Raw genomic sequence first — 57671 nt, 5'->3', positions numbered from 1 at the left:
CAACCTGGCCACCCGCTACAGCGACAACCTCGTGGTGATGCGGGCCGGTTCGGTCCTGGCCCAGGGACACCCGCGGGAGGTGATCACCGCCGAGCTGCTGGACGAGGCGTTCGGGCTGCGCGCCAAGGTGATCGACGATCCGGTGGGCGACCGGCCGCTCATCGTGCCGATCGGTCGCACGCACGTCCAACTGGATTGATTCCCGAGGAAGTTGTTGAAGTTAGGCTAGGCTCACCTTACTCAGGTGCGGTACGGTGTGCCTGCCCTGCGCACGGGGCGTAGCGACAGCGCGAAAAGCAAGGGGATTGCGGATGCTCCTCCACAGAACGACGCGTAGGAAGCCGTGGCGGCGGCCGGCGGCGATACTGTTCGCCGCGACGCTCGGCGCGGGCCTCCTCGCGGGCTGCGGTTCCGACTCGGACCCGGCGGACCGGGCGAGCGACGACAAGTCCACCACTCAGGCCGGCGCCTTCCCGGTCACCGTGGAGCACGCATTCGGATCCACGACGGTCGACGAGGCCCCCGAGCGGGTCGTCACCGTCGGCTACACCGACGACCAGTCCGTGCTGGCCTTCGGCATCAAGCCGGTCGGCATGACCGACCAGTACCCGAACCCGGCGGGCCAGAGCCCCGACATCAACACCCAGTGGCCGTGGGTGAAGGACAAGTGGGGCGACACCAAGCCCGAAGTCATCATGAAGAACGGCGACTCCGGCCCCAACTACGAGAAGATCGCCGCCCTCCGCCCGGACCTGATCATCGCGGTCTACTCCGAGGTCGACCAGGCCGCCTACGACAAGCTCTCCAGGATCGCTCCGACGGTGGGCCGCACCAAGACCGAGAAGGAGCCGTTCAGCGCCCCCTGGCAGGACAACGCCCTCCAGATCGCCAAGGCCCTCGGCAAGTCCGACGAGGGCGAGAAGATGGTGCGGGACATCGAGGGCAAGCTCGACGCCGCCAAGAAGGCACACCCCGAGTTCGCCGGCCAGAGGGCCGTCGTGCTGTCCTGGTACGAGAACTCCGTGGCGCCGTTCACCTCCACCGACGTCCGCGGACGGCTGACGTCGGGCATCGGCTTCACGTACCAGACCGAGATCGACAAGATCGCGGGCGGCAGCTTCTACACCAAGCTCTCGCCCGAGCGGGTCGACCTCGTCGACGTCGACCGGATCTTCGTCATCAACGACAAGGCGGACACGGAAGCCCTCAAGAAGTTCAAGCTGTTCGCCAACCTGGACGCCGTGAAGCAGGGCAACGTGTCCTACCTGCTGGACAGCGAGGGCCCGGCGGTCGGCGCGGCCATCTCCCAGGGCACCCTGCTGTCCATGCCGTACGCCGTCGACGAGCTCGTCGAGTCGGCGGCCGGCTGAGGATGACGGCCGACACGTCCCGCCCCCGGCCCGCCCGGGGCGCGGTGTGAGGACGACCGACACGCGCGTCGCCCCGGCGACCCTGCGCACGGCGACCGGGCGCGAGGCCGCCCGGTGGATCGCGGCGCACTGCCGGCAGATGCCCGGTCTGGCCACGGCCACCGTGCTCACCACGGTGGCCGGGGCGGCCCTCCAGGTGCTCCCGGTGCTGCTGCTCGGCCGGGTCGTCGACGGGGTGGCCGAGGGGGCGTCACGCTCGATCCTCGTCACGATCGGCGCCCTGATGGCGGCCGCCGCCCTGCTCGGCGCGGCGGCCACCGCGGTGTCGACCTATCTGATCGGCAGGCTGGGCGCGGACCTGCTCGCACAGCTGCGGGAGAGGGCCGTCCGGGCGGTCCTCGGCATGCCGAGCGCGCGGATCGAGCAGGTCGGCCGGGGAGACGTGCTCTCCCGGGTCGGTGACGACGTGGCCGTCGTCTCCAAGGGCATCCGCACGGCCGTGCCCACCGTGTTCTCGGCGGGCGTGCTGGTCGCCATCGCCACGTTCGGCATGTTCGGACTGGACTGGCGGCTCGGCCTGGCGGGCGCCGGCGCGCTGCCCGCGTACGCACTGGCGCTGCGCTGGTACCTCCCGCGCTCCGCCCCGCTGTACCGGAGGCAGCGGGCCGCCCAGGCCGACCGGGCGCAGGCGCTGATCAGCGGTCTGGACGGGATCGACACGGTTCGGGCCTACCGGCTGGAGGGCGCCTTCCGCGAGAAGGTCGCCGAGGAGTCGTGGCGGGTCCGCAACCTCGGGATCGACGTGTTCCGGTTCTTCGGCCGGTTCGTCGGCCGGGAGAACCGCGCCGAGTTCATCGGGCTGGTGCTGATCCTCCTGGTGGGGTACGCCCTGCTGGAGGCCGACGCCGCCAGCCTGGGCGAGGTGGCGGCGGCCCCGCTGCTGTTCCACCGGCTGTTCGGCCCGCTGGGCCTCATCATGTTCACCTTCGACGAGGCGCAGAAGTCGGGCGCCGGCCTGACCCGGCTGGTCGGGGTGCTGGGGGAGGCCGCCGAGGGCAGGCTGGTGGGCGACCCGGCGGTCGCGCCGGCGGACCCCGCGCCGCTGCCGGTGACGGTGGAGGGGCTGACGTTCCGTTACCCCGGCACCGACGAACCGGTCCTGAAGGACGTCGACCTGAGCATTCCGGCCGGCGGTTCACTCGCGCTGGTGGGCGCGACGGGCGCCGGGAAGACGACCCTGGCCGCGCTGATCGCGGGCATCGGGACCCCGCAGGCGGGGTCGGTGCGCATCGGGCCGACCGACCTCGCCGGACTGGACGAGGCCGGGGCGCGGGCCCTGGTGAGCATCCTGACCCAGGAGACGCACGTGTTCTCCGGCCCGCTCGCCGACGACCTGCGGCTGTCCGCGCCGGCGGCGACCGACGCCGAGCTGATGGACGCGCTGCGCACGGTCGGCGCGGGCGAGTGGGCCGAGGCGCTGCCCGACGGTCTGGCCACCCCGGTCGGCGAGGGCGGTGAACGCCTGGACGTCACCAAGGTCGCCCAGCTCGCCCTGGCCCGGCTGGTACTGGCCCGGTCGCCGGTGGTGGTGCTCGACGAGTCGACCGCCGAGGCGGGCAGCGAGGGCGCCGCCGAGCTGGAGCGGGCCGTACTGGCCGCGTGCGCCGGCCGGACCACCCTGTTCGTGGCGCACCGGCTGACCCAGGCGATGGCGGCGGACCGGATCGCCGTCCTGGACGCGGGACGCGTGGTCGAACTGGGCACGCACGAGGAACTGGTGGAGCTGGGCGGCCGGTACGCGCGGTTGTGGCGGGCCTGGCGAGAAGGTGGTTAGGTAAGCCTAAGTTGGGTGGGGCTGACTTTCATGCCGAGAAAGGGCGTTGAGTCGTCGATGGAACCGAACGCTCGTGTCGTACTGCTTTCCCCCGCACGCCTGGCCGGCGTACGTCGGCGCACCGGCGACCACTCCGACCGGACCATCGCCGAAGCGAGTGCCATCGGGCTGTCGTACTGGGCGACCGGCCTGAGCCCCGACGGCATCGACCTGACACCCGGCACCCTGTTCGCCGACGTCCTCGGCTGGGTCGACAACGGCGGGACGGCGCCCGCCGGCTGGCGGGTCGGCGCGGTCGGCGCGGACGGCCTGAGCATCACCGCCCCGGAAGGCGTCCTGCCGGCCGGCGCCCAGCTCGCCCTGGACGACCTCGCCGACTTCCCGGACCGGCCGCTCGGCACCATCGGCCCGTCCAGCGTGGCGGCGCGGCTCGCGAAGCTGGCCGAGTGGAACGACACCGGCGCCGACCGGGTCCGGCCGACCGTCGTGGAGATGTTCCTCGAGCAGGCGCGCGCCAGGCCGGACGCCGTCGCCGTCGTCGACGAGCACCGCTCGCTGACCTACCGTCAGACCGCCGAGCTGTCCGGCCAGCTGGCCCACCACCTCGTCGCACGCGGACTCACCGCCGAACAGGTCGTCGGCATCTCACTGAGCCGCTCCGCCGACATGGTGATCGGCCTGCTCGCCGTGCTCCAGGCCGGATGCGCGTTCGTCCCCCTCGACCCGCAGTGGCCCGCCGCCCGCCGGGCCGTCGTCATCGAGGACGCCCGGGTCGTCCTCCAGCTCAACGACTCGGGCGGGCACGACCCGGCCGAACCGGAGGCCGTCGCCGTCGACCTCGCCGACTGGCGGTACGGTTCCCACCCCACCGGGGAGACCGGCGTCCCCCTCCCCGGTGACGCCCTCGCCTACGTGATCTTCACATCCGGCTCGACCGGGCGGCCCAAGGGCGCGATGATCCGGCACGAGGCGATCAGCGAGCGCCTGCTGTGGCAGGTCGACGAGATCCTGCGCTTCGGCCACGACGACGCGTCCCTGTTCAAGGCCCCGCTGTCCTTCGACATCTCCATCAACGAGATATTCCTGCCGCTGGTCTCCGGCGGCCGGCTGGTCGTCCTGCGGCCCGGCGGCGAACGCGACCCGCACCACCTGCTGAGCGTGATCGAGGAGCAGCGCGTCACCTTCACCTACCTGGTGTCGTCCATGCTGGACGTGCTGCTGGAGATCGCCGGAGACTCCGGCCGGCTGGACAGCCTGCGGCACGTGTGGTGCGGCGGCGAGGTGCTGACCCCGGAGCTGTACGAGCGGTTCCGCGCCAGGCTCGACATCCCCATGTACCACGGCTACGGCCCCGCCGAGACGACCATCGGCGTCTCGCACGTCATCTACCGGGGCGCGGCGGAACGCCTGTCCACGTCGATCGGCAGGGCCAACCCCAACACCCGGCTGTACGTCCTGGACGACGAACTGCGCCCGGTCCCGTTCGGCGCCGGCGGCGAACTGTACGTGGGCGGCTTCCTCCTGGGGCGCGGCTACGTCAACGCGCCCGGCCTGACCGCCTCCCGGTTCGTGGCGAACCCCTTCGCCGACGACGGGTCCCGGCTGTACCGCACCGGTGACCTCGCACGGTACAACCCGGACGGATCACTGGACTTCCTCGGCCGCGCCGACAACCAGGTCAAGATCCGCGGCATGCGGCTGGAGATCGAGGACGTCGAGGCCGGACTCGCCGAGCACCCCGGGGTACGGCACACCTGCGTCGTCCCGAAGAAGAACACGGCGGGCGGCACCTACCTGGTCGGGTACGTCATCTCGGCCGCCGGAAGCGAGGACCTGCGGGCCGACGAGGTCAAGGCGTGGGCCCGCGAGCACATGGTCGAGTACATGGTGCCCGCCTACATCGTTGTTATGACGGAGTTCCCGCTCACCGCGAACGGCAAGCTCGACCGGAACGCCCTGCCGGAACCCGCGGCCCCGACGGGCACGCTCGTCCCGCCCGCCACCGAGAACGAGCGCACGGTGTGCGCGGCGGTCGCGGCGGTGCTGCGCCTCGAGGAGGTCGGTACCGACCAGGACTTCTTCCAGCTCGGCGGGGACAGCATCCTGGCGATCTCGCTGCTGAGCGCGCTGCGCGCCGCCGGTCTCCACGTCACGGCGCGGCAGGTCTTCACCCACACCACCGTGGGGGCGCTGGCGGCGGTGGCGAGCCGCGAGGACGTCTCCGCCGTGGACCACCGCGACGTCCCGACCGGCACCGTCGTCGGATCACCCGTGGTGCAGTGGCTCGGCGAGACCACCGACGCGATCGACGGCTTCGTGCAGTCGGTGGTGCTGAACACCCCGGCGGACCTGACCGCCGGCGCCCTCGACGAGATCCTCACCGCCGTGGTCCGCCGGCACGACATGCTGCGCGCCAGGCTGGTGCGCGGCGAACCCTGGAGCTTCGACATCCCGGAGGCCGACCGGGCCGCGGCCGGATGGCAGGAGAGCGACCGCCCGCTCGACGAGTGCGTCGCCCTCGCCGCCGACGGGCTGGACCCCGCGGCCGGCGTGATGCTGCGGGCCGTCTGGCGCCGTGCGGCACGCCAACTCGTCCTCGTGGCCCACCACGTGGTGATCGACGGGGTGTCCTGGCGCGTCCTGATGGACGACCTGGCCACCGCCTGGCGGCAGCTCGCCTCCGGCGCACCCGTCGAACTGCCCCCGGTGGGCACGTCGTTCCGGCGCTGGACGCAGCTGCTGGAACGCGCCGCCTTCGACGCGGACAGCTCCTCCTACCGGCGTCCCCTGCCGGGCCGGGACCTGCCGCTGGGCCGGCGCGCCCTGTCCAAGGACGACACCGTCGCGGACGAGCGCCTGCGGACCGTCACGGTCGGCCCCGAGGTCACCGCCGCGCTGCTGGGCGAGATCCCCGCGAAGTTCCACGCCGGCGTCAACGACGTCCTGCTCACCGCGCTCGCCGTCGCCCTCGCCCGCCGGCGCCGCGACCTCGGCCAGGAGCAGACCTTCGCGCACATCGAGCTCGAGGGCCACGGCCGCGAGCCGGGGTTCGTGGCGGACTCCGCCGGCTTCGAGCCGGAACTCTCCCGGACCGTGGGCTGGTTCACCACCCTCTTCCCGGTGACGGTGGACCCGGGAACAGCACCCGACCTCACCGCGCCCGAGTACCTGACCGCCGCCCTCAAAGCCGTCAAGGAGGACCTCGCCCGGGTACCGGACAACGGCGTCTCCTACGGCGCCCTGCGGTACCTGGCCGGCACGGAGTTCGACGCCCCCGCACCCCAGGTGCTCTTCAACTACCTCGGCCGCTTCGCCGCCGGCGCCCCCGGCGACTGGCAACTGGCGGGCACCACCGGACAGTTGGGAGAGAAGCGCGACCCCCGGATGCGCCTGCCGCGCGCCCTGGAGTTCAACGCGATCGCCGAACCCGCCGCCGACGGCGCGTACGAACTGGTCACCACGATCTCCTGGCCCGACGGGATGTTCACCGACGAGGACATCACCACCCTCGGCGCGTACTTCCGCACCGCCCTCGCCGGACTCGCCGCACTCGACCGGGGCGGCCACTCGCCCAGCGACTTCCCCCTGGTGCCGCTCACCCAGGGCGACGTCGACGCCCTGGACGGTCCGGCGCTGCGCGACATCCTCCCCCTGACCCCGCTGCAGGAGGGCCTGTACTTCCACTCCGTCTTCGACGACGACTCGGCGGGCGCCTACGTCGAGCAGCAACTCCTCACCCTGGACGGCGAGGTGGACGCCGGCCGGCTCGCGGCGGCGGCCACCCGGCTGCTCACGCTCTTCCCCAACCTGGCCGCCCGCTTCACGGCCCTCGCCGACGGCCGCGTGGTCTCCGTGCTGGAGAACGGCGCCGAAGTCCCCTTCACCGTGACCGACCGCCCCGGCATCACCGACGAGGAGCTGCGCGACCTCGCCGAACGCGACCGCCGCGCCGGCTTCGACCTGGCCACCGGCCCGCTGATGCGCTGCACCCTCGTCCGCGGCGGCCCCGGCCGCGACGTCCTGGTGCAGACCGTGCACCACATCATCGCCGACGGCTGGTCCGTCCCGCCGATGCTCCGCGCGCTGCTGGCCGAGTACCACGCGCCGGGAACCGTGCACCCGGTGGGCGGCTTCGCCGACTACGTGCACTGGCTCGCCGGACGCGACACCGACGAGAGCGACCGGGTGTGGCGCGAGCAACTCGCCGGCCTGCCCGGCCCGTCGCTGGTCGCCGGGGACCACACCCCGTCCGGCCGGTTCGCCGACACCGTCGTGGAGCCCGAGGACGACATCGACGCGGCCGCCCGCGAGGCGGGCGTGCCGCTGAGCGTGGCCGTGCACAGCGCCTGGGCCCTGACCCTCGGCGGCATCCTACGGAGCGACGACGTGGTGTTCGGCTCCACGGTGTCCGGCCGCGACGCCGAGGTGCCCGGCATCGGGGACATGGTGGGCCTGTTCATCAACACCGTCCCCGTACGCGCCCGCTGGTCCTCCCGCACCACGGCGGGCGACCTGCTGTCCTCGGTGCGCGACCACCAGAGCGCGGTCCTGCCGCACCAGCACGTGTCACTGGCGAGGATCGGCCGGCAGGCCGGCTCCGGGCCCCTCTTCGACACCCTCGTGGTGTTCGACGTGGCCACCGACGCGGCCTCCCTGCGGCGGCCCGGCGACACCCTGGCCGTCACCGGCATCGTCAACGAGGGGGCCCCGCACTACCCGTTGACCCTCGTCGTCGAGCGCGCACCCGACGGCCGCCCGCGCTTCAACCTCATCCACGACGGTGAACTGCTGCGGGAGACGACCGCCCGGGCGATCCTGCGCACGTTCGCCGGCACGCTGACCCGCCTGCTCACCCGCCCGGACACCCCGGTCGCGGACCTGGAGCCGGAGAGCGGGCGACGCCCCGCACCCGTCACCCCGACGACCCTGGGCGGACTCTTCGACGCCGCCGCGCGCCGGAACCCCGCCGCCACCGCCGTCACCCAGTGCGGCCTCGACGGCACCACCCGGTCCCTGACCTACGGTGAACTGACTCAGCAAAAAGACGAGTTGGCCGCAGTCCTGCGTGCGGCCGGGGTCGGTCCGGGCAAGCTGGTCGCCGTCGCCGTCCCGCGCTCCGTCGAGCAGGTCGTCGCGCTGGTCGCGATCGCCGGCGCGGGCGGCGCGTACGTACCGCTCGACCCGGCGTACCCGGACGAACGGCTGGAGTACGTCCTCGCCGACGCGGCCCCGCAGGTGGTCCTCGTGGACCGCGGGCAGCGCGACCGCTTCACAGAGCTCCTCAGCCGGGCCGGCGTCGCGGCCCGCGTGCTCGTCCGGGGAGAGGAACCACCACCGGCGGATGCCGCCCGGCCCGCGCCCGGGGCCGACTGGCACAGCCCCGCGTACGTCATCTACACGTCCGGATCGACCGGCCGGCCCAAGGGCGTCGTCGTCCCGCACTCCAGCGTGGTGACCCTGCTCGCCCGCACCCAGCCGGACATGGGCTTCGGCCCGGACGACGTGTGGGTCCAGTTCCACTCCTTCTCCTTCGACTTCGCGGTCTGGGAGCTGTGGGGCGCGCTGGCGCACGGCGGTGAGCTGCTGGTGCCCGAGTACGGGCTGACCCGCTCCCCGGTCGACTTCCACCGCCTGGTCCGCGAGCGCGGAGTGACCGTGCTCAACCAGACCCCGTCGGCGTTCCACCAGTTCGCCGAGGCCGACCGGCTGGCCGGCGAGCCGCTGCCCGCGCTGCGCCGGATCGTCTTCGGCGGGGAGGCGCTGGACCTCGGCCGGCTGCGCGGCTGGGTCGAGCGGCACGGCACCGCGTCTCCCGAACTGGTCAACATGTACGGCATCACCGAGACCACCGTCCACGTCACCCACCGGGTGCTGACCGACGAGGACTTCGGCCCCGGCGGCGACGTCAGCCCGATCGGCGGCCCGATCCCCGGCCTGGTCACCCACCTCCTCGACGACCGGCTCCGGCCGGTGCCGCCCGGCCGGGTGGGCGCCATCTACGTCGCCGGCGACCAGGTGTCGCTCGGCTACCTGGGCAGGCCCGGCCTCACCGCGGGCCGGTTCGTGGCGGACCCGTTCGCGGGCGACGGCTCCCGCATGTACCACACGGGCGACCTGGCCCGCCGCACCCTCGACGGCGAGCTGGAGTTCCTCGGGCGTGCCGACGACCAGGTACAGCTCAAGGGCTTCCGCATCGAGCTGGGCGAGGTGGAGTCCGCGATCCGGGAGCTCGACGGCGTGGTCGACGCCGCCGTCACGGTGGCGGACACCGGCGACCACCTGGTCGCCCATGTGGTGGGCCGCACCCCCGGCGACCTCACCGCCCCGCTGGCCGGGAAACTGCCCGCGCACATGGTTCCGGGCCGGGTCCTCACGATCGACGCCCTGCCGCTGACGGTCAACGGCAAGCTCGACCGCGCGGCCCTGACCGAACACGCCCGCGGGAACGCGGGGAACGGCACGACCGGCCACGAGGCACCCGCGGACGGGAACGCGGCCACCGCCGCACTCGTGGACGGCCACGCGGCCACCGCCGCACTCGTGGACGTCTTCACCCGGGCGCTGCCCGGCGCGGCCGTGGACGCCGACACCGACTTCTTCCGCGCCGGGGGCGACAGCATCGTCGCCATCACCGTGGTCAACCGGGCCAGGGCACTCGGCCTGCCGATCGCACCCCGGGACGTCTTCCTGCTCAGGACACCGCGGGCGCTCGCGGAGCACCTGGGGAAGCGGACCCCCCGAGCCGATGCCGCGCCGGCTCCCGCCCGCCGCGAGGACGGGCCCCTGACACCGACCCCGATCATCCTCCGCCAGCGCGAACTGGGCGGCCCCCTCACCCGGTTCGCCCAGGCCAGGACCCTCGACGTCCCCGAAGGCGCCGACTTCACGGACGTCCGGCGGGCCGCGAACGCCGTGGTCGCCGCGCACCCGGTCCTCCGGCTGTGGCTGCGCACCGAACACGGCGTGTGGACCCTGCGCACCGAGCCCGCCCGCGACGTCACCGTCGCACGGCCGGACACCACCGACGCGACGGCCGTCGCGAACGAGGCGGCCGGGCGGCTGGACCCCGAGTCCGGGGACGTCGTCGCGTTCGCGTGGCTGGAGGCGACCCGGACCCTCGTGGTCACCGTGCACCACCTCGCCGTCGACTCGGTGTCCTGGCTGATCCTCCTCGACGACCTGGCCACCGCCCTGCGCGGGGAAACCCCGGCCCCGGCGACGACGTCGTACGCCGAGTACGCCGAAGCCCTGGCGCTCCGGTCGGGACAGGCCGTCGACGACCTCGGCCACTGGGTCACCACGCTCCGGGCACCCGCACTGCTGCCGGCGCCCGGGGAGCCGCGCGAGACCACCGTCGTGCTCGCCCCCGAGGTGAGCGACCGCCTCACGCGCACGGCACCCGCCGCGCTCGGCGTCGGCCTCACCGAACTGCTGTGCGGCGCCCTGCGCACCGCGCTGACACGGATCCAGCCGGCACCCACCGACCTCGCGGTCGAACTGGAGCGGCACGGCCGGGTCCCGGCCCTCGAGCACCACGACTACACCCGCACGGTCGGCTGGTTCACCTCCATCGCGCCCGTACGCCTCACGGCGCACACCGACCCCGTGGCGGCGGCGCGCGAGGTGGCCGAGCGCCAGCCGGACGAGCACGCACACGTCGCCTACGGCCGGCTCAGGTACCTCAACCCGCAGACGGCACCGCTGCTCACGGCCCGCCCGCAGGTGCTGTTCAACTACCTCGGCCGGGGCAGCGAGTCCCGGGCGCTGCGCCTCACCGGCGGCGGACCGGGCAGCCCCTACGCCGTCGAGGTCAACGCGTGGCTCGACGAGACCACCGGATCCCTGCGCGCGGCCTTCACCCTCGCCGAGGGCGTCCCCGACGAGATCACCGGGCACTGGCTGAGCGCGCTGGAGCACCTCGCGGACGCCTCCGTCACGGCCGAGCGCACCGCGCCGGTCACCCCGCTCCAGCGGGGCCTGTTCTTCCAGGCCCAGCTGGCGGGCCCGGCCGGGCACTACGTGGCGCAGAACTGGTTCACCTTCGACCGGCGCCTGGACACCGGCGCGCTGGCCGAGGCGATGGCCCACGTCATCGGGCGGCACCCGGTCGTGGGCGCCGGCTTCACCACCGACGACGACGGCAGCCCGGTCCAGGTGCTCAAGGCGGGCCGGCGGGTCGGCGTCCGCACGGTCACCCTGTCGACGGACGCGGAGGTCGAGGAGCTGCGTGCCCGGGACCGCGACACGGGGTTCGACCCGGGGGAGCCGCCGCTGATCCGGCTGACCGTGGTGCGCCTGCCCGACGACCGCGACGGCCTGCTGCTCAGCTACCACCTGCTGCTGTGGGACGGCTGGTCCCGCGAGATCGTGCTGCGGGACCTCTTCGACGCCTACCGTGCCGCCGTCGAGGGCCGGTTGACCGACCCGGTCCCGGCGACGCCGGGCTTCGAGGAGCACGCCCGGGCGCTCGCCGCCCGGGACACCGCCGCCTCGGAACGCTTCTGGGCGGAGCACCTGGCGGGGCTCCCCGGCCCGACCCTGCTCGCCGGACCGGCGCCGGCCCTCCCGGACGACCTCCCGCAGGCCCTCGTGCACACCCTGTCCGCCGAACGGTCCGACCGGGTACGGGAAGCGGCCAGGGCACACGGCGTCACGCTGAACTCGATCCTCACCGGCGCGTTCGGCCTGCTGCTGGGCGCGCGCACCGGCCGCGGCGACGCGGTGTTCGGCGTGACCGTCTCCGGCCGCGAGGGCGAGGGGCTGTCCGGCATCGTCGGCGTGCTGCTCAACACCGTGCCGATGTGGACCCGGGCACGGCCCGGCCACACCGTCCGGGAGTACCTGTCGGCCGTACAGGCGGCCAGGGTCGAGGCGATGGAGCACGAGCACCTGGGGCTGGGCGAGATCCAGCGGGCCAGTGGCCACGACACCCTGTTCGACAACCTGTTCGTGCTGCAGAACTTCCTGGACATGGACGCGTTCGCCGAGATGAACGCCGCGCACGGCATCACCTCGGTGCGGGCCGACGACTCCACGCACTACCCGTACACCTGGGTGGTCACCCCCGGCGACCGGCTCACGGTCAAGCTGGAGCACCGCGTCGGTGACGCCGGGAGCGCCCGCCGTCTCCTCGACGACTACCTGCGCGTGCTCGACGACCTGGCCCGGGCCACCGGACCGGTGGGCGCACTGCCGGGCCTCGGCGCGCGGCCCTCGCCGGGGGAGCGCACGGACGTCGGCACGGACACCGTCGTCGACCGGTTCGACCGGGCGGCGGACCGCGCCCCGGAGCGGACCGCACTCGTTGCCCACGGCTCGTCCATGACCTTCGCCGAACTCCGGGACCGCAGCCGCGCGGTGGCGGGCGTGCTCGCCGGGCGCGGCCTCGGCCCCGAGACGACCGTGGGACTCGCGGTCCCCCGCTCCCTCGACTCGATCGTCGCCCTGTTCGCCGTACTGCGCACCGGCGCCGCGTACGTGCCGCTGGAGCTGGACCACCCGGACGAGCGGATCGCGGCGATCGTCGCGGACGCCCGCCCGGACGTGATCCTCACCGTCGGCTCCGTCTCGCCCCGGCTGACCGGGCTCACCGGTGACCTGATCGAGCTGGACCGTCCCCTGCCCGGGGCCGAGCCGTTCGTGTCGTTCGCGCCGGACGACCCGGACCGTCTGCGGCATCCCGCGTACACGATCTACACCTCCGGGTCGACCGGGAAGCCGAAGGGCGTGGTGACCGAGTACGCCGGGCTCACCAACATGCTGGTCAACCACCAGCGCCGCATCTTCGAGCCGGTGTTGGCGGAGCACGGCCACCGGGTCTTCCGGATCGCGCACACCGTGTCGTTCGCCTTCGACATGTCGTGGGAGGAGCTGCTGTGGCTCGCCGACGGACACGAGGTCCACATCTGCGACGAGGAGCTGCGCCGTGACGCGCCCCGCCTGGTCGCGTACTGCCTGGAGCACGGGATCGACGTCGTCAACGTGACCCCCACCTACGCGCAGCAGCTCGTGGCGGAGGGCCTGCTCGACGACCCGCAGCGGCGCCCGGCGCTGGTGCTGCTGGGCGGCGAGGCCGTCACCCCGACGCTGTGGCGGCGGCTCGCCGAGACCGAGGGAACGGTCGGCTACAACCTGTACGGACCCACCGAGTACACCATCAACACCCTCGGCGTCGGCACCTTCGAGTGCCAGGACCCGGTGGTGGGCGTGCCGATCGACAACACGGACGTGTACGTGCTGGACCCGTGGCTGCGGCCGCTGCCGGACGGGGTGCCCGGTGAGCTGTACGTGTCGGGCATCGGCATCGCACGCGGCTACCTCGGCCGGCCCGCCCAGACCGCGCACCGGTTCGTCGCCTGCCCGTTCGGCGCGCCGGGTGAGCGCATGTACCGCACCGGGGACCTCGTGGTCCGCCGGCCGGACGGCAACCTGATGTACCTGGGCCGCACCGACCAGCAGGTCAAGATACGCGGCCACCGGGTCGAACCCGGCGAGGTGGAGGCCGCGTTCGCGGCCCATCCGGCGGTGCGGTTCGCCGCCGCGGTCGCCCAGCCGGACCCGGGGGTCGACGGCGCGTACCGGCTGGCCGCCTATCTGGTGCTGGAAGGCGCCGAGTTGGCGGACGTGGCCGCCGAAGTGGGCGCCGGGCTGCCGGACTTCCTGCGCCCGACGCACTACGCGCGGGTCGACGCCATCCCGCTGACGGTGAACGGGAAGGCCGACACCAAGGCGCTCCCGGAGGCCAGGCCGCTGGGCGCGCTGACCACGGCGGGGGAGCGGGGCCCGCGGACCGGGACCGAGACCGCGGTGTGCGAGTTCTTCGCCGAGGCACTGGACCTGGACGACGACGAGGTGAGCGCGGTGAGCGACTTCGTGTCCCTCGGCGGGCACTCCATGCTGGCGGTGCGGCTGATCGGGCTGCTCCGCCGGGAGTACGGTCCTGTCGTCACGATCCGCGACCTGTTCACCCTGCGCACCCCGGAAGCGATTGCCCGCCACATCGATGACCACTCCTGACGCACAGAGGCCCCGCCCGGGGTCCGACATCCTGCGGACCGCCCTGCGCCGCAACATCGGCGCGATGGCCGGTGGCACCGTCCTCATGGGCCTGTACCAGGCCGGTGAGACCGCCTTCCCCATCGCGCTCGGCCTGATCGTCGAGCACACGATGCGGGACCGGAGCCCCGGCCTGCTCGCCCTGTCGATCGCCGCGCTCGCCGTGATCATCACGACGGTGTCGCTGTCGTGGCGGTTCGGGATGCGCATCCTGCAGAAGGCCAACACCACGGAGGCGCACCGCTGGCGGGTGAAGGTCGCGGCCTGCGGACTCCAGCCGGTGGCCAGGGACGTCGACCTCAAGTCCGGCGAGGTGCTGACCATCGCCACCGAGGACGCCGACCAGACCGCCGACATCATCGAGGTGGTGCCGCTGCTGATCAGCTCGCTGGTGGCCGTGCTCGTCGCGGCGGTCGCGCTGGGCCTCGCCGACATCCGGCTCGGCCTGCTGGTGATCGCGGGCACCGCCGCGATCCTGACGGTCCTGAGCGTGATGTCCCGGCGGATCGGCAGCAGCACCCGGGAGCAGCAGGCCCGGGTGGCGCGGGCGGGGGCGAAGGTCGCCGACCTGATCACCGGCCTGCGCCCGCTGCACGGCTTCGGCGGCAACCACGCGGCCTTCCGGTCCTACCGGAAGGTCAGCACGGAGGCGAGGCTCCAGGCGATCACCGTCGCCAAGGTGAACGGCGTGTACGCGGGCACCGCGCTGGCCCTCAACGCGGTCCTCGCCGCCGCCGTGACCCTGACGGCGGGATGGCTGGCGTTCGACGGCCGGATCAGTGTCGGGGAGCTCGTCATGGCCGTGGGGCTGGCGCAGTTCATCATCGAACCGCTGAAGCTGTTCTCGGAGATGCCGAAGTACGTGATGGTGGCGCGCGCGTCGGCCGAGCGGATGGCACTGGTGCTGACCGCGCCGCCGGTGACCGAACCGGGACCGGAGCGGCCGGCCGCGGGCGGCGGCCTCGAGGTCGACTGCGTACGGTACGGGTCCCTGAACAAGCTGAAGTTCCAGGTGGCCGCGGGCGAGTTCGTGGCGATCGCCGCCTACCGGCCGCGCGCGGCGGCCGACCTCGCGTCGGTCCTGGCCCTCAACGTGCCGCCCCACGCCTACGAGGGAGTGGTGCGGCTCGGCGGGCGGGAACTCGCGGAGCTGTCGGTCGAGGCGGTCCGCGAGCACATGCTGGTGAACCCGTACGACGGGGAGATCTTCGCCGGCACCCTCCGCACGAACATCGACCCGTCGGGGACCAGCCGGCTGATCCCCGAGGCCGTCGAGGCGTCCATGCTGACCGACGTCGTGGCCCTGCACCGCGAAGGACTCGACCACCCCGTCCGCGACCGCGGCGCGAACCTGTCCGGGGGACAGCGCCAACGCCTGTCCCTGGCCCGCGCCCTGGCCGCGGACACCGACGTCCTCGTCCTGCACGACCCGACGACGGCCGTCGACGCCGTCACCGAGCAACTCGTCGCGCGGGGCATCGCCGAGCTGCGCCGGGGCCGTACCACCGTCGTGATCACCAGCAGCCCGGCCCTGCTGGACGCCGCCGACCGGGTGCTCGTCCTGGACGACGGGGTCGTCACCGCCGAGGACACCCACCGGAACCTGCTGGCCACCGACGAGGACTACTGCGCGGCGGTGGCACGCTGACGTTCCCCGGAGGGCCGGCGGGACCGCGCCGCCCGTGCGGCTCCGCCGCGGGACGCGGTCGGCCCCTACCGGCCCCCGGGTGGTTCACCCCTCTTCCGGCGGTGCCCCGAGCGCCCAGGCGACGTCGCGCAGCAGGGCGTGGCGCCAGCCCGCCCGGTCGTGGTGCGACGCCGAGCGGGAGACCCGTACGGTCGCACCGGCCCGTTCGGCCAGCTCCTCCACCCGGGCGCAGTGGGGGAGCATCCGCGTCTCGTGTTCCCCCACGTCGAACGCGACCCGCAGACCGGACAGGCCGGACCGCTCCCGCAGACGGGCGGCCATGGCGCCGCCGACCGGGCCGCCCAGCGGGTCCGCCAGGCCGGCGGCGCCGGGCGTCCACCAGAACGCCCCCGACTGGCAGGCCACGCGGGAGACCAGGTCCGGGAACTCCAGGGCCGCGTACAGCGCGCTCAGTCCGCCCAGGCTCTGCCCCGCGACCACCAGCCGGTCCCGGTCGGCGGGCACCCCGGTCTCCGCCACCAGCGGCAGCAGTTCGTCCCGGACCGCCTCCCACAGCTCGGGCCGGCACCCGAACTCGGCCGTGCGGTCCCCGGCCGGCAGGAAGACGAGCGTGACCGGAGGCATCGCGCCGGCGGCCACGGCCGACTCGAACGCGGTCGTCGCCGGGTGCAGGTACAGCCAGTCGTCCCCGTCGAGCAGCAGGACCACCGGCCCGCCGCCGCCCACCGGACGGACCCGCACGGTGCGCCGCCCGCCGAGCCGCCCGCTGTTCCAGCGGATCCGGGTGCGCGGCACGGGGAGGACGTCCTCGGGGCCGAGGTCGGGCCAGTGCGGCTGGGCCGGGGCGTCCGGCGTCGCCGCGACGGACCGGTCGCCGCCCGCACCGGCCGGGTTGAACGGGTCGGCGAAGGCCGCGCCGTCCACGAGGAACCGGTAGGTCACCCGGAGCCGCGCGGGCATGCGCACCTCGGCGTACCAGCAGTCCGTGTCGCCCCACCGGTCCAGGCGCACCGGCTCCGACCAGCTCTCGAAGTCGATGCCGGCCGCCTGGGGGCCGCGCCACAGGAACAAGGTCACCCAGCCGCCGTCGCCGGCGGGCACCGACACGGGTGTCCGCACCGCGGCCCAGAACGCGTCGGTGCCGGGTGTGCCGGGCAGTCCGAACTCGTCGAAGCCGCCCTTCGTACCGGCCGCGAGGCCCCGCATGAACGTCTCCTTGTGAGGGGGGAGGGGAAAAGCTAGTCTCATGCCAATTAGGCGAGGCTAACCTAATCTTGGCTCGACCGGGAGGCACTCAGCATGAGCACCAACCCCTTCGACGACACCGAAGGCCGGTTCCTGGTCCTGGTGAACGACGAGGGCCAGCACTCCCTCTGGCCGTCCTTCGCGGCGGTGCCCGGCGGGTGGACGGTCGCCCTGGAGGAGAACTCCCGGGAGGCGTGCCTGGAGTTCGTCGAGGCCCACTGGACCGACCTGCGCCCCCGCTCCCTCTCGGCGTCCGCCGACGGCTGACCCGTCACCGGCCGGTCCGTCACCGGCCGGTCCGTCACCGGCCGGTCCGTCACCGGTTCGATCCGGGACCGGACCGGCCGGTGACGGCGGGCGGTCACCCGGACGTCGCGCCGGGCGCGGACCGGGCGCGCGTCACCAGCTGCTCTTGGTGACCCCCGGCAGTTCGCCCGCGTGGGCCATCTCGCGCAGACGGATGCGGGACAGGCCGAAGGCGCGCAGGTGACCGCGGGGGCGGCCGTCCACGGAGTCGCGGTTGCGCACGCGGGTGGCGCTGGCGTCGCGGGGCTGCCGGCGCAACTCCCGCTGGGCGGCGGCGCGTTCCTCGTCGGACGTCCGGACGGACGCGATGATCGCCTTCAGTTCGGCGCGGCGCTCGGCGTGGCGGGCCACGACGAGTCGTCGCCGTTCATTCTTCGCGATCTTGCTCTTCTTCGCCATCAGACCTTCCCTCCCCGGGCGCGGATGCGCGCGACCGCGGCCTCGACGCCGATCGCGTCGACCGTCTTGATGCCCTTGGCGGACAGGGTGAGCCGGACGTGGCGGCCTTCGCTCGGCAGCCAGTAGCGCTTGCGCTGGACGTTCGGGTCGAAGCGGCGCTTGCTCCGCCGGTGGGAGTGCGAGATCTGGTGCCCGAATCCGGGCTTCCGGCCGGTGAGTTGGCAGTGGGCGGACAAAGTTCCTCCTCGAGGTCGGTCAGTGGCAGCACACTAGCAGCTAGATGAAAATGAAATTCAATACCGTGTACAGTGCGGCCCATGGCCCGTAACGAACTGCGTCCGATCATCAAACTGAGGTCAACCGCCGGCACCGGCTACACCTACGTGACCCGCAAGAACCGCCGTAACGACCCCGACCGCCTGACGCTGCGCAAGTACGACCCGATCGCCGGGCGCCACGTCGACTTCCGTGAGGAGCGCTGAGCACCGTGAAGCCCGGAATCCACCCCCAGTACGGCCCCGTCGTCTTCCGCGACCGGGCCGCCGACTTCGCCTTCCTCACCCGGTCGACGGCCACCAGTGACCGGACCGTCGTATGGGAGGACGGCAACACCTACCCCGTCATCGACGTCGAGATCTCCTCGGCCAGTCACCCCTTCTACACCGGAACCCAGCGCGTCCTGGACACCGCGGGACGGGTCGAGCGCTTCGAGCGGCGCTACGGACGCGACCGGAGCGGGCGGTGAGCGGGGGCCTGCCCCGGCTGCCGGTCGCGATCGTCGCCGGACTGCACGCCGACGCCCGCCGGGCCGCCGTCGACGAGATCCTGCGCACGGTCCCCGGCTCGGTCGCCCTGCACCACGACCTGACGTCCGCCGTCGACGGTTCGGTGCACCGGACCGTGCGCGACGCCGACGGCCTGCTCGGCAGCGGCGACGCGCCCCTGGTGAACGACTGCGCCTGCTGCGCGCTGCGTGAGGACCTCGTCCCGGAACTGACGCGGCTCGCGGAGGCGGGCGGCCACCGGCTGGCCGTCGTGGAGCTGTGGGACTCCGTCGAGCCCCACGGCATGGCCCCGGTCATCGCGTCCGAGGGCGCGCCGCTCGCGCTGACCGGGGTGGCCACCGTGGTCGACCCGGCCCTGGTCCTGCCGTACCTGTCCAACGGCGACGACCTCGCCGAGGCGGGCCTCGCCGCAGCCCCGGCCGACCGGCGCACGATCGCCGACACCTTCGCCCGGCAACTGGAGTACCCCACGGTGATCGCCGTCGCCGAGGACGGCCCCCACGGGGAGGACCGCGAGGCCGCCGACGCCGGCGACCACGCGCTGCTCGCCCAGCTCACGCCCGGCGCGCGCAAGGTGCCGGTGGGGAGCGGGGCCCTGGGCACCGCCCTGCTGGCGGGCTTCGACCCCGAAGCGGCCGGCGCCCGCGTGCATCCCGCGTGCGCGCTGCTGCCGCAGGAATGCGACGAGCACGGTGTGAGCACCTTCGTCTGGCGGCGCGAGCGGCCCTTCCACCCGCAGCGCCTCTACGCGGCGCTGGAGGACCTGACCTGCGCCGCCGCGCGCAGCCGTGGGCGGTTCTGGCTGGCGGACCGCCCCGACACCCTGCTGTCCTGGGACGCCGCGGGCGGCGCGCTGTGCGTGGAGTCGGCCGGGCCCTGGCTGGCGGCCCTGCCCGACGCCGCCTGGGAGATGGTGCCCGCGGAGCGCCGCGTCGCCGCCTCGGTGGACTGGCACCCGGAGCACGGTGACCGCCGCCAGTACCTCACCTTCACCGCACCCGGACTGGACCGCGACGGCCTGCTCACCCTCCTCGACTCGTGCCTGCTCACCGATGACGAGTACGCGGCGGGCAGGAGCCGCTGGGAACAACTCCCGCACGCGTTCGACGACTTGCTCGACCCGGTGACCTGAAGCCCCCTCCCGCCCCCGGCGGCCCGCCCTCCGAAGAAAGGAACGACCCCACCATGCCCCGACGCGCAGGCGCCGACCGGCGCACCGCGAAACGCGCCAACCCGCTGGATGCCGCCGGCATCACCTACGTCGACTACAAGGACACCGATCTGCTGCGCAAGTTCATCTCCGACCGGGGGAAGATCCGCAGCCGCCGGGTGACCCATGTGACGCGTCGGCAGCAGCGGCAGATAGCGAGGGCCGTCAAGAACGCGCGCGAGATGGCCTTGCTCCCCTACGGCTCCCGGCAGAGCTGACGCCTGCCGCTGAAACGGTGTCCGCCCCGTCCGTGAGACGGGGCGGACACCGTTTCGCGTTCTCGACCCTCCTTCTAGTAATGAAATTCATTTCCGATTACCGTACGGGGTGAACCGTGAGGCATTGAGCGTCTGGAGCAGTGATGAGTGACCCCTACGAGCGGTCCGCCGAGTACCTCGACATCCTGATCGCCGAGTCGTGGGAGCCGCTGGCTCCGGCGCTGGCGGACGTCCTGTCGCGCGTCCGCGCCACAGCCGGGGCCGTGGTGGACCTCGGGGCCGGGTCCGGCCGGGGCGTGCGCGTCATCTGCGACGCGCTGCCGCGGGTGCCGGTGCTCGCCGTCGAACCGTCCGCCGCGATGCGCGCCGTCCTGCTCGCCCGGGTCCACGAGGACGGCGAACTGCGCGAGCGCGTCACGGTGGTTCCCGGCGACTGCGCGAGCGCCGACTGGCCCGACGATGTGCGGGCGGTGGTGGCCCTGAACATGATCGGTCACCTGCCGCCCGGGCAGCGGCGCGCGCTGTGGAGCCGCGCCGCCCGGCAACTCGCCCCGGGCGGCGCGCTGGTGTTCAACCTCACTCCGCCGTTCGCCCCGGTGGAGGTGGAGCGGGTGCGGATGGCCCGGGTCGCCATCGGTGAGCTGGAGTACGAGGGCTGGGCGAGCGCGCGCCCCACGGGGGCGGACGAGATCACCTGGCGCATGGACTACGGCGTCCTGCGTCAGGGCCGGCCGCTGGCCGGAACGACGGTCGAGTACCGCTGGTGGGTCGCGACGGAGGACGCGCTGACGGCCGAAGTCGCCGAGGCGGGTCTGGTGTTGCGCCGGGCGGGTGATCCGGCGCTGGGGTTGTGCGTTCTGGAGCGCGCGGACGATCCGTCGTCGCAAGTTGGTTGATCTGATAATCATTTTCAATTAGGTTCATCGGTGTTCCGCTTCCCCCGGACCTCTCTGCGGGGGGGAGCGCTCTCTTGCCTGCCTGTGCGCCTACCTGCCTATGCGACGGAGACCGGATGAACCAGCCTGTGCCGAGCGACGACCTCCTTGCCCACGTCGTCGACTGCGTCGCCGAAGTCCTCGGCACACCACCGCACGAGGTCGCGCCGGCGATTCCGTTCGCGGCTCTGGGGCTCGAATCGTTCACCGCGGTGCGGCTGAGGCGGAGGATCCGCGAACGCACCGGCCAGGACCTGCCGTTGACCGCTTTCCTGGGGGAGGGCGCGACGGTCCGTGCGGTGGCGGACCGCCTGCTCACCGGCCGCGCGCCGGAGAAGGCCCCCGACGGGGAGAAGGCCCCCGACGGGGAAGAGGCGGACGGCTTCCCCCTGACGCCCATCCAGGCCTCGTACCTGGCCGGACGGGCCGAGGGCATGCCGCTGGGCGGGGTGGCCACCTTCTACTACCACGAGTACGACCGCACCCCCGGCGACACGGACCCGCTCGTGGACGTGGCCCGGCTGGAGGCCGCCTGGAACCGGCTGGTCGAGCACCACCCGATGCTGCGCATGGCGGTGGACGACCGGGGGGACCAGCGCATCGCCGCGTCCCCCGGCCCCTACCGCATCGGCGTCACCGACCTGCGCCGCGAGCCCGCCGAGCGGGTGCGGGAAACGTTGTCGGCCCGGCGCCGGGAACGCTCCCACCAGAACCGCCCCACCGGCTCCTGGCCGCTGTTCGACATCCACGCCACGCTCCTCCCCGACGGACGGACCCGACTGCACGTCGGCGTCGACGTCCTCCTGACCGACATGGCCGGCTGGATGCTGCTGATGCGCCAGTGGGGCAGCCTGGTCGCGGACCCGGACCACCGCCTCCCCGAGCCGGCGGCCCGCTTCGCCGACCTCCAGCGCGCCCGCGCCGCCGACCCCGAGTGGGCGGCCCGGCGCGCACGCGACCGCGCCTACTGGGCCGACCGCGCCCCTGGACTGCCGCCGGCGCCGCGGCTGCCCCTGCTGCGCGACCCCGCCGACACCACCCCGCCCCGCTTCGTCCGCTCCGCCGCCGCACTCGACGCCGGTGCCTGGGCGGAACTGCGCGCCCGGTGCGCCGAGCACGCGGTCACGCCGACCGCCGCCCTGCTCGCGGCCTTCGCCGTCGTGCTCGGCCGGTGGGGCGCCGGGGAGCGGGTGTGCCTGAACACCACCCTGTTCGACCGCCCGGAGGACGAGGGCGGGGCCGAGGGCGTGGTCGGCGACTTCACCACCACCGCCCTGGTCGGCACGCCCCGCTTCGACCCCGCCGACTGGAAGGGCTTCGCCGAGTACGCCACCGCCGTCAACCACCGGTTCTGGGAGGACCTGGACCACCGGTCCGTCTCCGGCGTCGAGGTGCTCCGGGAGCTGCGGGCGCAGGACGCACCGGCGGTGGGAGCCCCCAGCCACCCGGTGGTCTTCACCAGCGGGGTGGGCCTCGCGGGCGACGGGGAGCCCCCGGCCGCCTGGATCGGCCGGGAGGTGTACGGCATCTCCCAGACCCCGCAGGTCCTGTTCGACCACATCGTGTGGGACGAGGGCGGACGGCTCCGCCTGGCCTGGGACACCGTCGAGGGCGCCTTCCCCGAGGGCTGGATCCAGGCCCTCCTGGACGCCCACGTACGCCTGTTGCACACCCTCACGGACGCCGACGCCTGGCGCGACACCGCGCTGGGCTGGGACCCCTCCTTCCGGCCCGAGGAACCCCTGGACGCCGTACCCTTCCCGGACGCCGGCCCCCTGCTGCACGACCCGGCCGTCGACGCGGCACGGCGGCACCCGCGGCGCCCCGCGCTGCGCACCTCCGCCGCCACCGTCACCCACGCCCGCCTCGCGGACAACGCAGCCGCCACCGCGGCCCTGCTGACCGCGCGGGGGGTGGGCCCCGGCGACATGGTCGCCGTCGCCTGCGAGAAGGGCACCGCGCAGATCACCGCCGTACTCGGCGTCAGCCTGAGCGGAGCGGGCTACCTGCCGGTCGAGCCCTCCTGGCCCGCCGCCCGCATCGCCGCCGTCTGCGAACGCGCCGGGGTCCGGCACGCGCTGACCGGTCGCGGCGTGAGGACCGACTGGCCCGCCGGAGTCACCGCGCACCGCCTGACCGCGGCGGGGCGTCCCGCCCGCGGCGCCGCCGCCGAACCCGCGGTTCCCGCCGCCGTTCCGAGCCCCGACGACCTCGCCTACACCATCTTCACCTCCGGCTCCACCGGCAGCCCCAAGGGCGTGGAGATCCAGCACCGGGCCGCCCGCACCACCGTCGACGACATCGTCGACCGGTTCGGCATCGGCCCCGAGGACCGCGTACTGGCGCTGTCCGCGCTCAGCTTCGACCTGTCCGTGTTCGACGTCTACGGCGTCCTCGGTGCCGGCGGCTGCCTCGTCCTGCCCGAGCCCGCCCGGCAACGCGACCCGCAGCACTGGCTGGAACTGGCCGGCCGGCACGGCGTCACCGTCTGGAACACCGCCCCCGCCCTGCTCGAGATGCTCGTCGAGTACGCGGAGACGGAGCCCGACGAGGCCGTCACCGCGCTGCGCTCCCTGCGCCTGGTGATGCTCTCCGGCGACTGGATCCCCCTGACCCTGCCCGACCGGCTGCGCCGGCTCGCCCCGCAGGCGAAGGTGATGAGCCTGGGCGGGGCCACCGAGGCGTCCATCTGGTCCATCACCCACCCGGTGGAGCGCACCGACCCGGCCTGGGTCAGCATCCCCTACGGCCGGGCCCTGCGCGGCCAGAGCTTCCTCGTCCTCGACGAGGACGGCGGCCCCTGCCCGGTCGGCGAGGCGGGGGAGCTGTTCATCGGCGGCGACGGACTGGCCCGCGGCTACACCGCCGACCCGGTGCAGACGGCCGAGCGGTTCGCCGTCCACCCCGTGCTGGGCCGCAGGCTGTACCGGACCGGCGACCTCGGCCGGTGGACCGCCGACGGCACCATCGAGTTCCTCGGCCGCGTCGACCGGCAGGTGAAGATACGCGGGCACCGCATCGAACTCGGCGAGGTGGAGGCCGTGCTCGCCCGGCACCCCGCGGTCCGGCAGTGCGTGGTGTCGTCGGTGCGCGGGCCCGACGGGCGGCCCCGGCTGGTCGCGCACCTCTCGCCCCGGGGCGCGAGCGAGCCGCCCACGGCCGAGGAACTGGCGGACGGCCTGCGCGAACGGCTGCCCGACTACATGGTGCCCAGCAGGTTCGTCATCCTGGACCAGCTCCCGGTCACGGCCAACGGCAAGATCGACCACGCGGCGCTGACCGCGACGGGACCGGGCGCAGCACCGGGCGCCGTACCGGAGGCCGCACCGGCCGCCGTACCGCCCGTGGACGCCGAAGTGCGCCCTCCGGACGCCGACTCCGGCGCCCTCACCACCGGACGGAGCGGGCCCGTCGCGGTCCCGCAGGCGGGACCGGCCACCGCACCGGCCGAGGGCCTGGCGTGGATCGCCGCCGCGGCCGCCGAGGCGGCGGCACAGGGTCTCGAGGCCGTCCTCGTGGTCCGGCCCGGCGGGCTCCGGCCGGACGAAGCGCTGGCGGCGTCCGCCCGCTGGCTGCGCCACGTCGCCCACCTCACCGGCTCCGCCGACGGGACGCGCCTGCCCGCCGACGGGCTCGCCGAGGTGCTCTGCTCCCCGCCCGGCGACGGGGCCACGGCGCCCTCCCCGGCCGCAGACGCGGCACCGGCACCGGTCCCGGCGCCCGGCGCGCCCGGCCCGGACCGGAGCGCCGGGGACCACGGAGCGCAGGCGCCCACGGGGAACCGGCCGCCGTCCCCGGGCCGCCGGCCCGGCGCGGACACGCCCGTGGACCCGGAGGTCCTGGACGCGCTCACCGCCGTCCTGGCCTACTTCACCGACGTCCCCGTGACGCCCGACAGCACCTTCGGCGCCCTCGGCGCGACCTCGCTCACCCTCGTCCTCACCCACCGCAGGCTTCGCGAGGGCATCGCGCCCCGGCTCGCGCTGGCCGACATGTTCGAGCACCCCACCGTCGCCGCCCTGGCCGCCCGCATCACCGCGCAACGCGCCCGGGACGCCTCCGCACCCGGCGCCACCGGGCCCGCGCCCACCGGCGCCCCCGCCACGGGCCCCGCCCCCACCACGGGCCCCGCGCCCACCGTCCCGCAGCCCGAACGACCCGCGCGCAGAAGCTCCCGCCTCGCCGCCCGCGCCCTCGCCGAGGAGACCGCACGATGACCGGACCGACCTCCTCCCTGGGCCCCGTGCCGGGCGCCGAACCCGGCCCCCCGGCCGTGGACGACGACCTGATCGCGGTCACCGCCCTGGACTGCCGGTTCCCCGGCGCACCCGACACGGCGGCCTTCTGGGACCTGCTGGTGGGCGGCCGCAGCGGACTGACCCGGCACGACGAGCGGGACCTCGCCGCACGCGGCGTCCCCGCGAGGCTGTCGGCCAACCCCGCCCACGTACCCGTCAGCGGGATCATCGAGGAGCAGGACCACTTCGACCCCGAGCCGTTCGGCCTGACCGACGCCGAGGCGGCCCTGATGGACCCCCAGCAGCGGCTCTTCCTCGAGGCCTGCCTGCGCGCCCTGGAGAGCGCCGGGCACGGCGGCGGCGCCGGCGCGGGCGCCGTGGGCGTCTTCGCCGGCGCCGCCCACAGCGACTACCTCGCCCGCAACCTCGCCGACCGCTACGCCGCCTCCGCCACCGACCCCGTCGGCAGCCTCCAGGCCGCCCTCGCCGGGGTGGCCGACTACCTCCCCCTGCACGTCGCGCACCGCCTCGCGCTCACCGGGCCGGCCGTCGCGGTCGGCACCGCGTGCTCGACCTCGCTGGTGGCGGTGCACCTGGCGGCCCAGTCCCTGCTGGCGGGGGAGTGCGACACCGCGCTCGCCGGCGGCGCCTCCCTGATCGTGCCGCAGGGCCGGGGCTACCTCCACGTCCCCGACGGGATCTTCTCCGCCGACGGGCGCGTCCGTACCTTCTCCGCCGAGGGCACCGGCATCGTGCACACCCAGGGCGTCGGCGTGGCCGTCCTGCGGCGGCTGCGCGACGCCCTCGCCGACGGCGACCCGGTGCTGGCCGTCCTGCACGGCTCCGCCGTGAACAACGACGGCGGCGACCGCACCGGCTTCACCGCCCCCTCGCCGCGCGGACAGGCCCGCGCGGTCTCCGAGGCGCTCGCCGTGGCCGGACTCACGCCCGGGGACATCACCTACGTCGAGGCCCACGGCACCGCCACCCGCCTCGGCGACGTCGTCGAGGTCGCCGCGCTGCGCCGCGTCTTCGGCGACACCGGCCCGGCCTGGTGCGCCCTGGGCTCGGTCAAGAGCAACATCGGACACGCCAACTCGGCCGCCGGCATCGCCGGTTTCGCCAAGACCGTCCTCGCCCTGCACCACGGCGTACTGCCGCCCACCCTGGACGCCCTGCCCCTCAACCCCGACCTCCGGCTGGACGACTCGCCCTTCACCGTCGTCCACGAGCCCACCGGCTGGACCGGGCGACGGTACGCGGGCGTCAGCTCCTTCGGCATCGGCGGCACCAACTGCCACGTGGTCCTGGGCAGCGCCCCCGTCCGGCCCGAACCCCCCGCCGATCCGCGGCCCCAGCTCGTCCTGCTCAGCGCGCACCGCGACGACGCCCTCGCCCGCCTCGCCGAGGACACCGCGACCACCCTGCGCACCGGGGCGGTCGCGCCCGCCGACGCGGCCCACACCCTGCACACCGGCCGCGGCACGCTGCCGTACCGCGCCGCCGCCGTGATCACCGGCGCGGCGGAGGCCGACGGCCGCGCCCTGCGCACCGCGCCGCGGCGCCGTCCCGGCCCCACCCCGCCCCGGATCGTGCTGGCCTTCCCCGGCGGCGGAGCGCAGTACGCGGGCATGGGCCGCCGACTGTGCGCCGAGGAGGAGGAGTTCGACCGCACCGTGCGCGAGTGCGCCGGCCTCTTCGACGACGGGACCGGTGCCGGCCTCACCGGGCTGATCACCGCCGACCCGTCCGACGAGCACGCGCGACGGCTGCTGCGCGACCCCGCCCACGGACTGCCCGCCCTGTTCACCGTCTCCCTGGCCGCCGCGCGCACGCTGCGCTCCTGGGGCGTGGAACCGGACGCGGTGGTCGGTCACAGCCTCGGCGAGTACGTGGCCGCCGTGCTGTCCGGAGCCCTGTCCCTACCCGACGCCGCGACACTGGTGGCGGTCCGCTCGCGCGGCATGTCCCGGGCGGCGGGCGGCGGAGTGATGCTGACGGTCCCGCTGACCGAGCGGCGGACCCTGGCCCTGCTCGCCGGCCACCCGGAACTGGACCTGGCCGCCGTCAACGGCCCGCGGTCCTGTGTGGTGTCCGGACCCGCGCCGGCCGTGGCCGCGGTGGAACGGGCCCTGACCGCACGCGGTGAGCGCACCGTACGGCTCTCCCTCGACGCGGCCGCCCACTCGCGCCTGGTCGACCCCGTCCTGCCCGAACTGCGCGCGGCCGCCGAGACCGTTCAGCCCCGTGTTCCCGGCATACCGCTCGCCACGACCCTCACCGGGAAGCTGCTGGACACCGCTCCCGGCGCCGACCACTGGGTGGCGCACCTGCGGTCCACGGTGCGCTTCTCCGACGCCCTGGCCACCGCCCTGGGCGACGGGCCGGCCGTCCTCGTCCAGGCGGGGCCCGGCGGCGCACTGCTCCAGCTGGCCCGTCAGCAGGGGGACCGGCAACCCCTGGCCACGCTGGCGGCCTTCCCCGACCGCGACGAACCCCGCGCGGGACGTGCCGCGCTGCTCGCGGCCGCCGGGGAACTGTGGACGTACGGAGTCCCCCTGGACGCCGCGGCCCTGCACCGCCCGGGACGACGCCGTGCCGTGCTGCCCGGGCTGCCCATGCGGCGCCGCAGACTGTGGATCGACCCGCCCGCGGCCGCCCCGTCGGCCACCCCGGAGGCGCAGGACGCCCCGGACGAGTCCGAACCCCTCCAGCTGCCCGTCTGGCGGCGCACCCCGCCCGTCGAGGCGGACCGGTCGGCGCTGCGGGGCCGCTGGCTCGTGGCCGGTCCGCCCGGGTCACCGCGGACCGAGCGGGTACGTGCCGCGCTGGCCGCCGCCGGGGCCCGCACCGTCACCCTCGACGAGGTGGTCCGCGACCCCGGCACCCCGTGCGACGGCGTCGTCGTGGTCGGCCCGCACGAGGACACCGGCGACGACCCGGCGGACACCGTCAGCGCGTCGGTGCTGCGGTACGCGGAGGTGGCGCGAGCCGCCGCGGCCTGGGCACACCGCACCTGCCTGCTGCACCTCAGCCACAACGCCCAGCAGGTGGAGAGCGCCGACCGGCCCGCTCCCCGGGCCGCCGCCGCCCTCGCAGTTCCCCGCGTCCTCGCCCAGGAGTTCCCGGGCCTGCGCTGGCGCTCGGTGGACCTGCCGGCCGGACCGCCGGACGCCGACGACCTCCGGGCCGTGCCGGCGGAGGCCGCCGACCTGGCGTCGGGCGGCCCGAGCGGCATCGAGTGCGCCCTGCGCGGAGGACACCGCTGGACGCGCGACATCACCCCCTGGCGGCCGTCCGCACCCGCGGCGGACGCGGACGGACCGGCCGGCGCCGACGGCGGGACGGGCACGGCGGTGGTCCTGGGCGGACTCGGCGACGTGGGCCTGGCCCTGGCCGGGCACCTGGCCCGCACCGGACGGCGGGTCGTGGTGACCGGCCGCACCGGGCTCCCCCCGGCCCCCGCCCCCGGCAGCACCGAAGCCGAACGGGCGGAGACGATCCGCGTCCTGCGGGCGGCCGGCGCCGACATCGAGGTCCGTGCCGCGGACGCCGCGGACACCGCCGCCACCACGGCCCTGCTGCGGGAACTGACCGACCGCGACGGCCCGCTGGACCTGGTCGTGCACGCCGCCGGCGTGGTCGCCTCCGCCGCCGTCGCACCCCTGCGGGCCACCGGGGAGCAGGCCGTGCGCGCACACGCGCACGCCAAGGTCACCGCGGCGCTCGCGCTGCGCGCCGCCGTGCACGCCCTGCCCTCCGGACGCCGCCCGGCGACCGTGCTGCTGATGTCCTCCGCCACGGCGTTCGTCGGCGGCCTCGGCCTCGCCCCGTACGCCGCGGTCAACCGCTACCTGGACGCCCTCGCCGAACACGAGCACACCACGGGCACGGGGGCACCCCGCTGGGTCAGCGTGGCCTGGGACGGCTGGCGCGTCGGGCCCGGCCGGAGCGAACGCACCGTGGCCTCCCGCCACTCGATCGGCCTGGCCGACGGCATGCGCACCGTCGACCGGCTGCTGGCACTCGCCGCCGAGGGCCGTGCCCCGGCCTCCCTCGCCGTCTCTCCGGCCGACCTCGCGCCCCGCACCGCGGGCACGCCCACCGCCGCACCGGCTCCCGGCACGCCCGTGCCGGAGCCACGGACCGGTGCGGAATTCACCACCGAGGCCCAGGCGCGACTGGCCGAGGTCTGGTCGGACCTGCTGGGCTTCCCCGTCACCGACCGTGACGCCGACTTCTTCGCGCTCGGCGGGCACTCCCTGCTGGCCACCCGGATGCTGGCCCGGCTGCGCGACGACCACGGCGCCGACCTGCGGCTGCAGGACCTGCTCGCCCGGCCGACCATCGCGGCCCTGGCCCCGCTGCTGCCCGGCGGGGAACCGCGGCGCGCCGCCGCCACGCCGACGGACACGGGCCGCCCGTCCCCGCAACCCGCCGACAGCCAGCGGGAGTTCCCCCTCACCCGGGTGCAGCACGCCTACTGGGTCGGCGGATCGGGCGGCTACCGCCTCGGCGACGTCCCCTGCTCCTTCCACCTGGAGTACGACTGCCCCGGCCTGGACACCGACCGCTACGAGGAGGCGTGGAACACGGTCGTCGCCCGCCATCCGATGCTGCGCGCGGTCGTCTCCCCGGAGGGCCGCAACCGGGTGCTCGACAAGGTGCCCCGCTACCGGATCCGCGTCCAGGACCTGACGGAGGACGACGACACCGAGCGCGCCCGGAAGCTGGAACGCGTCCGCGAGCGCATGGTGCGCCGCGAACCCCGGCCGGGCCGCTGGCCCCTGGTCGACATCCGGGCCGCCCGCCTGCCCGGCGACGTGGTCCGCCTGTTCGTCAACGTGGACGTACTGGTGTGCGACACCGCCAGCTACCTGATCTGGGACCGCGAACTGCGCACCCTCTACCAGGACCCCGACGCTCAACTGCCCCCGCTGGAGACCACCTTCGCGGACTGCGTGGCCGCGCTCGAACGCCGCGCCGAGGGCCCCGGACACGCGCGGGCCGCCGCCTACTGGCGGGCCCGGCTGGACGACCTGCCCGGCGCCCCCGCCCTGCCCGTACGGACCGGGAGCCCCGGCGACCGGCCCCGCTTCGCACGGCGCACCGCCCGCCTCGAACCGGACCGCTGGGACGCCCTCAAGGCCGAGGCCGCCCGGCGCGGGCTGACCCCCACGGCCGTCCTGCTGGCGGCCTACGGAGAGGCACTCGCCGAGTGGTCCGGGCAGGACCGGTTCGCCGTCACCCTCACCCTCTTCGACCGGCCCGCGCACCTGCCCGGGGCGGACGCCGTGGTCGGCGACTTCACCTCGCTGATGCTGCACGAGGTCGACCGCTCGGACACCCGCTGCTTCGCCGACGCCGCCGCACGGGCCCAGCGCACCCTCTTCGAGGACCTGGACCACCGGGAGTTCTCCGCGCTCGACCTGCTGGCCGAGAAGTCCTCGCGCACCGGCCGCACCGCGTCCGTCCCCGTGGTCTTCACCAGCGCCCTCGGCCTGTCCGGACCGCTCGGCGGCGGACACGACCTGGACTGGGCGGGCACACCGGTGTACGGCGTGAGCAGCACCCCGCAGACCTGGCTGGACCACCAGGTGATCGAGCAGCACGGCGCGCTCCTGCTCCAGTGGGACGTCCTGGAGAACGTCCTGCCCGCCGACGAGGCGGACGCGGCGTTCGCCGCCTACACCGAGCGGGTCCGCCGGCTGGCCGGCGCACCGCGGGCATGGGACCTCCACGAGCCCCGCACCGTGCCCGCCGCCCCGGCCCGCGCACCGGAACGGGCGGCACCCGCCGGCCACGGCCCGAGCCCCGACACCGACGCGGCCCTGCTGCTGCACGACGGCGACGGCGGCCGCCCCCTGTTCCTGATGCACCCCTCCGGCGGGGACGTGCTGTGCTACGGCGAACTCGTCCGTCACCTCACCGACGGCCGGCCCGTCGTGGCCCTCACCGACCCCGCCCTGACCGGCGGCACCGGGCCGCGGACCATCGCCGAGATGACCGACCGCTACCTCGCCGCGCTCCGCGCCCACCAGCCGCGGGGCCCCTACCTGCTGGGCGGCTGGTCGATGGGCGGCACGGTCGCCCACCAGATGGCCGTGGAGCTCGAACGACGCGGTGAGCGGACCGGCCTGCTGGTCCTGATCGACTCCAACACCCCCGACCGCATCCGGGAGTTGGGCGGCACCGACCGCGCCCAGGACACCGCCTTCGCGGCCGTCCGCTACCTGCGCTCACTGGAGGCGTTCCTCGACCTCGACCTGGACCTCGGCACGGACGCGGAGCCCATCCGCACCGCCCCGGACCCGGCGGCGGTCCGCCGGACCGTCACCGAACGGCTGCGGCGGGCCGGCCTGCTCGGCCCGCGGGACACCGCCGACACCCGCCTCGAGGTCTTCGAACGCCACCTGCGGGCGCTGGCCGGCCACCGGGCCGGACACCTCACCGATCCCGCCACCCGGCTGCTGCTGATCGCCGCGTCCCGTCCCTCACCGCACAACGCCGGTGTCGGCATGGGCGTGGACGACGCGGGAGACCTGCCCGCCCTGGGCTGGCTGCCGCACGTCAGCGGCCCCGTGGACGCCCACACGGTCGACGGCCACCACTACTCCCTGCTGCACGACCCCGCGGTCCGGCGGACCGCCGCCCTGATCGACCGGGCCCTGGCCGCCGCAGACCCCGGCCGGTGAACCCGGCCGCCCGCCCCGACACCCGAACCCCTCGCGGAAAGCACCCATGCACCAGCACCCGTCACCCCGTCCCCTCTCCCGCAGATCCGCCCTCACCGCCCTCGCGGCGGCCGGCGCCCTGCTGCTGAGCGCCTGCTCCGGCACACCCGCCGCCGACACCCCGCCCGCCCGCACCGGCACGCCCGTCGACGGCGGCACCCTGCGGTACGCCGTCGCGGGGTCGCCCGCCACCGCCAGTGACGACCCGCACGGCGGCCTCGGCAACGAGTCCGACGTCCTGCGCTTCGCCCTCACCTACGACGTCCTGACCGTCCCCGGCGAGGACGGCAGGACCCGGCCGCGACTGGCCACGGCGTGGAAACCCAACGACGCCATGGACCGCTGGACCCTCACCCTGCGCGAGGACGCCCGCTTCACCGACGGCACACCGGTGCGCGCCGCCGACGTGCTGTACTCCCTGCGCCGCATCGGCGAAAAGGCCGCCGAGAACTACGGCCGGCTCGCCGACTTCGACACGGCGAAGTCCACCGCCCCCGACGCGCACACCGTCGTCCTGGCCACCCGCGCCCCGATGGCCGACGCGCCCCGGGCCCTGGAATCCGTCACCTTCGTCGTGCCCGAGGGCACCGAGGACTTCTCCCGCCCCGTCACCGGCTCGGGCCCCTACCGGGTGGAGCGGACCGGCGCCCAGACCACCGTCCTGACCCGCAACGACACCTGGTGGGGCGAGCGCCCGCACCTGGACCGGATCGAGATCCAGGCCGTCGCCGACCCGCAGGCACGGGCCGACGCCGTCGCCTCCGGGCAGGCCGACGTCGCCGGCAGCGTCAGCCCCGCCGCCGTCAAGAGCGCCGGCTCCACGGCGAGGACCCGGGTCGTCCGGCGCGACGGAGTCACCGAGTACCCGTTCGTCATGCGCCTGGACACCGCGCCGTTCGACGACCCCCGGGTCCGCGAGGCGTTCCGCCTCGCCGCCGACCGCAAGGCCCTGGTCGACACCGTGTTCCTCGGCTACGGCGAGGTCGCCAACGACCTCCCCACCCCCTACGACCCCTCGACCCCGAAGGACCTGCCGCAGCGCACCCGCGACGTGACCAAGGCCAGGAAGCTGCTGGCCGAGGCCGGCCACGCCGACGGACTGACCGTCACCCTGCACACCACCACCTCCTACCCCGGCATGGACACCGCCGCCACCCTCTACGCCCAGCAGCTCGCCGACATCGGCGTCGACGCGGAGGTGAAGGTCGAGCCCGCGGACACCTACTGGACCGCCGTCTACGCCAAGAAGGCGTTCTACACCGGCTACTACGGCGGCATCTCCTTCCCCGACCTCGTCCGGGTCGGGCTGCTGTCCGACTCCCCGACCAACGAGACCGCCTGGCGCAGCGAGACCTTCGACGACGGCTTCGCCCGCGCCATGTCGACCGCCGACGCGGCACGCCGCGAGGAACTGCTCTCCGGCATCCAGCGCGAACTGTGGGAGGACGGCGGCTACGTCGTCTGGGGCACCGGGGACGGCCTGGACCTCGCCGCCCCCGGGGTGCGCGGACTGCCCGACGGACCCGGGTTCCAGCGCATGTTCATCGACCAGGTGTGGATGGCCAAGTGATCCTGCGCGCTGCCGGCCGCGCCCTGCGCCCGGCCGGCCGGGCCGCCGCCCTGGCCGTCGCCGCCACGGCCGTGGTCTTCACGGCCACCGAACTGCTCCCCGGGGACGCCGGGGAGCTGAGGACGGCGGGCAGGGCCTCCGCGGCGGACGTCGCGGCGGAGCGGGAGCGCCTCGGGCTGGACCGGCCGGCCGCGCTCCGCTACCTGGACTGGCTGTACGGCCTGGCCCGGGGGGACCTGGGACGCTCGCTGGCGGGCGGCAGACCGGTGGCGACGCTGTTCGCCGAACGGCTGCCCGCCACCGCCGTCCTGGTCGCGGTGGCGCTCGCGGTCACCGTGCTGCTCACCGCGACGGCCCTGACCGTGACGTACTTGCGCGGCGGCCGGGGCGGTTCGGCCGCCACCGGACTGGCCGCCGTGCCGCAGCCGGTGTACGCGGCGGTGCTCGGCGCGGTCCTGGCGGGGCTGCTGGGCTGGCTGCCCCCCGTGTCCCTGCTGCCGCCCGGCGGCTCCCCCCTGGCGGACCCCCGGCTCCTGGTGCTGCCGGCCCTCACCCTGGCGGTGCCCTCGGCCGCGTTCGCCACCGCCCTGCTGCGCGGGGCGCTGGCCGACACCCTGCGCCGCCCGCACGTGGCCGACGCACGGCTGCGCGGCCTGCCCGCCCCGCTCGTGCTGCACCGGCACGTCCTGCCCTTCCTGTCCGCGCCGGCGCTCCAGGTGACGGCCCTGCTGGCCGGCGGTCTCGTGGCGGGTACCGCCCTGGTGGAGACGCTGTTCGGCTATCCGGGCACCGGGCAGCTGCTGGTGTCCGCCGTCGCGGTGCGGGACGTTCCCGTGATCCAGGCCGCCGCCCTCCTCCCGGCCGCCGTCCTGCTGCTGGGCATGCTCCTGGCCGACCTGGCCGCCCGCCGCACCACGGTGCCCGGCCACGGGGGAGACACCGGTCCGTCGGGGCCGGGAGCGGGGAGGGCCGTATGACCGGCCGGTCCCTGCCGCTCCCGCCCGGAGCCGTCCGCCCTCCGGTGTCCGTGACCGCGGCCCTCGTCCTGCTGGTGTGCGTGCCGCTCGGCCGGTACGCCGCTCCGCACCCACCGGAGCGCACGGTCGCCGCCCCCTGGGCGCCGCCGGGCGGACGGCACCCGCTGGGCACCGACGCCCTGGGGCGTGACGTGCTGTCCCGGGTCCTGGCCGGGGGCACCCAGCTCCTGGCGGTGTCCCTGACCGCCGCGGTCGCCGCGGTCGCCTGCGGCACGGCCCTCGGACTGGCCGCGGGCTGGTCGCGAGGCCGTGTCTCCCGCACCGTACGGGCCCTGTGCGACCTGCTGCTGGCCGTCCCCGCCCTGGTCCTGGCCCTGGTGCTGGCCACCGCCCTGCCCGGGGCCACGGCGGTCGTCGTGGCGGCCGTGCTCGCGGGGGCCCCGCTCACCGCACGGGTCGTCGGCACGCAGTGCGCGCAGCTGCGCGGCAGCGGGCACGTGCACGCCGCCGTCGAGCGCGGCGAGCGCACACCCGCCGTCCTGCTCCACGAGGTGCTGCCCGCCCTGCGCCGTCTGGTGGCCGCCGACGCCGGACTCCGGCTCGTCACGGCGCTGCAGATCGCCGCGGCCCTCGCCGTACTCGGCCTGGGACCCCAGCCCCCGGACCCCGACTGGGCCCTGATGCTGAGCGAGAACCTGCCCGGCGCCGCGCTCAACCCCTGGGCGCTGCTGGCTCCCGCGGTCCCCCTGGCGGGCTGCGCCTGGGTGTTCGCCGCGGCCGCCCGGACGGCCGCCCGGACTTCGGGGGAGATGACATGACGATCCACACCCACGGTGAGCCGCTCCCCGCCGACGCCCCGCTGCTGGCCGCCGAGGGCCTGACCGTCCGCCGTGCCCTCGACGGGACCGTCGTCCTGCCGCCGGTCGACCTCCGCGTCGGCCCGGGGCAGGTACTGGCCGTCACCGGGGCGTCCGGCGCCGGCAAGTCCACGCTGCTGCGCGCCCTGCTCGACGCCCTCCCGGACGGACTGCACCGCGCGGCGGGCACCGTGCGCTGGCGCGGTACGACGGTGCCGCCGGGACGGGCGGCCAGGCGGTGGCGGCGTGCCCGGTGCGGCTGGCTGGCACAGGACCCGGGCGCGGCCCTCCACCCGCTGTGGCGCGTGGACCGGCTGATCGGCGAGGGGTTCACCGGTGACGCCGACGCCCGCGCCCTGCGGATCGAGGCACTGATGCACCGCCTGGGCCTTCCGCCCGGGCTCGCCGCCCGCCGGGCGGGGGAGCTCTCGGGCGGACAGGCCCAGCGGGTCGCCCTGGCCCGGGCCCTGTGCGCGGATCCGGAACTGCTCGTGCTCGACGAGCCGACCTCGGCACTGGACCGCGCGACGGCCGATCTGGTGGCCGAAGCGGTGCGGTCCCGCCGGGGGGTTCCCGGCCGGTGCGTCGTTCTGGTCACCCACGACGCCCGGCTGGCCGCGGAACTGGCCGACCGGACACTGGCGCTCGCCGCGACGGCGGCCCCGGCCTCCTCCGCGGATGCCCGCGCACGGGCGGCCGGCCCCGTACGGGGCCGGGTGCCGCGCTCCCTGGAAGAGGAGCCGCGCGGCCCGCTCGCCGGCCCTGTGCCGGCCCGTACGGCGGACCCGGCCTCCTCCGCGGATGCCCGCGCACGGGCCACGGCACGGGCGGCCGGCCCCGTACGGAGCCGGATGCCGCGCTCCCCGGAGAAGGAGCCGCGCGGCCCGCTCACCGGCCTTGTGCCGCCCCGCGCGGCGGACCCCGCCCCGGTTCCGGCCGCCGTGCTGTCGGCGCGGGGCCTGACCCTGCGCACCCCGGACGGCGCACCGCTGCTCGACCCCACCGACCTGGACCTGCCGGCGGGCGGCTGGCTGGCCGTCACCGGGCCGTCGGGCAGCGGCAAGACGACCCTGCTGCACGCACTCGCGGGCCGTCGTCCACCGGCCGGCGGACGCCTGCTCCTGCACGGACGCCCACTGCCCGCCGGGACCCGCTCGCGCGACCGGTGGATGCTGCGCGCCGTCCAGCTGGCCGGACAGGACACGCTGGCGGAACTCAACCCGGCGCACACCGCGGGCCGGGCGGTGGCCCGGCCGCTGAAGGTGTTCCACGGAACCACCGCGGCGGCGAGGCGGGAACGCGTACGGGAACTCCTCGAAGCCGTGGGACTCCCCGCCGAACTGTCCGGCCGCAGACCGGCGGAGCTCTCCGGCGGCCAGCGCCGCCGGGTCGTCCTCGCCCGGGCACTCGCCGCCGGGCCCGACGTGCTGCTGCTGGACGAACCCACCGCGGGCCTGGATCCCGACTCGGCGCGACTCGTCCTCGACCTGCTGGACCGGCTGCGGGAGGACGGGCCCGCCGTCCTGACCGTGACGCACGACGCCGCCACGGCCGCCCGCGCCGACCGCGTCCTCCACCTGACCGGGCGCCGCCTGGCCCCGCGACCGACCACGCCCTGCGACCACCCCCACGACGACAGAACGGAGCACCACGGTGTCCGACCACACGACGGCTGACCGCACCGGCCGGATCGCGGAGTCGCTGGCCGCCCATCCCTGGGTGGCCCGGGCCCGCCCCGCACCCGACGGCGGCGTCCACGTCGTCCCCCACCCGGACGCCGTGACCGCCGTACCCGAGCCCGGCCCCCTGATGCGCGAGCACCTCGAACAGTGGGCCGAGGTCTACGAGTGGACGTACGAGACGGCCGAGGGGCGGCACGCCGACGACCTCGACCTGTCCGGATGGCGGGCCTCCGACACCGGAGCACCGCTGCCCGAGGCCCACATGCGGGACTGGGTGGACCGCACGGTGGACCTCGTCCTGGCCCGGCGCCCGAGGAGGGTCCTCGAACTCGGCTGCGGCACCGGTCTGCTCGCCCACCGTCTGCACCCGCACCTGGACGGGTACGCCGGCACCGACGTCGCCCAGGTCGCGGTGGACCGCCTCACCGCCGCCGGCCTGCCCCGCACCGCGTTCGTCCGGGCCGCCGCCCACGAGACGGCCGTCCCCCGGGTGCGGGACGCCATGGACGCCGCCTTCGGCCCCGGCGCCCTCCCCGACTGCGTGCTGCTCAACTCGGTCACCCAGTGCTTCCCCGACCTGGCCTACCTGACGGCCGTCCTGCACGGGGCGCTGTCCGCCGTCGAGGACGGCGGCACCGTGATCGTCGGGGACGTCCGGCACTCCGGCCTGCTGCTCGACCACTTCGGACGGCTGGAACGGGCGCGCGACCCCGGGGCGGACGACACGACGATCGCCGCCAGGGCGGCGGCCGCCGCCGAGGCGGACGAGGAACTGTCCTTCACCCCCGCGGCCGTCGCCGCCGTGATCGCGGACCGGCCGCGGCCGGTCCGGATGAGCGTGCACGCCCGCACCATGGCCGAGGACACCGAACTCACCCGCTACCGCTACGACCTCGTGCTGCGCGTCGGCGGCCCGGACACCCGGCGGGTGCGCCGCACGCCCTGGGCGGGACACCGGGGGAGCGACGTCCGGGAGACGCTGCGCGGCGCGCTCGACGGAGGTCCCGTCGTCGTCCACGGAATCCCCAACGCCCTGCTCCACGACGCCCCCGGGGCGGTGACCCCGTACGCCCTGCGCGAGGCGCTGGCGGGAGCGGACGCCGCCGTACTGCTCGATGCCGCCGACCCGCGCATGCTGGCCGTGGCGGCGCCCGCGGACTGCGCCCCCGCCGCCGCGGAGGCACCGTCGCCCTCCGGTCCGGCCGCCCACGAGCCGTTCCCCCTGTTCGTGCGGCGCCGCCTGCCCGAGGTGCTGCGCGACCACCTGCGCCGGGCCGAGCCGGGCACGACCCCGCCGGCGATCACCGTGGTGGACGGCGGTCACGCGTGAACGGCGCCCTCACCGACGAGGTCCTCACCGGGCTCCCGGGCGTGACGGACTGGCAGCTGGTGCGCGGCGGCGCGCGGGACGCCCTGCTGGTGGCCGGCCCGCCCCCGGACGCACGGGTGCCGGCCGGCACGGACCACGACGACGCCCGCGCCGCGAGCCGGGCCGCGGACGCCGGTGACGCCGCCGTACGCGACGCCGATCCGGCCGCCCTCCCGGCGCTGATGCGGCAGCTCGACGAGACGGCGCTGCTGACGATCGCCCGGGTACTCGACCGGACCCGGCTGTTCCGCGCCGCCGGCCGGCCCGCCACCGAAGAGGTCCTCGGGGCCCTGGCGGTCGCACCCCGGCACGCGTGGATCGTACGGCGCTGGCTGCGCACCCTGACCGCGGAGGGCCGGCTCCGCCGGGACCCGGCGACGGGCCGCCACCACTCCCTCGTGGTGCCGGACCGCCGCGACCACGCCCGGGCGCTGCGCGAACTGGACGGCGCCTGCAGGGGCCTGGGCTACCCGGCCGCCATGACCCGGTTCTTCCGGGCCGCGGCCGAACGGCTTCCGCTGCTGCTCCAGGACCGCACGTCCCTGCAGGAGGTCCTCTTCCCCGACGGGGAGACGGACACCGCGCGGGGCAACTACCGCGACAGCGTCCCCAGCCGCTGGGCCAACCACGCCGCCGCGTCCCTGATCGCGGACGAGGCCCGCCGCCGTACGGCACCGGCTCCCCTGCGCGTCCTCGAGGCGGGCGCCGGGGTGGGCGGCACCACCGGCACCGTCCTGGAGGCGCTCGCGGACACCCCCGTCGACTACCTCTTCACGGACGTCTCCCCGTTCTTCCTGCGGGCGGCCCGGGACGTCTTCGGCGACCGTCCCGGACTGCGGCACGCCCTGTTCGACATCCAGGCCGACCCGCTCGCGCAGGGCCTGGAGCCGGAATCCCAGGACGTCGTCCTGGCGGCGAACGTCCTGCACAACGCACGGCACGCCGGACGCGCCCTGGCGGCCCTGCGGGAACTGCTGGCCCCCGGCGGGCTGCTGGTCCTGGTCGAGTCGTGCCGGGAGCACTACCAGGCGCTCACCTCCATGTACCTGCTGATGTCGCCGGCTCCCGGCGAACAGGACTGGTTCACGGACCTGCGGGCCGGCCAGGACCGCGTCTTCCTCACCGCCGGGGAGTGGACGAGGCACCTGGACGCGTCGGGCTTCGACCCGCTGCCCGTCCTGCCGCACGAGGCCCACCCCCTCGCCGCGGCGGCGGGCCAGCGCGTCGTCGCGGGACGCGTCAGAACCCGCGGCGCCCGCCCCGACCCCGGCCGCGTCCGCGCCGCGCTCGCCGACCGGCTGCCCCCCGCCCACCCCCTTCCGCGGATCCACCCCGTGGACGACATCATCCGCCCCACCGACCCGACTGGAGCCCCCTGTTGACCTCAGCCCCCGCCCCCGAGACCACCGCACCGGCCGACCTGGTCGACGCCGTGCGCGCCGTGTGGGCCGACGCCCTGGAGACCGACCCGGCCGCCGTACCGGCGGACGCCAGCTTCCTGAGCCTGGGCGGCGACTCCGTCCTGGCCGTCCGCATGGCCGCGATGCTCCGCAAACGGCTGGGCACGCCGCTGGCGCTGGCGGACGTCCGGGTCGAGCAGAGCGCCGCGCAGCTCGCGGCCCTCGTCCACGAACGCAGTACCGGCACCGGCGCGCCGCGCCCGCTGCCGCTCGACCTGCGCCGGCGCGAGGACCCGGACGCCCCGTTCCCGCTCCTGCCGCTCCAGCAGGGCTACTTCGTGGGCCAGCAGGACGCCTGGGAGCTGTCGTACCGCTCCGCCCACCACTACGTCGACATCGGGCTGGAGGACATCGACGCCGACGAGGCTCCCGAGGCGCTGCAGGACGCCCTGGAGCGCCTGGCCGAGCACCAGGCCGTCCTGCGGGCGCGCATCCTGCCCGACGGCCGGCAGCACATCCTGCCCCTGGACGACCCGGAGGCGGTCCCGCGGCTGCGGGTCACCGACCTGCGCGACGCCGACGAGGAGACGGCCGCCGCCCGGCTCGCGGAGATCCGCCACGAGATGAGCACCGAGGGCCCCGACCCGTCGAAGGGCTGCGGCCTGGACATGCGGCTGACGCTGATGCCCGGGGACCGCGCGCGGCTGCACTCCTCGACCAGCCTGCTGATCGTCGACGGCTGGTCCTCCGGCGTCTTCTACCGCGACCTGTTCGCCCTGGTCTCCGACTACAACGCCGTCCTCGCGCCCCTGGACATCGACTACGGCGACTACGTCACGACCCTGCGGGACCTGCCCGGCACCGAGGCGTGGCAGCAGGACCGCGACTGGTGGTGGGACCGTCTCGACGGCTTCCCGCTGCCCCCGGCCCTGCCGCTGGTGGCCGACCCCGCCGAGGTGCGCCCCACCCTGATGGGCACCCGGCAGGCGGTGCTCGACGCGGAGCGCTGGTCGGATCTGCGCCGCCTGTGCACCGAGCACGGGGTGACCCCGTCCGCGGCGATGTTCGCCGCCTTCGCCGCCGCCGTCGCCCGGGCCTGCGGCCACCGCCGCTTCCTGCTCAACACCCTCCAGCTGAACCGCCTCCCGCTCCACCCCGACGTGTCGCGCCTGGTGGGAGCCTTCTCCTCCACCATGCTCCTGCCGGTCGACCTGCCGGCGGCCCCCGTCTTCGCCGACCTCGCCGGCCGGGCGCAGCAGGACATCGGCGACGCGCTCGCCCACAACCTGATCACCGGCGTGGAGGTCTCACGCGAACTGGGCCGTCGCCGGGGCACCCACCGCCCGGTGGCACCCGTGGTCTTCCAGTCCACCCTCGGCGTGGACGCGGCACTGGGCAGCGAGGTCCCCCAGGAAGCGGGGCCCCTCGGGGCCATCGACCTGCTGAGCCACCACCAGCAGCTGCGGACGCCCCAGGTGGCGCTGGAGGTGCGGCTGTTCGAGCTGCGCGGGGAGCTGGTGGTCGTCTTCTCGCTGGTCGAGGAGCTGTTCGCGGGAGCCGACGTCGACCGGATGTTCGCCGACCTCATGGCCACCGTGGAGGCGCTGGTCGAACCGGAGGCCTGGGCCGCGGTGGTGGAACTGCCCGACGCGGTCGACGGCGAGCAGGCGGGGCCGCGCCGGCCGGCGTCCGGCCGGCGTCTGTCCGTACCCGCGGCGGCGTCCGGCGGAGCGGAGCCGGGGCCGCCCCGGGACGACACGGAGCGGGCCGTCGCGGCGTACTGGCACGAGCTGCTGGACCGCCCGGTCGACGAGCGCACCGCCGACTTCTTCGCGCTCGGCGGCGACTCGCTGCTCGCGGTGCGGATGCTCGCCTCGCTCGCGCGGGAGGGACGGGGGAGGGTGACGCCCCGGCGCTTCCTCCGGCAGCCCACGGTGGCCGGACTCGCCGCCGCCCTGCGCGAACCGGACGAGCGGTGAGGAGGGTGCGGCGGGGGCGGAGCCGTCCCCGCCGCACCCTGGTGTCAGCCGTTCAGGCCGGCGTCCTCGCGGAAGAGCTCCTGGTCCAGCCAGACCGCGGCACGGGCGCCGTCGGCGGCACCGGTGATCACGAAGGTGAGGGCGTCCGGCAGCGCCTCCAGACGGGCGGTGTCGCCGGCCGCGTACACCCCGGGCACGGACGTGCGCTGGAACTCGTCCACCCGCACACAGCCGTCCGGGAGGATCACGCAACCCAACTCCTCGGCCAGCGGGGAGTGCTGACGGGTGGGCGCCCGGTGGTAGACGCCCTGCCGCTCGAGCACCCGTCCGTCGGCGAGGACCAGGCGGACGGCACCCTCCTCGCCCTCGACGCGGGTCACGGCCGTCTCCTCCACGGCGATCCCGGCCGCGGCGAGCCGGCCCGCGGCCTGCTCGGGCACCGAGTGCCCGTCGGTGCACACGACCACGTCCCCGCTGAACCGGTCGGCGACGTAGAGGGCCTGCATGACCTGCGGCAGTTCGTGCCCCAGGACGGCCAGACTCATCCCGCTGGTCTCCCAGCCGTGGCAGAACGGACAGTGGTACACCCCCCGGCCGAACAACGCGGACAGTCCCTCGATCCGCTCGTCGAGCACGTCGACCTGCCCCGTGGCGAGGACGAGTTTGCGGGCGCGCTCCACCGTGCCGCCGGCCGACGTCACGGCGAAGCCCTGCGGCTCGGGGGCGGCGGACGTGACGGTGGCCTCCCGCACCTCCACGTTCGGGTAGGCGTCGAGCTGCTCCCGGCCTATACGGCGCAGCTCGGCGGGCGGGAAGCCGTCACGGCTGAGGAACATGTGCATCCGCTCCGCGGGCGCGTTGCGCGGGCGGCCCGAGTCCAGCAGGAGGACCCTCCTGCGCTGACGTCCGGAGACCAGCGCCGCGTTGAGACCCGCGGGGCCTCCGCCCACCACGATCACGTCGTACATCGTCGGTCACTTCTCCTCTGGCATGTCGATCAGTAATTGCGATAATAGTTATCATTTTCAAGAAGGGGTTCGGTAGGGAATGACGAGGAAAACCGTGCGACACACGGGAACCGTCGGAGTGCTGGGTGGTTACGGAGCGGTCGGCGGCGCCGTCGTACGACGGCTCCACCGGGCGGGTGCCGGCCCGTTGCTGGTGGCCGGCCGCGATCCGGGCCGGGCCGGGGAGCTGATCGCGGGCCTCCCCGAAGGAGGCCCGGACGTGAGCGCCCGCGCCGTGGACCTGGCCGACGCGGAAGCACTGGACCGCTTCGCGGCGGACTGCCGGCTCGTCGTCAACTGCGCGGGGCCGTCGTACCGGGTCCTCGACACGGTCGCGCGGTCCGCGCTGCGCGGCGGTGCCGACTACGTCGACGCGGCCGGTGACGACCCGGTCCACCACCTGCTCGCCGCCGACGGGGGCGCCGGACGGTGGACGGCCGCCGGACGGGTGGCCGTGCTGTCCGCCGGCGCGCTGCCGGGCCTGTCGTCGCTGCTGCCCCGCGCCCTCGCCGCCCGCACCCCCGGCGCCACGGCGCTGGACGCCTACCTGGGCGGCGTCGCGCCGCTCACGCCGGCGGCGGCCGGTGACGTACTGCTCGGCCGAGGACCGGAGCACGGCACTCCGGCGGCGGCCTGGCAGCGGGACCGCGTCCGGGAGCGCGCCCTGTCACCCCGCCGGGGGCTGCGGCTCGACGCCTTCCCCGCCCCCGTCGACGCCTTCCCCTACCTGTCCACCGAGGCCGTCCGGCTGGCCCGCGCCACGGGCATCGGGCAGGTGCGCTGGTACACCGTCTTCGGCGGCGGTCGCCTGGCCGAGGAACTGGCCATGGCGTGGGCCCTGGACAGCGCGGAGACCGCCGGGCTGGTCGCGGCGGCCGAGGAGGACGTGCGGCGCCACGGGGCCTGGTACGGACAGGAGTTCCACCTCAGGAGCGAAGCCGGGGCCGAAGCCGGGGACGGCCGGCCGGTCGCGAGCCTCGTCCTGCGCGCCGCGGACTCCTACGAACTGAGCGGGTTCCTCGCGGCCGTCGCCGCTCTCCGGACGCTCGACGGGTCGATCGCCCCCGGTGTGCACTTCGCCGCGGACGTGCTCGATCCCGCACGCGTCACCGAGGAACTGGCGGCGGACGGCGCGGCGGAGCTGAGCATGTCGTAAGGCGTCCGCCGGTGCGCTCTCCCGGCCGGACCGGGAGAGCGCACCGGCCGGTCAGGAGCCCGTCCGGTGGTCCGCCGGACCGGGGCGGCAGCCGTCGCACACACCCGTCAGTTCGACGGTGTGGTCCACGGCGTGGAATCCGATGTCGCGCGCGATCCTCACCACCCACTCCTCGACTTCCTCGGAGTCGACGGCCAGGCCGAGGCCGCACTCCCGGCAGACGAGGTAATGGCGGTGGCCGCCGTCCGGCCTGGGCCGGTAGAGGCGTTCGCCGTCACCGTCCCGCACCACGTCGACGTGCCCGGCCGCCTCCAGCAGCCGGAGGGTGCGGTAGACGGTGGACAGTCCCACCGCCGTGCCGTCCGCGACCAGGGCCGTGTGCAGGCCCTGCGCCGAGACGAAGACGTCGAGGGCGCGCAGGGCGTCGAGGACCGCGGCTCGCTGCGGGGTGGTGCGCCACGCGTCGCGGGCCCTTCCGTGCATGAGTGTGTCTCCCGTCGCTCATGAGGGCCGTCCGGGCACCGCGGGGGCGGGCCCGGACGGCCCCGTACCCGGGCCGGACGGCCGCCGTCACGCCCTCGTGACCGTGCCCGGGAGCGCGGATCCGGCCGGTGTCCCGAGGAGGGGAGGGAGCGTCGGCGGGCGCCTGCCGGCCGTCAGCCGTGCGGAGAGGGTCGCGCGGGGGCCCGGCCGGTGCGGGCCGGCACCGGCGAGCACCGGCTCCTGCGCGTGAGGGACGTCGGCGTACCCGGTCCCGGACGGCTCGAAGCGGGCCAGGGACCCGTCACGTCTGCGTGGTGACCCCGGCCTTCTCGGTGTGCCCGCCGTGGAGCTCCCGGACCCGGCCGGTGCCTCGAGGGCGTCGAGGTCAGCCCTCCGGGCGCAGCAGGCCCCGCCGGTAGGCGGGCACGAGGTGCTGCGGGACCCGGTGGGTCACGCCGTCCACCGTGACCGGCACCAGGTTCGGCGTACTCGCCTTCCACTGGGCGCGGCGGTGGCGGGTGTTGCTGCGGGACATCTTGCGCTTGGGCACGGCCATGGGGGTTCCTCTCGGTCGGGACGGACCGGCGGCACGGAACGTGCCGCCGGCGGGCAGGGGAGCGCCCCGGCCGGGTCGGAGGCCGTCGGCCGTGATGCCGCGTCGGGGCGCCATCAGCATACGACAACGGTTTTCATATGCGATAGCTGTGGGGGCTGCCGGTGTCCGAGGTCGGCCGCCGGACCTGGGCGGGAAGCGGCGGTGCGCACCGTCTTCACGGATTCCTCCCGGCTCGAACGCCCGTCCGAGGCCCCGCGCATGGAACCCGGCGGCCGGGTGCGCGTCGTCGGGCTCCCCTCCGGGTCGCCGGCCGGGAAGGGCGAGGGCGCCGGCACCTGCCCGCGGATGACGTGCGCCGACGCCGCGTCCGCGCGACGGGGAAGGGGCGCGCGGTGGACAGGCCGATCCGCGGCAGAACCGTCTCCGGTGCGGCCCTCGTTCTCACGGTGTCCGGTTCTCACCCGTACGTGGTAAATGCCTGGACCGGCGCCGTCCTCCAGCGGAAGACTTCCGGACTCCGACCTCCGGGAGTGTGATGGCGACAACAGATACGCAAGGACCGGCGCCGGGCAGGAGCGCGGTCGTTCTCGCGCTGCGCCGCTACGGCCGGGAACTGCTGAGACTGCGACGGCTGGCCCTGCCCGCGCTGCTGCTGCCGGCCGTGGGCAACATCGGAATCCGCTACATCGCCCCCCTGCTGATCGCCAAACTGGCGGGGCAGGCCGCCGACGACGGCGGTCTCACCCTCACGTCGGCGCTGCCGTACGTGCTGGGATTCGGCGCGGTGCTGCTGCTCGCCGAGACCGTGTGGCGGATCGGGCTGCACTGCCTGAACCGCGTGGACGCCCTCGGCATGGAACACCTCTACGTGAGCGGCATGGACGAACTCCTCGCCCAGGACGCCGCGTTCTTCCACGACAACTTCGCCGGCTCCCTGACCAAACGGGTGCTGAGTTTCGGCAAACGCTTCGAGGACTTCGTCGACACGCTGACGTACCGGATCGTGGGCAGCCTCGTCCCCCTCGTGTTCGGTGCCGTGGTGCTCTGGCACTACGAACCGATGCTCGTCGTCGGCCTCCTCGTGATGATCGCGCTGACCGTGGTGGCCGCGACACCGCTGATCCGTCGCCGGCAGAGGCTGGTCAACGACCGTGAGGCGGCGATCGCCCGGGTCTCCGGCCACGTCGCCGACAGCCTCGCCAACATGGAGACCATCCGGGCGTTCGCTGCCGAGCGGCGGGAGGCCGACGAACACCGCAGCCGCGTCGCGGACTTCCGACGCCTGGCGCTGAAGTCGTGGGACTACGGCAATCTGCGCGTCGACACCCTGATCGCCCCCATGTCCGTGCTGACCAACGTGCTGGGTCTGCTGGTCGCCATCGCCCTCGGGGGTCCGGGACAGGGAGTGGAGGAGATCGTCGTCGCTTTCACCTACTACTCCAACGCGACCCAGATCATGTTCGAGTTCAACCAGATCTACCGGCGTCTGGAGAGCTCGATGACCGAGGCCGCGCAGTTCACGGAACTGCTGCTGGATCCGCCCACCGTGCTGGACCCGGCGGAACCCGAACCGCTCGCACCGCGGGACACCGGCATCCGCTTCGAAGCGGTGACCTTCGCCCACGCGGGTGCGAAGCCGATCTTCCGGGGACTCGACCTGGAGGTGCCCGCAGGCGCACGGATCGGCCTGGTCGGCAGGTCCGGCGGCGGCAAGACCACGCTCACCCGGCTCCTGCTGCGGATGTCGGACATCCAGGGCGGACGCGTCCTGATCGGCGGTCAGGACATCAGCCTGCTGCGCCAGGACGACCTGCGCTCGCTGATCGCCTACGTCCCGCAGGAACCCGCCATGTTCCACCGCAGCCTGCGGGACAACATCGCCTTCGCCCGGCCCGGCGCCACCGACGAGGAGATCCACGCGGCGGCCGCGGCCGCACACGTCACGGAGTTCGCCGACCAGCTCCCCGACGGCTTCGCCACCCTGGTGGGGGAGCGGGGAGTCAAACTCTCGGGCGGCCAGCGCCAGCGCGTCGCCCTCGCCAGGGCCATCCTGCGCGACGCCCCGGTCCTGCTGCTGGACGAGGCGACCAGCGCGCTGGACTCGGAGAGCGAGCTCCTCGTCCAGGACGCCCTGTGGCGGTTGATGGAAGGGCGTACGGCCCTCGTGGTCGCCCATCGCCTGAGCACCGTCGCCGGCATGGACCGTCTCGTGGTCCTCGACCGCGGACGCGTCGTCGAGCAGGGCACCCACGGGGAACTGCTCGCGGCGGACGGCGCCTACGCCAGGCTGTGGCAGCACCAGTCGGGCGGCTTCCTCGGCGAGAGCACCGGCCCGGCCCCCGGTGACGATCCACCGGCAGCCGGTCTCACCGGTCTGCCGGGACCCTCCGAACCGGCGCCGGACCGGGGCCAGGCCCGCACGAGCACCGGGCCCGCTTGATCTAGCAGTTCCCGGCCGTCGCCGGCGGTGGACCGGCCACCGCCGGCGACGAGGGCGGCGCCCGTGACGTACACGGCCTCGTCGGAGGCCGGGGAGGCGGCGGCGTTCACGACGTCGCCGACCGGGCCGGCCCGGCCGGCGCCCGGGACGTCTCCGGGCGTGGGAACGGGCCGGCCCAGCCTCCTCGCAGGACCCGGACTGTGGAGTTCGCTCCGTCGGCCGCGCGTACGTGACGGGCCCGCACGCGGCTCTCCTCACTGCTCCGGCGGCCGGCGGGCAGGGTCACGACACCCTGGGCCTCTTCGACCGGGCCGACGAGGCCGACCCCGGACCGCACGGGTGGGTCCGACGCGGCGAGCCGGACCGCGGCCGCTCCTCTCCGGCCCGTCCGTACGGCGCCGGGGCGGCCCGGCACCGGTCGTTCCGGTGGCGTACGGACGTGGCGGAGCGGGAGGCGAGCTCTCGGTCACCACCATTGCCGACCGCGACGCACCTCGCTATGTTAATCGAAAATCACATCGGCGCGGCACGGTCCGTCATGTATCGGTCGCGCGAACGGCAAGTCTGCGAAGGCACCTGGCACCATCTGGCCCATCAGGGAAGCAGGTAAGTCAATGGAGAACCTCAGCAGGCGGAAGGCCCTGTCACTCGGTGTCGCACTCGGCCTGGTGGGCGTGGCGAACCCCGTCCGGGCGTGGGCGTCGACGGGCTCGGCGACCGGAGCCGCCGCGGGGACCGGTCCGGAGTGGATCTGGGACGACGCGGCGGACCCACTGATGGTTTCGATGCTCGAGAAAGGACACGTGCCGGCGATCAACACCGCGTGGGCGTCGTGGGTGAACAACAACGACCCGCTGCCCAGCGGCCTGCCGGCCGAGTTCGCCGCGTACCTGCGGCAGGTCAACCGGCTGCCCTCCTGGGCGGACCCCGCCAAGCTGGCCCGCGCCGCCGACTTCAACCGGCGCAGGGACACGTACCTCTTCATGCTGTACGGCCTCGGCAGCGGGATCATGAGCACCGTGATCCCGCGCGAGGCCAAGAGCGTCTACTGGTCCGCGGGCGGCGCCGACATGCAGGACCGCGCGGCCAAGACGTTCACGTTCGGCTACGACCTGTCCGAGCTGGGGGCCTTCGGGCCGACGGGACAGTTCGTCGTCACCGCCAACAAGACGCGCGTGGTGCACGCGGCGGTGCGTCATCTGCTGCCGCAGTCGCCGCACTGGCGGGCGGTCGCCGACGAGACCATCCCGATCAGCGCCGCCGACATCCTGGTCACCTTCCACAGCCTGGGCACTTACGTGCACAGAAAGCTGATCGAATGGAAGATCCCGTACCCGGCCGCGGACCAGGAGGCGTTCCTGCACTCGTGGCAGGTCGCCGTCCACCTGCTCGGGGTGCCGTACGAGCACATCCCCCGCACCTGGGCGGCCGCCGAGAGGCAGTCGGCGCAGGTGCTCACCCCGATCCTCACCCCGTCGACCGAGGGCATCGCGCTGGCCGAGGAACTGCTCGGCCTGACCGCGCAGATCGACCTCGGCGTCACGCGCGGGTTCCTGAACGAGTTCGTGCGCTACGTCCTCAGCGACGAGGTCGGCGACTGGCTGGGACTGAAGCGCGACTACGCGGCGGCGGCCCTGGTCCGCACCGCCTGGCCGGCGTTCGTCCTGTTCCGCGAGGGGCTGTCGCCCGTCATGCCCGGCACTTTCTACATGTTCGACCAGTTCGTGCGCGCCCTGGCCATGCTGTTCCTCAACAAGGGCTCCTCCGGGACCACCACCCCCATCACGATCCCCACCGGCAACAGGCCGGGCTGAGCCGTCGAACCGGTCACCCCGGTGCCCGCCCCGCGGCAGACGGGCCGAAGGGCGGGCACCGGGATGAGTCCCGCCCGGGGCGCCTCACGGCGCGGCGCCTCGTCGCCGCCGGGTTCCGACGGCCGTTCAAAGACCCAGAGCGCCCAGGACCAGAGCGGTCACGGCCGCACGGTGGCCGGGGCCGTCCCGCCACCGCAGTCTGCGTCCCGCCTCGACCACCACACCGAACCCCGCGTGCACCAGCACCCGGGCCTGGCGCGGGTCCAGCTCCGGACGGGCCAGCCGCAACTGCTGCTCCCAGACGGCGATGTGTTCCCGCTGCGCGAGGACCACGGGCCGCCGCAGCCCTTCCGGCAATCCGGCGAGCTCGGCCTCGGCGACGCTGTTGAGCTCGGTGTACTCGAAGCTGTAGGCCACATACGTCGCCGCCAGCGCGACGACGGCGTCACGCGGGCCGGCCACCTCGTGCAGGCTCCGCTCCACCCCCTGGGCCAGCAGACCCGCCGCCTGGAGGCACGCCGCCGCAAGGATGTCGACCTTGCCGGGATAGTGGCGGTAAAGCGCGGACGGGGTCAGCCCGACCGCCCGAGCGATCTGCCCGTTCGTGACGTTGGCGAATCCGTTCCGGGCGAACAGCGGGACGGAGGCCGCGAGGATCTCCGCGCGTCGCGTGCGCGGCACCGGCCGGGCGGGCAGCTCGACGGGGCGCGCGCCCGGCCGGCCCGCCGCCGGATCGGTCGCCGCCACGCGCAGCGCGGACGCCAGCAGCAGCTCCTCGGCCCGGCGCCCGGCGATGGAGGTGCGGTGCATCGTGACGGACCCGATCGCACCGAGCGCCGCCATGGCCCGCAGCCGCCCGTCGGGCAGCGGGTGCTCGCGCTGCACCGCCTCGTCGACCCGCCCGACGAGGCGGCCGAACTTCACCGCGAGACGCCGGCGGTCCTCCCGGTCGAGGTACCGGGCCTCCCACCGGTACACCCCGCCCGACGCACGATGAGCGACCGTGACCCGGGTGACGGCGGCGAGCACCTCCGCCAGGGCCGCCCCGGGCGGCACCTCGTCGAGCGCGGCGACCAGTCCGTCCACCATCACGTGGGCGCACTCGGCGAACAGCGCGTACTTGTTGGGGAAGTGCCGGTACAGGGCGGCCGCGCTGATCCCCACGCCGGCGGCGACCTCCTCCATGGAGGCCTTGTGGTAGCCGCGCTCGCTGAAGACCCGCCCGGCCGCGTCGACGATCAGCTGCTTGCGGTTGCGGGGCCGAGTGGCCGCGGCCGGACGGGCGGTCGCGGCCGGACGGGCGGACGGGGAGGCGGGAGCCATGCGAATCAGTCAATCACACGCCGTCAGCGGGCCCGGCTCCCTCGGCGTGGCGGGCGGCCCGGCGGCATCCCGGCGGGGACACACCGCCCGGCACCGCCGTCCCGGGCGCCGCAGCGGCCCGTCAGGCGAAGGTGAGGACCGGCTTGACCACGCTGCCGTCCCCCATGGCGGCCACGGCCGCGCCGATGTCCTCGAACGGGAACGTGGTGACCAGCCGGCCGATCGGGAAGAGGCCGCGCCTGTGCAGGCCGATCAGCTCCGGGATGAAGCGGCCGGGGTCGGAGTCCCCCTCGATCACCCCGTGGACGCGGACGCCCTTGGCGAGCAGGCCCCGCACGTCGAACGTCACCTCGTCGCCGAGGCCGAGGAGGGCGAGCCGGCCGCGCGGGCGCAGGGCGTCGACGGCCCGGCGGGCCATCTCCGGACGGCCGGTGGTCTCGACGACGTGGTGCGCGCCGCCGCTGGTGAGGTCGCGCAGCGCCGCCACCAGACCGTCCCGGGGGGCCAGGGCCGCCGCGGCGCCGAGTCCGGTGGCCAGGGCGCGGCGGGAGGCGACCGGGTCGACGGCCACCACCGGGTCGCAGCCCACGGCCACCGCGGCCATCAGCGCGCTCAGACCGACCCCGCCGGCGCCCAGGACGACCAGTGAGGAGCCGGGTTCGGGGCGCAGCCGGTTGAGCACGGTGCCCGCGCCCGTCTGGCCGCTGCAGCCCAGCGGCGCGGCGACCGCGGCCGGCAGGTCGGAGGGCACCTTGACCACGCCGCGTTCGTGCACGACGGCGTGCGTGGCGAAGCTGGACTGGCCGAAGAAGCCGGCGTGGAGCGGCGCGCCGTCGACGGAGAGCGGAGTGGTGCCGTCGTCGCGTCCACCGGAGAAGTTCAGCTCCCGGGCGGCGTGGCAGTAGGCCGGGTGGCCCGCCGCGCACTGCTCGCAGGCGCCGCACCTGGCGAAGGTGAGGCAGACGTGGTCCCCGGGCGCGACGCCGGTCACCTCCTCGCCCACCGCCTCGACGCGACCGGCGCCCTCGTGGCCGAAGACCATCGGGGTGAGCCGCCGGGGCCAGGTGTCCCGCATCGCCAGGTCGGTGTGGCAGACGCCGGCCGCGGTCGTCCGCACCAGCACCTCGTACGGCCGTGGGTCCTCGAGGTCCGCGTCCCGCACGGTGAACGGGGCGCCCGGCGCCTCGGTGACCGCGGCGCGGACGCGCCTCACGAGCCCTCGCCGGCCCGCGGGCCCCCGTGCGGGGTCCCGGGGACGCGCTCGAGGAAGAAGTAGTAGAAGGGGCCCTCGGCGGGGACCCCCTTGGCGTTCATGATCCCCATCAGCGTGGTGTCGTCCACCTGCTTGAAGTGGTCGAGGACCGGCCGGCCGTCGTAGACCATGGTGGCCGTCGACTCGCCGCGGAACTCGACGGTCCACAGGCTGGCCTCGCCCTTGCCGAGCTCCACGTGGGAGTACAGCTCGCCCGACTCGGCACGGCAGATCAGCGGCTTGGCGTCGTGCACGGCGGTGAACGTCTTGCCGTACCAGCCGGCCTTCGCCAGCTCGCCGTTGAGGGGGTGGCCGGTGTCGAACTCGCCGCCCTTCCACTCACCGAGGATGTCCTCGGGGCGGACGGTGGCCAGCGCCGCCCAGATCTCGTCGAGCTCGGAGGGGTCGACCGGGCCGTCCTTCTCCCGGAGCTCCTCGAACCGGGCGCGGGCGTCGAGCACGTCCATGGCGGGTGTCCTCTCGTCGGTACTGACACGGGGGAAGCGGAACGTCAGGAGGGTGCCGGTGCGGGGTGCGCGGGAGCCGGCCGCCCCGGCCGCCGGGAAGAGCGCCGCGGGAACGGCAGCGTGAGGTCGCCGGTGACCGCGCCGGGGTGGCCCACCGTGCCGAGGCTCAGCAGCACGTGGCGTTCGGCGACCTCCTCCGCGGTGAGCGGGCCGTCCTCGCGGAACCAGTTGGCGACCCCCTGGCACATGACGAGCACCGAACGCACCGCGTCGGCCGGGATCGGCGTGGTGAACACGCCCTGGGCGCGGCCCGCCTCGACGGTGTCGAGGAGCATGTGCTCGAGATAGTCGCGCAGGGCGACGTAGCGCGCCCGGTTCGGGGGCTCCAGGCTGCGTATCTCGGTGTCCAGGAAGGCCAGTTGCTGCCGGTGGGTCATGTACAGCACGATCGACTCGACCATGCCGCAAAAGCGCGCCAGCGGATCGTCCCCGGCCTCCCCGGCCGCGGCCCGGCAGCGGTCCAGGACGTCCTTGATGGACGTCTCGAGGAGCGTGGCCAGCAGCGCCTGCTTGTTCTCGTAGTGGTAGTACAGCGCGGGCACGGTGACGCCGACCCGGCCGGCGATGTCCCGGACCGAAGTGCCGTGGTAGCCGTGTTCGTTGAAGGCCTCCATGGCGTGCGTCAGGATCGGGTGCAGGTCGAGCGGTCCGTAGGAGCGCCAGTGCTCCGCCGGTGGTGTGGGGTCCTGGCTCGGCGCGGTGTTCAACGACTCTCCTCGGGACGGGCGGCGATCGGCGACATCGTACGGCCGTGAGTCCGGCGCACCCCCCTCCGACTGCTTAGCGATCGATCAGGAAATCCCGGCGGCCGACGGTCGCCCTGAGGTCACTCTCCCCGTGTCGATCCACAAAAACAAGTACTGCACGGGGAGTTGACCGACCCGCATCGCGCTCCTACGTTTTAGCGAACGCTCAGTAAGTCCCCGGTCGACGGCGGCGGGTCCGCCGTGCACCGAGAGAGGAATCCATGAGCCCGTACTCCACCGACCTTCCGGGCCACGACGTCGCGGGCCCGCTGGACGGCGTGCGCGTGGTCGAACTGGCGGGGATCGGCCCCGGCCCGTTCGCCGCCATGCTCCTCGCCGACCTGGGCGCCGACGTGGTGCGCGTGGACCGGCCCGGCACCCCGCCGCTCGGCGGCGATCCCGCCCACGACGTGACCAACCGCAACAAGCGCTCCGTCGTGGTCGACCTCAAGTCGCCCGAAGGACCGGGAACGGTGCGGGCGCTGGCGGCGCGCGCCGAGATCCTGGTGGAGGGGTACCGGCCCGGTGTCGCGGAGCGGCTCGGGGTCGGCCCCGAGGAGTGCCTGGCCGTCAACCCCGCCCTGGTGTACGGCCGGATGACCGGCTGGGGCCAGCGAGGACCCCTCGCGTCCCTGGCCGGACACGACATCGGCTACATCGCCACCGCCGGCGCCCTCGGCATGATCGGCGCACCGGAGGGCCCGCCCGCCGTCCCCGTCAACCTGCTCGGCGACTACGCGGGCGGCTCCCTCTACCTGACCACCGGCGTCCTCGCCGCACTGCTCACCGCCCGCGCCACCGGCCGCGGCCAGGTGGTGGACGCCGCGATCGTGGACGGCACCGCACACCTCACCGCCATGTTCTGGGGCATGCTCGCCGAGGGCACCTGGCAGGACGCCCGGGGCCGCAACCTGCTCGACGGCGGCTGCCCCCACTACGGCGTCTACGAGACCGCCGACGGCGGCTGGATGGCGGTCGGCGCCCTGGAACCGCGGTTCTACACGGTGTACGTCTCCCTGCTGGGCCTGGACGCCGAGGACCTGCCGGACCGCGCCGACCCGCGCAACTGGCCCGAACTGCGGGCCGTGTTCGCCGCCCGGTTCAAGACCGCCACCCGTGCGGAGTGGACGGCCCGCTTCGAAGGCACCGACGCCTGCGTCGCCCCCGTGCTCTCGCTGCACGAGGCGTCCGGCCACCCGCACCTGACCGGACGCGGCACCTACACCGAGGCGTACGGCATCACCCAGCCCGCTCCCGCCCCCCGCTTCTCCGACACCCCCGGCACGCTCCGGCTGCCGCCGGCCGTCCCCGGCGCGCACACCTCCGACGTGGCCCGCGACTGGGGCGTGCCCGAACTGCTGAAGGACCACCGCTGATGGAACTGTCCTCACCCCTGGCGTACGCCGGCGATCCGCGCGCCGCCGCGGACCGGGCCGCCGCGCTGGAGTCCGCCGGCCTCGACGCCGTCTGGGTGGCCGAGGCCTACGGCTTCGACTCCCCGACGCTCCTGGGGTACCTCGCCGCGAAGACCGAGCGGATGCGGATCGGCTCGGCCGTCCTCAACGTCTACTCGCGCACCCCCGCGCTGATCGCCCAGACCGCCGCCGGACTCGACGCCCTCACCGGCGGCCGGGCCCTCCTCGGCGTCGGCGCCTCCGGACCCCAGGTCGTGGAGGGCTGGCACGGCCGCCGCTACGACCGCCCGCTGGGCCGCACCCGCGAGGTGATCGAGCTGTCCCGGCGGATCTGGCGGCGCGAGGTGATCGAGCACCACGGCATCACCGACCTGCCCCTGCCGCCCGAGAAGGGAGGCACCCTCGGCAAGCCGCTGAAGCTGCTGAACCACCCGGTCCGCGACACCGTCCCCGTCTACGTCGCGGCGCTGGGCCCGGCCAACGTCAGGATGACCGCCGAGATCGCCGACGGATGGCTGCCGTTCCTCTACGTCCCCGAGCACGCCGACAAGGTCTGGGGCCGCTCCCTGGCCGAGGGCGGCGCCCGGCGCGACCCCGCGCTCGGCCCGCTCCAGGTCGTGGCGGGCGGCCCGCTGGCCATCGGCGACGGCGCCGAGGCCGCCCGTGACCTGATGCGCCCCACCGTCGCCCTCTACGTCGGCGGCATGGGCGCGCCCGGCCGCAACTTCTACCACGACCTCGTCTGCTCCTACGGTTACGAGTCCGCCGCGGCCGCCGTCCAGGAGCACTACCTCGCGGGCCGCAAGAAGGACGCGGAGGCCGCCGTACCGGCCGAACTGCTGGAGCGGCTTTGCCTGGCCGGCCCCGAGGGCTACGTCCGCGACCGCGTCGAGGTCTTCCGCGAGGCGGGCGTGACGATGCTCGACGTCACCCCCGTCGGTCCCGACCCCGCCCGGCTGATCGAGCGCGTGAGGAGCTGGCTGTGACCCTGGAACGCGACCTGTACGGCCCCGACCACGAGGCCTTCCGCGAGACGGTGCGGGCCTTCCTCGCCAAGGAGGTGGCCCCCCACCACGAACGGTGGGAGAGGGACGGCGTCGTCGACCGCGAGGTGTGGCGCTCGGCGGGCCGCCAGGGCCTGCTGGGCATGGCCGTCGACGAGGAGTACGGCGGCGGCGGGACCGACGACTTCCGGTACAGCGCCGTCCTCATCGAGGAGTTCGCCCGCGCCGGCGCCTCCGGGCTCGCCCTGAGCCTGCACAACGACATCGTCGGCCCGTACCTGACCCGGCTCGCCGACGAGGAACAGAAGCGGCGCTGGCTCCCCGGATTCGTCTCCGGCGACCTCGTCACCGCCATCGCCATGACGGAACCCGGCGCGGGCTCCGACCTGCAGGGCATCCGCACCACCGCCACCGACCGGGGCGACCACTACCTGCTCAACGGCACGAAGACCTTCATCTCCAACGGCATCCTCGCCGACCTCGTCGTCGTGGTCGCCCGCACCACCCCCGAGGGCGGAAGCGGCGGGCAGAGCCTGCTCGTCGTCGAGCGCGGCACGGCGGGCTTCGCACGCGGCCGCAACCTCGACAAGATCGGCCAGAAGGCCCAGGACACCGCCGAGCTGTTCTTCGACGACGTGCGCGTCCCCAAGGAGAACCTGCTCGGCGAGGAGAACCAGGCTTTCACCCACCTCATGGACAACCTCGCCCAGGAGCGGCTGGCCATCGCGGTCGGCGCCGCCGCCGCGGCCGAGGAGATCCTGGACGTCACCACGCGGTACGTGAAGGAGCGCGAGGCGTTCGGGCGACCGCTGGCCCGGCTCCAGCACATCCGCTTCGAGATCGCCGAGATGGCCACCGAGGCCATGGTCACCCGGACCTTCGTGGACCGCTGCGTCACCGAGCACGGCCGGGGCCGCCTCGACGCGGTGCACGCCTCCATGGCCAAGTGGTGGGCCACCGAACTGCAGAAGCGCGTCGTCGACCGCTGTCTGCAACTCCACGGCGGATACGGCTACATGAGCGAGTACCGGGTCGCCAAGGCGTTCCTCGACAGCCGCATCCAGACCATCTACGGCGGCACCACCGAGATCATGAAGGAGATCATCGGCCGCTCGCTGCTCCGCTGAATCCCCCCGACAAGGAAGGCATCCGAGGTGAGCACCGAAGCGTACGTGTACGACGCGATCCGCACCCCGCGCGGTCGCGGCAAGGCAGGCGGGGCCCTGCACGGCACCAAGCCGGTCGACCTGGTCGTCGGCCTGATCCACGAGACCCTCCGCCGGTTCCCCGGCCTCGACCCGGCGGCGATCGACGACATCGTGCTCGGTGTGGTCAGCCCCTTGGGCGACCAGGGCGCGGACATCGCGCGCACCGCCGCCGTCCTCGCGGGGCTGCCGGAGACGGTGGCGGGCGTACAGGAGAACCGCTTCTGCGCGTCCGGGCTGGAAGCCGTCAACCTGGCCGCGGCGAAGGTCCGTTCGGGCTGGGAGGACCTGGTCCTCGCGGGCGGCGTGGAGTCCATGTCGCGGGTCCCGATGGGCAGTGACGGAGGCGCCTGGGCACAGGACCCGCGCACCAACCACGACACCGGATTCGTCCCCCAGGGCATCGGCGCCGACCTGATCGCCACGCTGGAGGGCTTCTCCCGCCGCGACGTCGACGAGTACGCGGCCCTCTCCCAGGAACGGGCCGCCGCGGCCTGGAAGGACGGACGCTTCGACCGCTCCGTCGTCCCCGTCCTCGACCGCAACGGCCTCGTCGTCCTCGACCACGACGAGCACCCGCGCCCCGGCACCACCGCCGACTCCCTCGCGAAGCTCGAGCCGTCCTTCGCGGACATCGGCGAGCTGGGCGGCTTCGACGCCGTGGCCCTGCAGAAGTACCACTGGGTGGAGCGGATCGACCACGTCCACCACGCGGGCAACTCCTCCGGCATCGTCGACGGCGCCGCGCTGGCCGCGATCGGCTCGCGCGAGGCCGGCGAGCGCCACGGACTCACCCCGCGCGCCAGGATCGTCTCCGCCGCCGTGTCCGGGGCCGACCCCACCATCATGCTCACCGGGCCCGCCCCCGCCACCCGCAAGGCCCTCGCCAAGGCCGGCCTGACCATCGACGACATCGACCTCGTCGAGATCAA

37 protein-coding genes (1 of these 37 running past the window's edge) are annotated in these 57671 nt (G+C 74.8%); 27 read left to right on the top strand and 10 right to left on the bottom strand.

The features are described from left to right. The 5 genes from AB0A94_RS30360 to AB0A94_RS30340 form a co-directional block, all read left to right on the top strand. Positions 1-199, top strand: partial view of an ABC transporter ATP-binding protein gene (locus AB0A94_RS30360; protein ID WP_361749144.1) — the end only. It extends 641 nt beyond the left edge of the window; only the last 199 of its 840 coding nucleotides appear in the window; the start codon falls outside the window, past its left edge; its stop codon occupies positions 197-199. A gap of 112 nt (positions 200-311) precedes the next feature. Then, positions 312-1370, top strand: a complete 1059-nt coding sequence (locus tag AB0A94_RS30355) for an iron-siderophore ABC transporter substrate-binding protein (RefSeq protein ID WP_361749143.1) — start codon at positions 312-314, stop codon at positions 1368-1370. A 46-nt stretch (positions 1371-1416) separates the two neighbouring features. Further along, positions 1417-3204 carry an ABC transporter ATP-binding protein gene (locus AB0A94_RS30350; protein WP_361749142.1) on the top strand — a complete coding sequence of 596 codons (1788 nt, stop codon included), beginning with the start codon at positions 1417-1419 and terminating at the stop codon, positions 3202-3204. Positions 3205-3261: 57 nt separating this feature from the next. Next, entirely contained in the window at positions 3262-14220 is a 10959-nt protein-coding gene (locus AB0A94_RS30345) for an amino acid adenylation domain-containing protein (RefSeq protein WP_361749141.1), read from the top strand. Further along, positions 14207-15907, top strand: coding sequence for an ABC transporter ATP-binding protein (locus AB0A94_RS30340; protein WP_361749140.1), 1701 nt, complete (start codon positions 14207-14209; stop codon positions 15905-15907). Before AB0A94_RS30345 ends, AB0A94_RS30340 begins: the two co-directional genes overlap by 14 nt. A gap of 84 nt (positions 15908-15991) precedes the next feature. Here AB0A94_RS30340 and AB0A94_RS30335 read toward each other — a convergent pair whose 3' ends face one another. Next, entirely contained in the window at positions 15992-17113 is a 1122-nt protein-coding gene (locus tag AB0A94_RS30335; protein ID WP_361749139.1) for an alpha/beta hydrolase-fold protein, read from the bottom strand. 93 nt (positions 17114-17206) lie between these two features. Between AB0A94_RS30335 and AB0A94_RS30330 the strand changes: the two genes are divergently transcribed. Further along, on the top strand, positions 17207-17419 hold the full coding sequence (locus tag AB0A94_RS30330) for an MbtH family protein (protein WP_217137060.1): 213 nt from the start codon (positions 17207-17209) through the stop codon (positions 17417-17419). A gap of 132 nt (positions 17420-17551) precedes the next feature. Here AB0A94_RS30330 and rpsN read toward each other — a convergent pair whose 3' ends face one another. Both rpsN and rpmB read right to left on the bottom strand, forming a co-directional pair. Further along, positions 17552-17857, bottom strand: a complete 306-nt coding sequence (gene rpsN / locus AB0A94_RS30325) for a 30S ribosomal protein S14 (RefSeq protein WP_361749138.1) — start codon at positions 17855-17857, stop codon at positions 17552-17554. Continuing rightward, positions 17857-18093 carry a 50S ribosomal protein L28 gene (rpmB, locus tag AB0A94_RS30320; protein WP_361749137.1) on the bottom strand — a complete coding sequence of 79 codons (237 nt, stop codon included), beginning with the start codon at positions 18091-18093 and terminating at the stop codon, positions 17857-17859. Before rpmB ends, rpsN begins: the two co-directional genes overlap by 1 nt. Positions 18094-18174: 81 nt before the next feature. Here rpmB and rpmG point away from each other — a divergent pair, with 81 nt between their 5' ends. The 14 genes from rpmG to AB0A94_RS30250 all read left to right on the top strand — a co-directional run bounded on the left by rpmG (position 18175) and on the right by AB0A94_RS30250 (position 41811). Then, positions 18175-18339 carry a 50S ribosomal protein L33 gene (gene rpmG / locus AB0A94_RS30315; protein WP_037927404.1) on the top strand — a complete coding sequence of 55 codons (165 nt, stop codon included), beginning with the start codon at positions 18175-18177 and terminating at the stop codon, positions 18337-18339. A 5-nt stretch (positions 18340-18344) separates the two neighbouring features. Further along, positions 18345-18602 (top strand): type B 50S ribosomal protein L31, encoded by a 258-nt coding sequence (locus tag AB0A94_RS30310; protein ID WP_361749136.1) that lies wholly within the window; start codon positions 18345-18347, stop codon positions 18600-18602. Next, entirely contained in the window at positions 18599-19774 is a 1176-nt protein-coding gene (locus tag AB0A94_RS30305; RefSeq protein WP_361749135.1) for a GTP-binding protein, read from the top strand. Before AB0A94_RS30310 ends, AB0A94_RS30305 begins: the two co-directional genes overlap by 4 nt. A 53-nt stretch (positions 19775-19827) precedes the next feature. Beyond that, positions 19828-20070: a 30S ribosomal protein S18 gene (gene rpsR / locus AB0A94_RS30300; RefSeq protein WP_361749134.1), complete on the top strand. Its 243-nt coding sequence runs from the start codon at positions 19828-19830 to the stop codon at positions 20068-20070. Between the two features lie 143 nt (positions 20071-20213). Continuing rightward, positions 20214-20966 (top strand): class I SAM-dependent methyltransferase, encoded by a 753-nt coding sequence (locus AB0A94_RS30295; RefSeq protein WP_361749132.1) that lies wholly within the window; start codon positions 20214-20216, stop codon positions 20964-20966. Positions 20967-21082: 116 nt separating this feature from the next. Beyond that, positions 21083-25222, top strand: a complete 4140-nt coding sequence (locus tag AB0A94_RS30290) for an amino acid adenylation domain-containing protein (RefSeq protein WP_361749131.1) — start codon at positions 21083-21085, stop codon at positions 25220-25222. Further along, the gene (locus AB0A94_RS30285) at positions 25219-31938 is read left to right on the top strand and encodes an SDR family NAD(P)-dependent oxidoreductase (protein ID WP_361749130.1); all 6720 of its coding nucleotides are present in this window, start codon (positions 25219-25221) and stop codon (positions 31936-31938) included. The genes AB0A94_RS30290 and AB0A94_RS30285 overlap by 4 nt, the downstream gene beginning before the upstream one ends. A 46-nt stretch (positions 31939-31984) precedes the next feature. Beyond that, positions 31985-33547 carry an ABC transporter substrate-binding protein gene (locus AB0A94_RS30280; RefSeq protein ID WP_361749129.1) on the top strand — a complete coding sequence of 521 codons (1563 nt, stop codon included), beginning with the start codon at positions 31985-31987 and terminating at the stop codon, positions 33545-33547. Beyond that, the gene (locus AB0A94_RS30275) at positions 33544-34524 is read left to right on the top strand and encodes an ABC transporter permease (RefSeq protein WP_361749128.1); all 981 of its coding nucleotides are present in this window, start codon (positions 33544-33546) and stop codon (positions 34522-34524) included. Before AB0A94_RS30280 ends, AB0A94_RS30275 begins: the two co-directional genes overlap by 4 nt. Beyond that, positions 34521-35342, top strand: coding sequence for an ABC transporter permease subunit (locus tag AB0A94_RS30270; protein WP_361749127.1), 822 nt, complete (start codon positions 34521-34523; stop codon positions 35340-35342). The genes AB0A94_RS30275 and AB0A94_RS30270 overlap by 4 nt, the downstream gene beginning before the upstream one ends. Beyond that, positions 35339-37057: an ATP-binding cassette domain-containing protein gene (locus tag AB0A94_RS30265; protein WP_361749126.1), complete on the top strand. Its 1719-nt coding sequence runs from the start codon at positions 35339-35341 to the stop codon at positions 37055-37057. The genes AB0A94_RS30270 and AB0A94_RS30265 overlap by 4 nt, the downstream gene beginning before the upstream one ends. Beyond that, complete coding sequence (locus AB0A94_RS30260) at positions 37035-38393, top strand: class I SAM-dependent methyltransferase (RefSeq protein ID WP_361749125.1); 1359 nt, start codon at positions 37035-37037, stop codon at positions 38391-38393. The genes AB0A94_RS30265 and AB0A94_RS30260 overlap by 23 nt, the downstream gene beginning before the upstream one ends. Next, on the top strand, positions 38390-39814 hold the full coding sequence (locus AB0A94_RS30255) for a class I SAM-dependent methyltransferase (protein WP_361749124.1): 1425 nt from the start codon (positions 38390-38392) through the stop codon (positions 39812-39814). The genes AB0A94_RS30260 and AB0A94_RS30255 overlap by 4 nt, the downstream gene beginning before the upstream one ends. Beyond that, a complete protein-coding gene (locus AB0A94_RS30250) occupies positions 39811-41811 on the top strand; it encodes a condensation domain-containing protein (protein WP_361749122.1) in 2001 nt (666 codons plus the stop codon). The genes AB0A94_RS30255 and AB0A94_RS30250 overlap by 4 nt, the downstream gene beginning before the upstream one ends. Positions 41812-41855: 44 nt before the next feature. On the opposite strand, the gene AB0A94_RS30245 is transcribed toward AB0A94_RS30250, so the two are convergent. Then, positions 41856-42779 carry an NAD(P)/FAD-dependent oxidoreductase gene (locus AB0A94_RS30245; protein ID WP_361749121.1) on the bottom strand — a complete coding sequence of 308 codons (924 nt, stop codon included), beginning with the start codon at positions 42777-42779 and terminating at the stop codon, positions 41856-41858. 94 nt (positions 42780-42873) lie between these two features. Between AB0A94_RS30245 and AB0A94_RS30240 the strand changes: the two genes are divergently transcribed. After that, the gene (locus AB0A94_RS30240; protein ID WP_361749120.1) at positions 42874-43974 is read left to right on the top strand and encodes a saccharopine dehydrogenase NADP-binding domain-containing protein; all 1101 of its coding nucleotides are present in this window, start codon (positions 42874-42876) and stop codon (positions 43972-43974) included. A 51-nt stretch (positions 43975-44025) separates the two neighbouring features. On the opposite strand, the gene AB0A94_RS30235 is transcribed toward AB0A94_RS30240, so the two are convergent. Next, positions 44026-44457: a transcriptional repressor gene (locus AB0A94_RS30235; RefSeq protein WP_361749119.1), complete on the bottom strand. Its 432-nt coding sequence runs from the start codon at positions 44455-44457 to the stop codon at positions 44026-44028. A 385-nt stretch (positions 44458-44842) separates the two neighbouring features. After that, on the bottom strand, positions 44843-45013 hold the full coding sequence (rpmF, locus tag AB0A94_RS30230; protein WP_361749118.1) for a 50S ribosomal protein L32: 171 nt from the start codon (positions 45011-45013) through the stop codon (positions 44843-44845). Between the two features lie 535 nt (positions 45014-45548). Between rpmF and AB0A94_RS30225 the strand changes: the two genes are divergently transcribed. Both AB0A94_RS30225 and AB0A94_RS30220 read left to right on the top strand, forming a co-directional pair. Next, positions 45549-47453, top strand: coding sequence for an ABC transporter ATP-binding protein (locus tag AB0A94_RS30225; RefSeq protein ID WP_361749117.1), 1905 nt, complete (start codon positions 45549-45551; stop codon positions 47451-47453). Between the two features lie 614 nt (positions 47454-48067). Beyond that, positions 48068-49267, top strand: a complete 1200-nt coding sequence (locus AB0A94_RS30220; protein WP_361749116.1) for an oxygenase MpaB family protein — start codon at positions 48068-48070, stop codon at positions 49265-49267. A 126-nt stretch (positions 49268-49393) separates the two neighbouring features. On the opposite strand, the gene AB0A94_RS30215 is transcribed toward AB0A94_RS30220, so the two are convergent. The 4 genes from AB0A94_RS30215 to AB0A94_RS30200 form a co-directional block, all read right to left on the bottom strand. After that, entirely contained in the window at positions 49394-50590 is a 1197-nt protein-coding gene (locus tag AB0A94_RS30215) for a TetR/AcrR family transcriptional regulator (protein ID WP_361749115.1), read from the bottom strand. A 121-nt stretch (positions 50591-50711) separates the two neighbouring features. Further along, positions 50712-51803: an NAD(P)-dependent alcohol dehydrogenase gene (locus tag AB0A94_RS30210; RefSeq protein WP_361749114.1), complete on the bottom strand. Its 1092-nt coding sequence runs from the start codon at positions 51801-51803 to the stop codon at positions 50712-50714. Beyond that, positions 51800-52309, bottom strand: coding sequence for a DUF4334 domain-containing protein (locus AB0A94_RS30205; RefSeq protein WP_361749113.1), 510 nt, complete (start codon positions 52307-52309; stop codon positions 51800-51802). The genes AB0A94_RS30210 and AB0A94_RS30205 overlap by 4 nt, the downstream gene beginning before the upstream one ends. Positions 52310-52353: 44 nt before the next feature. Beyond that, positions 52354-53076 (bottom strand): TetR/AcrR family transcriptional regulator, encoded by a 723-nt coding sequence (locus AB0A94_RS30200; protein WP_361749112.1) that lies wholly within the window; start codon positions 53074-53076, stop codon positions 52354-52356. A 260-nt stretch (positions 53077-53336) separates the two neighbouring features. On the opposite strand from AB0A94_RS30200, the gene AB0A94_RS30195 reads away from it, so the two are divergent. The 4 genes from AB0A94_RS30195 to AB0A94_RS30180 all read left to right on the top strand — a co-directional run. After that, positions 53337-54491 carry a CaiB/BaiF CoA-transferase family protein gene (locus tag AB0A94_RS30195; RefSeq protein ID WP_361749111.1) on the top strand — a complete coding sequence of 385 codons (1155 nt, stop codon included), beginning with the start codon at positions 53337-53339 and terminating at the stop codon, positions 54489-54491. Next, positions 54491-55516: an LLM class F420-dependent oxidoreductase gene (locus tag AB0A94_RS30190; protein WP_361749110.1), complete on the top strand. Its 1026-nt coding sequence runs from the start codon at positions 54491-54493 to the stop codon at positions 55514-55516. The genes AB0A94_RS30195 and AB0A94_RS30190 overlap by 1 nt, the downstream gene beginning before the upstream one ends. A gap of 2 nt (positions 55517-55518) precedes the next feature. Further along, complete coding sequence (locus AB0A94_RS30185) at positions 55519-56661, top strand: acyl-CoA dehydrogenase family protein (RefSeq protein ID WP_361749171.1); 1143 nt, start codon at positions 55519-55521, stop codon at positions 56659-56661. A 27-nt stretch (positions 56662-56688) separates the two neighbouring features. Continuing rightward, positions 56689-57671: acetyl-CoA C-acetyltransferase (locus tag AB0A94_RS30180; protein WP_361749109.1), on the top strand; the 983-nt coding region annotated here is incomplete at its 3' end.

This window comes from Streptomyces sp. NPDC044984 (assembly GCF_040646935.1).
Lineage (GTDB): Bacteria > Actinomycetota > Actinomycetes > Streptomycetales > Streptomycetaceae > Streptomyces.
Note: the sequence above shows the minus strand (reverse complement) of the source record. Positions and strands in the feature narration are given on the sequence as shown.

Excerpts from the sequence above, each read along its gene's own strand:
- AB0A94_RS30280 (WP_361749129.1), top strand. The coding sequence starts at position 31,985 with ATGCACCAGCACCCGTCACCCCGTCCCCTCTCCCGCAGATCCGCCCTC.
- AB0A94_RS30205 (WP_361749113.1), bottom strand. The coding sequence starts at position 52,309 with ATGGACGTGCTCGACGCCCGCGCCCGGTTCGAGGAGCTCCGGGAGAAG.
- AB0A94_RS30265 (WP_361749126.1), top strand. The coding sequence starts at position 35,339 with ATGACGATCCACACCCACGGTGAGCCGCTCCCCGCCGACGCCCCGCTG.
- AB0A94_RS30345 (WP_361749141.1), top strand. The coding sequence starts at position 3,262 with ATGGAACCGAACGCTCGTGTCGTACTGCTTTCCCCCGCACGCCTGGCC.
- AB0A94_RS30295 (WP_361749132.1), top strand. The coding sequence starts at position 20,214 with ATGAGTGACCCCTACGAGCGGTCCGCCGAGTACCTCGACATCCTGATC.
- rpsN (WP_361749138.1), bottom strand. The coding sequence starts at position 17,857 with ATGGCGAAGAAGAGCAAGATCGCGAAGAATGAACGGCGACGACTCGTC.
- AB0A94_RS30190 (WP_361749110.1), top strand. The coding sequence starts at position 54,491 with ATGGAACTGTCCTCACCCCTGGCGTACGCCGGCGATCCGCGCGCCGCC.
- AB0A94_RS30355 (WP_361749143.1), top strand. The coding sequence starts at position 312 with ATGCTCCTCCACAGAACGACGCGTAGGAAGCCGTGGCGGCGGCCGGCG.
- AB0A94_RS30220 (WP_361749116.1), top strand. The coding sequence starts at position 48,068 with ATGGAGAACCTCAGCAGGCGGAAGGCCCTGTCACTCGGTGTCGCACTC.
- AB0A94_RS30330 (WP_217137060.1), top strand. The coding sequence starts at position 17,207 with ATGAGCACCAACCCCTTCGACGACACCGAAGGCCGGTTCCTGGTCCTG.
- AB0A94_RS30245 (WP_361749121.1), bottom strand. The coding sequence starts at position 42,779 with ATGTACGACGTGATCGTGGTGGGCGGAGGCCCCGCGGGTCTCAACGCG.
- AB0A94_RS30290 (WP_361749131.1), top strand. The coding sequence starts at position 21,083 with ATGAACCAGCCTGTGCCGAGCGACGACCTCCTTGCCCACGTCGTCGAC.
- AB0A94_RS30225 (WP_361749117.1), top strand. The coding sequence starts at position 45,549 with ATGGCGACAACAGATACGCAAGGACCGGCGCCGGGCAGGAGCGCGGTC.
- rpmG (WP_037927404.1), top strand. The coding sequence starts at position 18,175 with ATGGCCCGTAACGAACTGCGTCCGATCATCAAACTGAGGTCAACCGCC.
- AB0A94_RS30340 (WP_361749140.1), top strand. The coding sequence starts at position 14,207 with ATGACCACTCCTGACGCACAGAGGCCCCGCCCGGGGTCCGACATCCTG.
- AB0A94_RS30215 (WP_361749115.1), bottom strand. The coding sequence starts at position 50,590 with ATGGCTCCCGCCTCCCCGTCCGCCCGTCCGGCCGCGACCGCCCGTCCG.
- AB0A94_RS30285 (WP_361749130.1), top strand. The coding sequence starts at position 25,219 with ATGACCGGACCGACCTCCTCCCTGGGCCCCGTGCCGGGCGCCGAACCC.
- AB0A94_RS30335 (WP_361749139.1), bottom strand. The coding sequence starts at position 17,113 with ATGCGGGGCCTCGCGGCCGGTACGAAGGGCGGCTTCGACGAGTTCGGA.
- rpsR (WP_361749134.1), top strand. The coding sequence starts at position 19,828 with ATGCCCCGACGCGCAGGCGCCGACCGGCGCACCGCGAAACGCGCCAAC.
- AB0A94_RS30270 (WP_361749127.1), top strand. The coding sequence starts at position 34,521 with ATGACCGGCCGGTCCCTGCCGCTCCCGCCCGGAGCCGTCCGCCCTCCG.
- AB0A94_RS30195 (WP_361749111.1), top strand. The coding sequence starts at position 53,337 with ATGAGCCCGTACTCCACCGACCTTCCGGGCCACGACGTCGCGGGCCCG.
- AB0A94_RS30235 (WP_361749119.1), bottom strand. The coding sequence starts at position 44,457 with ATGCACGGAAGGGCCCGCGACGCGTGGCGCACCACCCCGCAGCGAGCC.
- rpmF (WP_361749118.1), bottom strand. The coding sequence starts at position 45,013 with ATGGCCGTGCCCAAGCGCAAGATGTCCCGCAGCAACACCCGCCACCGC.